Origin of the sequence: Pseudophaeobacter sp. EL27 (assembly GCF_900313025.1) — a bacterium.
In the GTDB taxonomy this organism is placed as follows: domain Bacteria; phylum Pseudomonadota; class Alphaproteobacteria; order Rhodobacterales; family Rhodobacteraceae; genus Pseudophaeobacter.
The window spans coordinates 1-57,491 of record NZ_OMPQ01000004.1 but is presented as its reverse complement, the minus strand read 5'-3'; the positions used below and the strand labels follow the sequence as shown (position 1 = coordinate 57,491).

The following is a 57,491-nucleotide window of genomic DNA, read 5'->3' as shown; positions in this document are numbered from 1 at the left end:
GCTTTGCAGGGTTTCCAGCACGGCATCCAGGTTGAAGCTGCCCGGCGCCTGACGCGGCGGATACTGCTGGTAGGTCGCCAGATGCTGCGCCACGTATTGCACTGCAGGCAGGATCAGGAACACCCGGTCAAAGCGCCACATCGCGTAGTTTTCTGACTCCTCGTCGGCCTTCTCGAACGGGTCGCCCCGCATGTCCATCAGCTTGGGCACACGCAGAGTGATCAGGGGTTCTTCCCAAACGGAAAACCCTTCCGCGCGCTGCTCCATGAACACCATCTTCCAGCGGTCATAGCGCAGGTTTGCAAGCGAGCCGTCATCGGTCCAATAGAAGAACTCCTTGCGGGGCGCTTCATCGGTTTCGCCGCTAAAGTAGGGCATCAAGTTGTAGCCGTCCAGATGCACCTTGTAGTCACGACCAATGGCCGAGTGACCTTCCAGCAGCTTTTCCTTGACGTCCGGCTCACCAGCGGCTGCCAGCAGTGTCGGCAGCATGTCCTCATGGCTGAACACATCGTTATACACCGTGCCGGGTTCGATCACGCCGGGCCACTTGATCATCGTGGGCACGCGGTAGCCGCCTTCCCAGTTGGAGTTCTTCTCATTGCGGAATGGCGTGCTACCGCCATCCGGCCAAGTGAACATCTCCGCCCCGTTGTCAGAGGAATACATGATGATCGTATTGTCAGCGACGCCCAGTTCGTCGAGCTTGTCAAGGATCTGACCGACATGGCCGTCATGCTCAACCATCCCGTCAGCATAGATACCAAGGCCGGTCACACCCTGAGATTCGGGCTTGAGGTGCGTGTTGACGTGCATCCGTGTGAACGCGACCCACATAAAGAACGGACGTTCCGCGTCAACTGCACGCTCCATGAAGTCGACCGCCCCGGCAAGGATTTCCTCGTCCACGGTTTCCATACGCTTCTTGGTCAGCGGTCCTGTATCTTCCAGGTTGCCGTCAACGTTGGATTTGATCACACCGCGCGGGCCAAAGGCCTCACGGAATGCGGGATCCTGCGGATAGTCGGGATGCTCTGGCTCTTCCTCGGCATTCAGGTGGTAGAGGTTACCGAAAAACTCGTCGAAACCGTGGTTCGTGGGCAACATGGAATCAAGATCGCCGAGGTGGTTCTTACCATACTGCGCCGTCATGTAATCGTGGTTCTTCAGCAGCCCCGCAATCGTCGGATCAAGTACTGACATGCCCTCTTCGGCACCTGGCAGACCAACTTTCAACAGTCCTGTGCGGAATGGGCTTTGTCCGGTGACAAAGGCGGCGCGCCCGGCAGTACAGCTTTGCTGGCCATACCAGTCAGTGAACATCGCACCCTCATTGGCAATCCGGTCGATGTTGGGAGTCTGGTAACCCATCATGCCGCGATTATAGGCGCTGGTGTTGTTCCAGCCCACATCGTCGCCCCAAATGACCAGAATATTCGGCTTGTTTTCCTGCGCCGCTGCCGCGCCCGACAACGCCACAAGCGCTGTGACTGCCACAACTTTCCACCGTCTTAAATAAGTGAATGACAAGGTAATATCTCCCTTTGGCATGAAATCATGATATTCAGTCGATATTGTTGAGGCTAGCGCGACGATCGAGAATAAGCCACTATTAGTTCCAGTTTGCGAATTTCGTCCGCAGTGTTTTGCTGGTCCGCCAACCTGAGTTCGGTGTTCGCATCTGCCACTCAGCTGGCGGTGCGCCGGGTCTCTTACATAGGTGCTGGTATCGATGAATTATTGCGGAATGATCAGCCACTAAACTGCTTGAAGTCATCTGCTGCAGGAAAGGGAAATCATGAAAGTCTCCAGTTTTGCCGGGTGCCTCACCGCAGTTTTATTGGCCAGCACGGTCCCTGCAACTGCTCAGGACAGATCGTGGGACACATCTTTTACGTTCTACCTTTGGGCGGCTGAAACGGATACGGCGATCACGACAGCTTTGGGTACCGTCGAGTCTACGCTGCCCTTTAGCAACGCTCTCGAAAACCTTGATTTCGCCTTCATGGGAGCGCTCGAAGCCCGCAACGGTCCATGGAGCCTGATCGGCGATTTTGCCTATACAGATATTTCCTTTTCCAGCAGCACGCCCGGACCTGCCTTTGGCGGTGTCGATGCGGATGTCAAATTGCAAGTGCTCAATGCATATGGGTTGTACAATGTGCGCTCCTCGGGTGCATGGTCCATCGACCTGGGCGCCGGCGCGCGCTGGTTCGATGCAGACACCACGCTAACGCTGTTGCCGGGCGCAGCCGCCGGTCGTTCACAGCGCTTCAGCGACAGTTGGATCGATCCGGTGATTGCTGCGCGGTTCACCTACGAAATCTCCGACCGCTGGACTGCGGCGGGCTTTGTGGACTTTGGTGGTTTCCGGAGCGACAGTGAATCCTGGCAAGCGCTTATCACTGCTCGTTTTTCTGTCAACGACCAGTGGAGCATCACAGCTGCCTATCGCTACCTCGACATCAAGCATGGACCCTCAGATGACGAGTTTAAGCTTACGCAATCTGGACCTATTTTCGGAGTACGCTACGATTTCTGAGTGCCGCCGCGCTCTGTGCCGTCCGTCCCGCCCCCAAGTTCAAGCATACAACAGTTCTGAACGGGCAAACGCTGTGCCCGACTGGGCGCGCGCCGTCCAGCCTTAAGCTTTCTATAACTGAAGTTCCGCCCGGATAAGGGCCAGCTGGATGCTGTCAGGATTGGCCTCAATGGCACGGTCCACAGTTTCCCGCGCATCATCCCGGTTACCCATGGCGTCATGAATGCGGATCATCATCACCCACCCCTGCTCAAGTTGGGGGTCCAGCGTAACAGCTTCTCCGAAAGCTTGCAGCGCGGCACCCATGCGGCGTGTAGTCAGACCGATACCTGCCATCACCACTTGCGTCTCGGGGAAATCGGCCTTGGCGAGAAGCGAGCCTTGCCAGTCCCGCATAGCCCCGTTCAGCGCTCGCGAGATCCTGTCAGGCATGCGTGCGATGCGCAGGCTGAGGAACTCCCGTGCGGCCGCAATGCGAACGGTCTTTGCCGGATCTTCCAACATCGCAGCCAGCACGGCCGGGCGCTCGGTTTCCGGTGCGCCCCTCTGCAAGCCAACTGCGGCCGCGCGCACGATCGGGTCGGGATCCTCCAAAAGCGGCGCCAGTCGAGCTGCAAGTTCCGGAGACGCCACGCGTGTCAGCATCTCGAGTGCCGTGGCACGCGCGATCCCTGGCAGCACGGCATATTCGGCAAGCGCGACCAGTTCATCAGTACTTCCTGTGAGATCGCGGCGGCCGACGGCAAGTGTCTGGCCAAAATGCGGCCCTCTATGCGCACTGTCGGGATACCACTTGGCGATCGCTTCAGCTGCCCATTTTGCGGTCTGATCGCTGTGGCAATCGGTACAGGCATTGGGGCTGCGTGTTTCAAGGCTCTGATCAGGGCGCGGGATGCGGAAGGAATGATCCCGGCGCCCGTCGACCACCATGTAATCCCGCTCGATCATATGGCAGCTTTTGCACTGCGCGCCTTCGCTGCCCACGGGATGAAAATGGTGCGACGGATCATCATAGGACTGCAGCGCAAGTGTCGGGAAGTCTGCATTTCCCGCCTCGGAATGGCATTGGGTGCACAATCCGTTCCCTTCGACGATAAGCTCCGCAGAATGCGGCTCGTGGCAATTGCCGCAAGTCACGCCCTGCGCGTACATCTTGGATTGCAGGAACGAGCCGTAGACATAGACCTCGTCTAGGATCTGTCCGTCCGCGTGGTAGCTACCGTCGCGTAGGGTGCTGAGCCTGTAGGCGTTATGAAACGGCGTTCCGGGCAGCGGATTGCCGTCTTCGAAAGGTTCGCGGCGGGCGTGACAGCTTGCGCATTGCTGCAGCATGACTTCTCCGCCTTGTGACATGGTGATCGTCAAGCCAGTGTTGGACAGGCCGGTCCAAGGTATTTGCGATGTCTCCAGTTTTCCGGCCCAGGCCAGGTGCGCTTCGCCTGGTCCGTGGCAGGCTTCGCACCCTACACCGATTTCAGCTTGCGTGCTGGCGTAGCTGCGTTTGGTCGGCGTGTAGTTCTTGTTGAAATCCGTGGCATGGCATTCGGCGCAACGCGCGTTCCAATTCTTGTAGGGACCTGTCCAGTGCAACCCGTCGCCACCGTAGAGCTCCTGATCAGGATAGAGGTGATACCACTTCTCCTCCTCGATATCCCAGACCACATCGAACGACTGCAATCTGCCCTCCTCGGTTTCCAGCAGGTATTGCTGCAAGGGCTCTACGCCAACTACACTATGAACCGGATATCGGGCCATACGCCCGTCTGGCCCATCGGTTTCGATCATGTAGGTTTCGCCGTCCCGGTAAAACCGAGACATGATCCCGTTTTGTGTGAAAGTCGTGCCGCTGAAGTCACCCAGTACGTTTGCATCCGTGGTCTTGGTCCAGGCCTTGGCATGGTGCGAGCCCGCCCATGCCTCTGCTGCCTCCTCGTGGCAGTCCGTGCAGGCCTCCGAGCCAACATATTGCGGGTGCAGATCGCTTTGGGCGATCACAGGCACCGCAAAGCACATTAGCAGGGCGGCAACTCTCGCAAGCCTGTTAAATCTGAGTGTCATGGTGCCGGAAACCTTAATAACCTCCTGGTGCCTTTTTTGCCCGTCAGGGTAATGGCTAGCTGCGTCAGCAACAACCGCAAAACCTTGCATGACAGTATATTGGGCAGCCATTTCACATCAGACGAATGGGTTCAGAGGCGGTAGTCTCGTGGTGTTACGAGCATCGTGCCGGAGAAAAAGGGGGCCGCGCTCATTGCGCAGCTTTTGTCGGATTGTCTGCCAGTGACGCTCGGTTACGTCTTCTGATGCATTGTCTCGGTAAAGTGCGCGGCCAATTGCCTTAATGGCATCCTCAAGCGCCTCACCGGGTGCAACACCGCGTGCAGACCGCTGCTCCAGTGCCAGAAGAACGCCGTTGAGGTCCTTCGCTGCGGCCTTCTTTTCAGCCACACGGTGCGCAGCAATGGCCGACGCATCATAGCGAGCCTGCAGGCGGTGCACGCGCGGCCGTAGAGCAGGATAGAACCAGCGTAGAACCAGCCATGCCACTGCGGCAGTTACCACGAGTATCAACACCCCCCGCAACAACGCTTGCCGGTCAACGGAGCCGCTGATCCGCGGTGGCTCCGTAACGAGAACCATGCGCCCGGGCAAAACGATTTCCTCGATTCCCCCAGTTTTCAGATCAAACCATTCGAGCGTTATGTCCGGAAAAACTGTGGCGCCTCCACTTTGCGCGATGTAGCTTACAGTCTCGGTGCGCGAACCGGACATGACCCCGCGCTCAAGGCTCTCGGTCACGCGGGCATCTTCGGGATAGGGCGTAAAGCCCGCGACCGGTGTGCTTTCCGCGTCGTCGGAGGCTGCCACCGTTAGCCTATGTGGCGATGCACCGTCCAGCAAGGGCGGGACGAAAAGAGCGCTGGCACCCGCAACGGATATTTCCAGTTTGCGGACAACCGCGTCCCCCACTGAAAGCTCTTCATCGCCGCCTTGCCAAGACTGTTCTATGCTCAATCCGTTTGCGAGGACCAGTGGATCAAGAGAGCCTGCAGCCTGAGGCACGATCGCGGTGATGCGCATTGCAGGAACTGTGACAGTCAGTAGCACGTCCTCACCGCTTTCTGTGTTTTTGTAGACAATCGACAGCTTCTGTTCGGGGGTTTCTGTCACGCCCGCCCGCATGGGGTAAATCCGATAGGTCCGCTGAACCCCCGCCCATGTAGTCCCATCAATCCGCGAGCTGACCGGTGTCGTAGACCGCGCCGGCAGCCGCACGATCAGCCCCGGCACCTTGAAGGTTGGGAATATCGGCGGTTTGGGCATGAACGTTGGCACAAGAACCTTAAGCCGCAAAATGTAAGGCTGGCCAACGATGACTTCGTCCTGCTCTGCGGTCACAGTAATCTGCGGATCCTGCGCGGTGGCCATACTAGCAAGCATGCAAATGCAAAGACAGATCAGAACGGACCACCGGGGCATCACTCGGACCTCCGCGAATTTTCAAGCAGAAAGCGGGTCGCGAGGAAATCGCCAACCTGAGTATCGACGGCACGCATCCAGTCTTCGGTGCTAAGACCCTGCGCAGGCCCGTCAGGAGCGTCTTGTTCGACCAACATATCGTCGCCCTGACCGCTTTCATTGTCATATACAATCTCGTCGGCACCGATGCCCGTTTCCTCACCCGTGTCCGACGCCAATTGGGCATTTTCAACGTAGTCTACAATCGCGCGCGCCACTTCCAGATTTGCAGCCGCAGCGGTGTGGTCTGGGTCCCGTTCAAGCGCTTTTTCAAAGGCGCGGACGCCCGCGCGATATTCGCGGTTGCGTAGCAAGGCCACGCCTTCGCCATTGGCGGCTGCGGCTGTTTCGATAAAGCCGTAGGCTTCAGCGGTTTCTTCGTAGCGTCCGGCGCGCAGAAGGGCGAAAGCGCGCTGCGCGGGATCCTGAAACAGATCAGTTGCGCGGCTGAAATCCTTGTTTTGCATCGCAATCTGACCCTGCTGATCCCGTGTCAGGAACCAGTCGCGCCAGTCTTGTGCCTGTGCTGGCGTATTCTGGGAGGTGAGAAGCCAAGTCGCCAACGTCAACCGCATCGTCCAGCCCCTGCGGAACCAGGGCAGAAACAACAAAAGAGCTGCCCAGGCAAGGATCCATCCCTTGTCTTCCCAATCCTGGCGTACGTCCTCCAAAAGGGCCTCGCGATAGGCGGATAACACCGCTCGCTCGATCCGGTTCAGATCGGTGTCATCCGGACTGAAGTTCACAACGGTACTGTTTTCGATCCGTTCGATCTGGGGGAGTTGACCCGCCGCCGCTCCCACTACGAAAAAGATTACCGGTGGACGGTTTGCCGCGGACGCATTGAGCGCGTTCACATTGCCAGGGCTGAGGTCATCCAGAACGAACAATATCGCACCTGGTGTCTCGGACCCTTCCAGTTCTACTTTTGCGAGTTCCAGCGCCTGATCTGCCCGGTCCCCGGACACCGGCATCATGTCAGGGGCCAGACCGGACAAGTAGGATTTCAAGATATTGGGGTCTTCAGTCAGAGGCGTGACTCGATGCGCGGACCCGGAATATGCGATCAAGGCGGTCTGAGCCCCTGCGCGTCGCTCGATCAGATCAAGGATCTTGAACGACGCCCGTTTCAACCGCGTCGGCGGCACATCGATGTTTTTCATGGACGGCGTGATCTTCAGAACCACTGCCAATGGCGCAGTTTGCGCAAGCAACGGGTTGGCCACACGGCTCCATGTGGGGCCCGCCGCTGCTAACACCAGCAGCCCGAGTGTCAGTGCAACCCCATCGATGGGATAGACCTTTCGCCCCTCATGCAAACCAACGGTCAAAGCGCGCGCCAGATGCGGTGCGATCCCTTCTGACAGCGGATCATCGCGCGTTTTTTGCCAGCGTATACGCCACCAGATCAGCGCCAGTGGCACCAGTGTCAGCAGCCACAGCGGACGCAAGAAATGGAATACGCCAAAGAGGTCAGCCACGCTTTACCTCCCGCGCTGACCAGAGCAACATGCCAAGCATCATTGCAAAGCCCAGAAGGGCCGCGGCGGTAAAGGCATAGTGGCCAAATTCGCGCCTCGGCTGAAACGTCGTCGTGTCCACCAACCTTGGATTTAGCCGGTCAATTTCAGCGTAGATCTCTGCAAGCCCCTGTGCGTCGTCCGAGAAGTAAAAGGCACCGTTCGCCTGCGTGGCCATCGCCTGCAGTGTGTCAAGATCGACGCGATTGTCGCCACTTGCCCTCGGGTCCCCTACCCCGATGGTAAAGATCTTGACGCCCGCGTCAGCCGCGATTGCAGTGGCGTTGAGCGGGCTCATCTGGCTGTTGGTGTCCGCGCCGTCACTTAGCAAAACAAGCAGCTTCTGCTCGATCTCAGAGGCCTCAAAGGTACGCAACGCCAGTCCAATTGCATCTCCCATGGCCGTATGCGGCCCAGCCATGCCCACTTCGGTCTGCGCCATAAGCTCCGCAACACTCTCCAGATCTTCGGTAAAGGGCGTCTGCAGATATGCGTTGGATCCGAAAACCACCAGCGCGAGCCGATCACCCTCCCGTTCGGCGATGAAGGTATTGATCACGTCCTTGACCGCCGCAAGCCGTTGCAACGGATTGCCCTCCCTGTCGCGCAGATCGCGCGCATCCATCGATCCCGAGATATCAACGGCCAGAACAAGATCGCGTGCCGCTTTCTCGATCACAATCGGTTCGCCCAAGATCTGCGGTCGTGCGACCCCAACAACCACCAAAATCCAGCACAAAACGGCGACTGTCATCTGTGCCCGGCCCCTTTCTCGGACAAGCGAGCCTGAAGAGGGTGTCTGGCCTGCCGCGGCCGCGATGCTCTGGAAAAAGGGCACTCGCAACGCCTGTGCGGTTTCCTGGTTTGCGGGAGCGAAAAACCATACCAGCAAAGGCATTGGCATGATCAAGAAAGAGAAAGGCGCAGCGAAAGACAGCATCAGGATGTTGGCTCCGCGAGGTGGTGAGTTCTGATCCAGGCTTCGGCCATCGCCGGGAGGTCCTTGTGAGGCGTTTGCGGACTGAAGGGCGCTTTTGCCAGAACGCGGCCCGCGTCCGAACGGGTAAAGTTCGCCGAATTTGACGTCACGTCGAGGAATTCAAGCCATTCGGCCCCTTGCAGTCCGGCGACAGCATCGCGTGAGAAGACTGCCAGTGCTGTGCGCCGCAAGATAGCGGATATGGCAACCGGATCGTCGCCTGCTGCGCGCAACGCGGCCAGGGCCTCACGGCGGTACGCAGTCGCGCGGTGCCACACCACCAGGCGCCAAACCCCAAGACCAACGAGTAAGAACATCGCCAAACCCAGCCAGATCCAGCCTGCGGTCTGTGGCCACATCGATACGGGCGCGGGTGCATCCGGCAATACGAGAAGGTTGTAAAGCTCAACTAAATTGAGGGTTTCGAGGTCATTGCTCATCTTACTATGCCGCTTCCGCCACCGCGCCCACCAAGCAATCGCAACAATTGGGGCAGCGTTTCCTGCGCGCTCGTCAAAGGCACTACGGGCACTGCGTATCTGGACGAAAACCGGAACAATGATGCCAGGCGGCCGGTGCTGAAATCAGCCAATTTTCGACGCACCGTGTCATCGCCGATATTGACCTGCGCTTGCAGGGTGCCGTCCGAAACCACGATATTCATTTCGGGCGGCAACTGTTCCGACGTCGGATCAAACACACTGAACAGGATCAGTTCGTTGTGCTGCGCAATCGCGCGCAGGTTCTTTTCGGTTTCGGGGTCCCATCCATCGAAATCGCTGAACACGATGACCAGCGCACCAGATTTGACGATGCGCGCTGCCGCCCGGATTGGGTCGCTGAGCGGGATAGGTTCAGCCAAGGGAGCATTCGCATTCAACCTGCAATTGGCCCTGGCCAGGAGGTCGAGAAATCTGTTGAGCGACCGTGCAGAGGATTGCGGTCGCACTTCCTGCCATCCCTGGTCGTCAAAAATGATGCCGCCGACCCGGTCCCCCTTATCGCGCACCCGAAACGCCGCCACCGCAGCAGCTTCTGCCGCGGTCACAGATTTCATGTTCAGCGCACTGCCAAAATACATCGACATGCGCTGATCCACGATCAACATAACCGGGCGGTCGCGCTCTTCGGTATAGACCCGCACGTAAGGTGCGCCTGTGCGCGCCGTAACCTTCCAATCTATGGTGCGCACGTCATCGCCTATGGCGTAGTGGCGCAACTCCTCGAAATTCAAACCTCTGCCTTTGATCTTTGACGCATGCTGGCCATTGAGAATGCTGTGTGAGGGTTGACGCAGCCGGAAAGAAATCGCGCGCCCGCGCCCTTTCAGCCCGCGCAGATGCGCAAGATCAACATGTATGCGAGGGTCGCGACTGCCGAGCATAAACTCTCCTAGGGCAAGGCTACTTTCGCCAAAATCGCATCGGTCACATCATCAGCCGAGACACTGTCTCCCTGCGCCTCGTATGACAGTGTCAGGCGGTGACGTAGTACATCATGGGCCACAGTACGGACATCCAGAGGGTCGACATAGTCCCGCCCTGCAAGCCACGCGTGCGCTCTGCTGCACTTGTCAAAGGCGAGGGAAGCGCGCGGGCTTGCGCCAATCTCTATCCACCGGGCCAGGTCTTCAGAAAGGGCTTCAGGGGTCCGCGTGCCGTACACTAGGTCGGCGACATATCGCTCCATTGGCTCCGAAACATGTATACCGGCAATTTCAGCACGGGCTTCGAAAACCGCGCGTTGGGGAATGGCGGCAGGCCTGTCAGAATGCTCCGTCTCAATGCCTGCGTCCTCTCTTTGCTTTGCGGCCTCTTCACCGCGCACCAAACGGATCACCTGCACCTCATCTTCCACGGGCGGATAATCGACCTGGACATGCATCAAGAACCTGTCCATCTGCGCTTCGGGCAGCGGATATGTTCCCTCCTGCTCAATCGGGTTCTGGGTGGCCATCACGATAAACAGCGGCGGCATTTTGTGAGTGGTCCCCGCCACGGTGACCTGCCGCTCTTCCATCGCTTCCAGAAGGGCTGCCTGTACTTTTGCGGGCGCACGGTTGATCTCATCCGCCAGCACGATATTGGCAAAGATCGGGCCAGGATCAAATTTGAACTCAGCGCCTTCGGGCTTCTGATGGTAAACTTCAGTGCCCGTCACATCAGACGGCAGAAGATCCGCAGTGAACTGGATACGGCTGAAGTCTGCATCCATATTCTTGGCCATAGCTTTGACCGCACGCGTCTTGGCAAGACCAGGAAGCCCCTCGATCAGCAGGTTACCGTTGGCCAGAAGGCCAATCACCAGCCGTTCCACGACGTCTTTCTGCCCGATGATAGAGCGCCCCATGCGCGATTTGAGATCGTTTATTTGAGATAGTGCGGTCACTGTGATGTCCGTTCGTTTTTTATTTCACCACATACCCTGATCATGATGGTCATATGTGGCCGTTTGGCAAGGTGAAATGAGCGCTCTTTTTGGCTCGTTTCAAAGGCAACGGCCAATCGGACTGGCGCATTTTACAGACATCCATATCCGTTGAGATCATGCAGCACTCGATTGACGCCATTTGACTGAAGGTTTCGAGTTATGCGCGGTGCACCAACACCGCCGGGAAAAAGGAGCGGCAGCCTCCAACGCTCAATAATACATTCGAAAGTCGAGTCGTACGCAATGGTGGACTTCAGCTCGGGCATTACACTAACACCGACGGCTATGCTGGCTTTTGTGTTTTGAAGACAGAAATCAACAGCATGCGGCGACCAACACTAAAAGTCGCGGATCACGGGCTTATCACTGCTTATGCATTTGGCCGGTCAGTTGGCATTCGAACATCTGGCTGGTTTAAAAAACTCGCAGCAGGGGGCCATACCCCTGAAACCCTTACGCCACACCCGAAGGGCGGTCCTGACCAATCTTACCTCTCTGCCGACGACATCACCCAGTTTCACAAGCGCTTTATGACCCCGGCGACGATGGAGCAAAAATTTGGCCAACATCGGAAGATATTGCTGGGGAAGCTGAGAGCAGCTGTAGTGGAAACCTTTGCACCAAATGGAGAAGATTTTGGGCCGGTCTATCTCCGCAATGAGGTCGAAGAGATCTTGGAATGACGCCTCTCAGTCAATGTTGCAGGCTAGAAACAGCGAGGTCGTGGGAAAAGCATGCGCCGGGCTGCTATGGTGGGGACAACTTCTTATCAGCAAAAATGCACAGGTCGTGAAGGTTGAAGGGCCAGAAGTGCAATGACAAACTTCTTGACAGGACTTCGCATGAAACACGCTGAACTCGCACACTTATGCCCGATTGGCAGCAATCTGCCAATTGAGCATAAGTATGCGGGAATCACTTGGTGAAATCTCTCAACGCCCAGAATAAATGAATGATTTCAAATGTTTGAATCTGGGTTGAATTTTGGCGATAGCATAAGCATGCGCGTTGGAAGCATAAGCGTGCACAGCTCTCTTCAAAGAAAAGGCCCACCAAAAAGGTGAGCCGTTTCCACTTACGCGAGATCTTCGTTGAGCGTATCAGTTAGCCATGCAAGTCATACAATTTCTTTGGATCAAACGCTTCCAAGAAGTCCGGCGCAATAAATGGAGAATATGCCTTTGGAGTTCCGGTTCTTGCCGCGAACTGTTCTGCAAAATCCTTCACTTTCAACTCGGTTCTATTTTTGAATTTTGCCTCCACCAGCGTCTTGATCAGCAGCTCAATAACAAGGCCCCATCGATGCGAGCAGGCATGATCAAGACGAGCTAGAAAATCTGGGGTAACAAGTTTTTCGATATCAACATCTACTCTGTCGGCGAAAGCAAACAAAAGCATGACGAGTTGATCTTTGTCGCGAGACAGTTTGATCTCGTTGAAGTGAACTGGGTCGAGCAAGTTGTCGAGCTGCTCGTAGGATTTGACGTATGTTGCCAACGACGGGACGCCGGACAAAATCATCATCAAGGGCCAGCGAGTTTCCTTCATCATCGACTTGAAACTATCCAAGAATACACGGTTTGACTTCGCACCTTCAGAAAACACGTGCTGACATTCATCATAGTGAATTCCAATGACTCCTTGCCTGGAAGCTTGATCAAGAACGCGTTCCCAAATGTATTCCTGAGTGCGACTGGCTCCCTTCAGCGGATATCCAAGCGCAGTCAGTGTCTTCAGCCCGAGGTCTTTGAATGTGACACGTCCAGAAAGCAAACAGCTCACGATTTTGCCCGGACGTCCATCTGGCATAGGAGTTTCGCTGTCATTGAAATCAGAAATCAGCTTATTCAACTCACGTGTTTTCCCGACTCTGGATTGACCTGTGACAACTAGTCCACGCACCTCCAGTTCGGGAAATTCTTGACCAAGATAATACTCTTCCACACATTTTTGAAACGCGCCCCGCAATTTCCCTGCTCTAGGGAGGTCCAAGTGGGCCGCCTTGAGTTGTTTAGAAATCTTGACTCTCTCCAGGTTCACGAAGTTCATTTGAAAATCCCTTTCTTTGTTGGCCTACCAAGAGGCTGTTGGTTGGATTGAATTGTCTTGGAATTTGAACCTTGGTCAGATTCTGAAGGGTCAGCACTTCCTTTCGCACCTCCCTCATCGGACAGAACAGCCTCAGATTTTCTCGAGACATCCACCGGTTCTGGCGTGTGGCAGCAGGTAGCAGGCGTATCTCCACCAATGGAAACAAGCCCTGGGCCGTCAACGCGGGAATTGATTTCTCCAGGAGGTACAGTTCTCATCTCACCCGATGAGCGAACAATGCGTGCGCCACCAAACACGGAACGTGCTTTAGCGATACATTCTTCAACGGTTGAGTAACTCCGGGGCAGATTCCGCTCGACGCCAATCTGTCTTAGAAGGTCAGAGCGCTCACGGCGCGTGGAAGCGAGGCGGTCTTCATGGATTTCCGTTACTTCCGGCTCCTCGTACCGAAAGGCTTCTGTCAGCTCAAGAACTTCGGGAATTGTCATATCTGCATAGGCAGTTACTTGAAGCTGAAGTCTATAGTTTTCTGGGTCCCCAGGAATGACCGCGGTTGCCTCATTCACATTGTCAGGATCTACAAAAACGGAGATTTTACCCACTGACCTGTCATCAATCGCTTTTTGAAAGGCAGGCGAGCTGTAACAAAGGCCCGAAAACACCCGAACCCCTTCATCGTTCGGCGTTACTTCGCGTTTCCAACCAAGATGAATTCTACGCAGATCTTCATCCAGCGGACTGGTTAGGCCACGGGTCTGATTCAGCTCCTTTAAAACCTCTGCTGGACGTCGACCTCCCATTCCGACCCCCATGTGTCGCATAGATGGGTATTCGTCGATAAAGAAGCGTGTAATGATGCCGTAGAGTTCATCAATGTTGAGAACCCCGTTGGCCTTCGCGTCATAGCCTGGAAGCTCATTCGCTTTCCGACCTGTGTATCCATGGATCAGTTTGATTAGGGTCGATTCTGTTGTCCCAAAGAAACGTTCGACATAGGGCTTGTCCGCTGAAGCATAAGTTCTGACTGCAGTGAATGACCCACCAACCCCAATAACTCTGCCAATCGCGGTTGAATTGCGAAGTCCCGTCCCATTGTCAGATCTGACAGACCACAGCCCAATAGCAGGGACCGGATCGCCAAGAGCTCCATATTTGATTTTCTCCTTCGTCTTGTCTCGGGTCGCCATCCGGAACAGTTGCATTGTCGCTTCAGTTCCTGGGTTCTCGCTAAGAACCCATGCGAGTGGCATGCGTGTTGCCACGTCAATCATGACTAAAAGGGTAAGTCGCGATCGGTTTTCACCGTCCATTTTTTCGAGTGTCTTCTGGTCCTCACTTGACAGCTTCTCCCAATATCCACACGCTTTGGCAGACGTGATCAGCGACAGGCGACACTCATCAATCTCAACAAGTTCACCTGGGATCAACGCACGACAATCTGTACTGCCGCGCCCTCTTTTGTTCCGCCCATAGCGTTCTCCCTTTGTCGCCACCAAGTATTCAGTAGGATTGAGCAAGAAGTCTCGGTGCGCAGCGAGTGTCTTCTGAGAAGGCGTGATGTGAAGCCGCAAACCGTTCCGTTTTCGAACCATGTTTTCTTCGCGAACCAACATGCAAAAGTGGTTGTAGACGTTCGAAACGGATGTCGCCTTTAGATCGAAGCCGATCTCTTCCCATGCCTCGGTCATAAGCTCCTTTAGCCTGTAAGAAACTCTTTGAGTTCTATTTCCCTTGAGATGGTCAAGAGTAGCGAGGGCCGCAATTACGTCATCTTCAGGCGGCACATTCTGGTACACTTTCAAGTACTTCAGAATTGTACGCCCTTTGTAGAGGATCAATTCATTATTGCGGCCTCCCCGAGTACTTGAGCTGCTCACCTTTTTCCCAAGAAAAGCTCCCGTTACTTGGGAAATGACCTCTCTGCTCTCCTTTTGATTGAGGATCGTTTCGGTCAGCCGCAGATCTGGGTTGGATTGCTCATTGCGTAACTTGTCTTTCAGTACCAAAGCACCGCAACAAACCGCATGATTGAACTCTCCGAGCTCTTGTTGAGGTTTTGAGAGCTGTTCAGCCGTCCGCATACTACCAAGGCGCAGTTCGCATGCGCCGGTAGATAACATTGCAGATCGTTCAATTTGCATTCCTGGTGATTTCAAGTTCTCGACAAACTGCGAAAACTCAATCGTTCCGATTTCTCCCGTTTCGACGTTCGCGACCTCATAGCCATCCGAGTTTCTTTCCCGAATTGCCATTTCCTGTCCGTGGAGTGTGATTTTAGTTCCGGTTGAAAAATTGTATCGAGGAACAAAGGTCATGCTGCGACCTCAACGCGAGTGGTTTCTAGGATCACATTGTCCAAGTTTGCAATCAATTCCTTACGCGCAATCAGGCGAAGACAGGCCCGGAAGACCCGATCTTGTGCCAATGGCACATGTGGAAAAAGATCCTTCATCTGCCAAAGCGTCTTCAGGTTTCTGGCCGTAGAAAGGACCAGAGTGTCCGCTTCGTGATCACTTTCCTGAAGCAATCGGTGCATGCGGAAAAGGTTATCACGGCGCTGCCGGGAATAGTCACCAGCACTGACAACAATCATGTCGTTGGCGGCTTCTGGAGGAGTGGCCTTTCCAATGGCAGCAATTTCGCGCCAAGTTTTTGGCTTAGAGAGACTTTCCTCATTTCGCACGAAAACGAGGCGTCTATGGCCACTTTTGGAAACCACGAGCAGGTCATGGGTATATCTGCGCCGCTTGCCATCCAGTTGGAACTCAACCGTGTGTGGCTGAAATCGGATGTCATTGGTGTCGGGCGACATTAGCGCCTCTAGAGCGACGGCGGCTTCCGCTGCACTCTCACAAATTCCAACCTTGGGTTTCCAACTGTTTGCAGGAGTTTTGTACGTAAGCCACACAGTATGCGATGTTGCACTACGAGACCCAGGGTTGCGCACACCGTCAAAAGGTAGCACCCCATGGAGGTCTCCGATTTTTACCGGCGGGGCCTTGGGCAGTTTTACTGTCGAATAGTTCCAAATATCGTTGTCGATGACGTCATTAGTCATTGGATTTTCCGTTCTTTACACGAGGCGAAGCACGAGCCCTGAAGGCTTTCGCGTAATCTTCGCCAATGATTTGAGAGTTGTGCAAACAAGCGGCTTAGCCGCCCAAGTCAGGCAGCTATTCGAATGAGGTCATGGAACGAGAGAACAACCATTGGAGTGCTGACTGGGCTGATAGAGATCAGATGCCCAGGATCAGTCGAAGAAATGGAATTGTTGGAGATCATAGCAGAGAAGCCTACATATATCCGAGACGAACACAGGTGACTCAATGTTGATTATATTGATGACATGTCAATACGCGCATGAGACACCGCAAGAGCGATAATCAGGCTGTTCGTATTTCGCTTACGAAAATATGAGCTTGGGTATTTGACATGGCCGCAAAAGACCTCAAATCGAACGGAACCACAAGAGTAGAATAAGATTTTTCTTTTGCGGGCCGCATCTTGCGGTGGAAGTAGAGGGTTCATCAATTAGACAAAGCCGCCCCACATGTGTTTGTGATCATCTAAACTCCCTTCCAAGCAGTTGCGAGTATGGTGCCCTTTGGCCCCCTCTCAAAGAGTGACCGAAAGCGCGCCTTAGCCCTGGTTCAGCCTCCGTACTCACCGCCTCGCCTTTTGGTGGGCGAAGTCCGGTTCGTCAGCTTTGAGCCGTGACTAAAACACGGTCTTTGTGTTTGAATTCGGAGGCCAATGAAGCCCTCGAATTTCACAGCCTTCCATCGTTTCACCGACACCCCCTTCCCGTCTTCGGCGTGCATCCATTGAGCCGAATGACCGACACAATTTCGCTACATCGATAGTGCCAAAGCATCACGCTTCGAGTCAACAACCATATGATAACGTTGATTTATCCTTGAATTCACCATATCGGAAATTTTGACGGGTCAAGTGATTAGGCTTGCCTAATCACTTGAGGCACTCATTTCCAAGAATAGATGCAAGGATAGATGGAACCAGCCGCAAGGATTCCTGCGGTCTCTTCTGGAGAAAATTTCTTGTCGGATCTTTCTGAATTTCGCCTCTCAGGTTGGCCCGTGAAGCGAAAATTGGCTTGGGATCTACACTGATTCGCTGAAGTCGGCGAAAGTTTGAAAAGCCTAGAAACGACATCTCAAACTGAGCAAATTCGCATCCCTGCGAAGTGCCGTGCCTTCCGTCTCTCCAGGTCGTACACCATTAAGTAAAGTATGGCGGTTTCGATTTGAGCTGCCTTGGGGCTGCGGTGAAACAGTGCAGGAGTCGCAGCTTGAAAGTTGTAAAGTCGCAACATTACAATAAATTCCCCCGAGTTCAGGAATTCCCAGAAACGCGATACCCAGACTTTTGGAGCCCCATGGCACGCTCATAGAAATTGCGCGAGTATCGTTGCTCACGGCCCAGAGTCGCCCTACATCGATCCACCAAATGCCGCGATGCAGCTTCCCTAAACCAGCCATTGGCGCTTGGGTGCAGCATCATTATTGGGCGAAAGTCGGTTGCGCGGGATGAGGACGAAGTCGCTCGCGCGGCGAGCGCAAAAACGGGTGGGCGCTAACCTATCTAGGTTGTCAGCAGCTTTGCAGTGGTTTCGATCATTGCAAAGTGGTCCAGCCAAGGGATTTGATATTTAACGAGCGGCCAAAAGTTGTCGCTGAAGTTGAGGTTAGATACTGCTTCCTCAAAACGGATGCCCGGCATGTAAGCGAAGTCTCATCGGCACAGGGAGGGCGGGGGCGTTACGTCGACTGTTTTAAGGAGGCCGTTCCCCCCTTGTAAAAAGGATTGGAAACACCCAGGAGTGGTTTGCAGATTTCAAAAACACGTATAGAAATTTCCTCATTGTCGCCATTTACTATTTTGCTTCGACTCTCGACAGAGCAACAGATGAAAAAATTTCTCGTTTTCTACGATTCAACTGACTTGGAACCTGCAAGAAATGTTTCTGAAGAGGTCAAAGCTACCGGCTTTTCTCCTTGGCTTGCAGATGACGACAGTAAAATAGACTGGCATACCGAGCTTGCAGACTTGATTCCGAGTGAAGACTGCGCTGGCGCAGTTGTTATCTGGTCGCAGGCGTCTAAGGAAAACCCCATCGTTTGTGATGAAGCCAGGGAAGTTGTCAAGAACAAAGAACCATTAGTTCGCATGCTGATCAATGGAGCCAGGGATGGGCCTTTCGGTCTGATGGATGGGCCCAAGTTCAGCTAAGTGGCAGAGAAGATGTTGCCTGCCACTCGCGTGTTTTCCTATTCAGGCATTATAGCACCGATCTCGAACATCCCGTTGTCGTTCTTGACCAGCATCAAAGTGACTGAATCTCCCTCTGATACACCATCCATCGTTTTGAAACCTGGGGCCAGTGTGAGATCCATTGTCATGGCAGGCCAACCGACTTCTGGGATCGGTTCGTGACTGACGTTTGCGGAATTTTCGCCAATCGAATTGATGGTTGCTTTTGCATGAACTGCAGCTTCCATTTGCGCGTCGGTCATGCCCATATTGGAATGACCCATTGCGCTATGATTTGTGTCAGCGAAAGCGATCGGGGTAGCCAAAAGCGAGGTAGCCAAAAAGGCTGATAACATTTTCATTGGATTGTCCTTTTAGGTTAGTTTTACGTTTCAGTTTATTCTGCCGGTACTGGCGCGATCTCTTGGCCATCCCCTTGCAGAAGGGCGCGGTTGACCCGGGTAAGGGCCATGCGTTTCCAGATCACGAAGATTGATGGAATGACGAAAAGAGTTAGCAGCGTGGCAGTGGCCATCCCGCCTACCATCGGGGCTGCAATGCGCTGCATGATTTCCGAACCAGTGCCTTGGCCGTACATGATCGGAATTAGACCTGCGAAGATGGTGGCTACCGTCATCACTTTGGGGCGTACTCGTAGAAGTGCGCCTTCGAAGACCACCTCTTCTACATCATAGATTGTCAATTTTCGACGTGATTCAACCGCAAGGTTTTTTCGTTTTTCCCAAGCGAGATTGAGATAGAGCAACATAACAATCGCGGTTTCAACTGCGACACCGGCAAGAGCAATGAACCCCACCAGAACGGCGACAGAGATGTCGAAGTTTAAGTACCACAGGAACCAAACACCTCCGGCAAGGGCTACCGGCAACGCGGCAAGGATGATCCCAACCTCGATTACTCGATTGAAGGCCAGAAAGAGCATCAATGTGATTATTAGCAGCGTAGCAGGAGCAACCAGCTTCAATCTTTCCTGCATGCGCTCAATATACTCGTATTGACCTGACCATGTGATCGAGTAGCCAGGCGGCAGTTCCACCTCATCGGCAACGAGTTGACGGGCTTCGACTACGTAGCTTCCCAAATCACGCCCCGCGATGTCTATGAAGACAAAACCTGTGCGGCGCGCGTTTTCGGACCGGATCATACCTGGGCCGTCCACCACTTTGATCTCTGCCAGGTTGCCAAGGGGGATATGCGCGCCAGATGGTGTCACCACTGGAAGGTCGCGCAGGCGTTCGGGGCTGTTCCGCCATTCCTGGGGGTAGCGCAAGTTTATTGGAAACCGCTCAAGACCTTCCACGGATTCCGATACCTGCATCCCTCCGATGGCAGTCTGAACGACATCCTGCACTTCACGTACGCTCATCATATAGCGCGCAGCGGCATCGCGATTGACGTCGATCTCCACAAACCGCCCTCCTACAGGCCGCTCTGCATAGGCTGATGCCGTGCCGTCGATACTTGCAACCACGCGTTCGATATCGACACCAATCTGCTCGATGACGCTCAAATCAGCGCCGGAGATTTTGACACCGACGGGCGTTTTGATCCCTGTAGCAAGCATATCGATGCGGTTCTTAATCGGCTGAATCCAGACATTTGTCACACCAGGAATTTGTACAGCGCGGTCAAGCTCGTCGCGTATGCCTTCCATCGTCATGCCCGCGCGCCATTCGGATTCAGGTTTCAACTGAATCGTCGTCTCGATCATTGTGAGCGGAGCGGGATCCGTGGCGGTATCGGCGCGCCCAAGCTTGCCATGCACCGTCGCGACCTCAGGGACCGTAGCAATCAGTCGGTCAGATTGCTGCAGCACTTCGCGTGCCTTGCCTATTGAGACACCGGGATACAATGTCGGCATGTAGAGAAAGTCGCCCTCGTTAAGCTCTGGCATGAACTCGGTTCCGATCCTCTGCAGCGGCCACCACATCGAAGCCACAAGCACACCTGCCAGCATTGTTGTGGCCCAAGGCCACGCGACAGCGGCATCCAGAAAGGGCCGATAGATCCAGATCACGATACGGTTCAATGGGTTCTTGTGCTCCGAAAGTATCCGGCCGCGCACAAAATACCCCATTAGAACCGGCACAAGCGTGATCGAGAGAATGGCCGCTGCGGCCATTGCATAGGTCTTCGTGAATGCCAGAGGCTTAAAGAGCCGCCCCTCCTGACTTTCAAGAACGAAGACTGGCAAAAAGCTCACTGTGATGATTGCAAGGGAAAAGAAAAGGGCAGGCCCCACTTCGGTCGCGCATTCAGTGACGATGCGCCAGCGGTTCTGGTTGGTCAGCTTTTCCTTCTCCAGCCTTCGGTGCATGGCTTCGATCATGACGATGGCTGCATCCACCATCGCGCCGATGGCGATAGCAATCCCGCCCAAACTCATGATGTTGGCATTCACCCCCTGCAGCTTCATGATGATAAAGGCTGCAAAGATGCCAAGAGGCAGTGACAGAAGGATTACAAGAGACGAGCGGATGTGCAGCAGGAAGGCTGCACAGACCAGAACGACAACGATAAATTCTTCGGCCAGCTTTGTTTCAAGATTCTCGATTGCACGCTCGATAACACCCGCGCGGTTGTAGGTTGTGACAAGTTCAACGCCTTCAGGCAGGTTTGCCTGCAACTCTTCGATACGCGCCTCAACCGCCTTGATTGTGGCCAGGGCGTTCCCGCCCCAACGCAGGATGACCACACCGCCAACGGCATCTCCTTCGCCGTTAAACTCCCCAACTCCACGGCGCATTTCCGGGCCAAGGCGGATATCTGCCACGTCCCCTAGAGTAACGGCTGCGCCGCGTTCATTGACCATGAGCGGTGCTTTAGCTAGGTCTGCCAACTCATCGACATAGCCTATAGAGCGGACCATGAATTCCGCTTCACCCATTTCAATCACAGAACCACCAGTCTCGCGGTTTGCGTTTTGAATGGCACTGCGGATTTGCGGTAGGGTGATGTCAAAGGCGCGCAGTTTATTCGGGTCTACTACAACCTGATACTGCTTTACCATCCCGCCGATGGTTGCGACCTCGGACACACCCTCGACGGTTTGCAGCTCATACTTCAGAAACCAGTCCTGTAACGTTCGCAGCTGGGCCAGGTCGTGGGACCCAGTGCGGTCAATAAGTGTGTATTGGTAAATCCAGCCGACACCGGTCGCATCCGGCCCGAGCTGCGGGGAAACCCCTTCAGGAAGGTTCGCTGTGATTTGACCCAGATATTCGAGAACGCGGGTGCGCGCCCAATAGAGGTCAGTTCCATCTTCAAAAACAACGTAGACGTAACTATCGCCAAAAAATGAAAAGCCTCTAACATCACTGGCCCCGGGCACAGCGAGCATGGCCGTGGCGATGGGGTAGGTGACCTGGTCTTCGACAACTTGCGGAGCTTGGCCGGCATAAGGCGTGCGGACAATGACCTGAACATCCGACAAGTCGGGAATAGCATCTACGGGGGTTTCGCGAACCGCCCAGATACCGATCACGCCCATCATGACCGCAAGTGCAAGAACGACGAAGCGATTTGCGACGGAGGCCCGAATAACAGAAGCGATCATTGGGTCACCTCAATCGGCTTTGTGCCTACCAAGGTCATTGAGAAGTCAGCGTTCTGGGTGAAAAGCAGCGTCACTTCCTGTCCGCTCGGCAATCCAGCGAGATCGAGGGCTGGATCAATTGAGAAATCCATGGTCATACCCGGCATGCCAATCTGCACCACCGGGCCGTGCGAAATGTTCGCCTTCCGCGTTTCGGAGTTTACACTGTTGATCCTGCCTAACACTTCCAACGGTGGTGAGGCAGTTTCCACCTCGGTGAGCACCATGGTCATGCCGTCTGGACGCGCAAATGTCAGCGCCACCTCTTTGCCGACCGGAAGGCTGGCAATTTCCAGCTCTTTACCCACTTCGAAATCCATGGTCATGCCTGGCATGCCAATTTCCATGATTGGACCGTGGGTTATCGTAGCCATGCGGGTTTCTGCATCGACTTGATCAATGGTTCCGGAAACGAGAACGTCTGAAGCATCCTCGGAGCCGTGTGGTTCATTGGCCTCTGGGGGGGCATCTGCGATGGGTTGGGTGCCTGCGGTCCTGACAGCGATGACGGTAAACATTCCGTCGTCATCTTTGGACAAATCAAACTCGACTGGCTCATCCATTGGCACTTCAGCAGTGTCTATGCCTGCGACTGGCATATCCATTTGCATTGCTGGCCAACCGAGCTCAGGAATGGGTTCGTGTGAGAGCGAAAGTTTACCGTCCGCTGTCACACCACGCACAATACCTGTGCCGGTGGCGGCAACACCATCGTCGGCACCAAGTTCAATGAGGCCAAGCAGGCCGTCTGCTCCACGTGCCAGGCGAAACGACACCTTCTGTCCTTCAACCAAGCGCGAAAGGGAAACGTCGGCTCGGATCGGAAAACTGGACGTCATTTCTGGCCAGTCGAGACTGTCTAAGGCACCATGCCGGACCTTTGCCGTACGAGCCTCCAAATCCAGCGAAACCAACTCCCCTGAACCACGTGCAGGAGCTTTATCTGTCGGCGCCATGCGCATAAGTCCCGCGTTCAGTGCGCTCTCGCTGTCGATCAGGAATTGAGCTGAGGCTACAACCTCTTCTCCGGGCTCCAGGCCTTGAGCAACCTCCGTACGCCCACCATCTCCGAAATTGTCGCGTAGCCCCGCAGTAATGAGGCGGGGTTTGAAGGTGCCATCGCCGGTTTTCAGTATCACCCGTTCCGCGGCCCCGGTACGAATGATAGCCTCTGTTGGGACGGTTAGCGCCATGCGGCTTTCTGAAGGGATTAGACTGACCGTGCCAAACATATTTGGGCGCAGCAGCATGTCTGAGTTGTCAAATTGTAAGCGTACGGGAAGCGTACGGGTCACTGCGTCGAGTTCAGGATAGACGTAGTCAACTGAACCTGTGAAGACACGGCCGGGCAAATGCTCAAACCGGGCTTCGGCAAGCATACTATCGGTTAGCCTGGCAATGTCGCGTTCAAAAACATCGACAATAAGCCACACGGTTGAAAGTTCTGTCAGCGATGCAGCGCGTGTCCCGGGCTGTAGAAACATTCCGTCCGCAGCCTCAAGCGAAATCACAACACCGTCTTGCGGAGCCTCGACTTCAAGGTTGCGCTCAGGGGAGCCATTGGCCTCTATGCGCTCGATTTGTCTCTCCGACATACCGTGGCTGCGCAGTTTGTTCCGGGCAGCATCAATGATCCGGGGATCTCCGGCCTCGATAGCGCGAACCAGGTCACCGGTCGCTGAGCCGATCTGCGGCGAGAACATCTCAAACAAGACATCGCCTTTTTGAATCGGATCGCCGACGGCGCGCACATTAAGCTGTTCTATCCAACCGTCCACTCGAGTGTGAACATGGCTCGTGCGATGTTCATCATAGCCAACAAAACCAACGGTTTCGATCTTGTCGGATACCTCAGACATCCGTGAAATCGCTGTGCGGACGCCAATAGCGTTGATTTCTGCTGCAGATAACTGAACTTCAGAGGGATCCCCGGAAGGTTCTTGACCTGCATATACAGGGATAAGGTCCATCCCCATAGGGGATTTTCCGGGGTTGGGTTGCCGGAAATTTGGATCCATTGGTGCAACCCAATACAAGATCTCGGTTTCGTTCTCCCCGGTCATTGTAGAGGGGTTTAGGAAGAGCCTTTCGAGAGAAATACCTCCAGCTACCCCTGCGGCAAGCGCAAGAATACCGAGAGCAAAATAGCGTCCACGCATAGAAAACCTCGTTTTGGCCTGCGACATGCAAGCCTTGTCTGCTCAGAAAGAGATGATGCACTTGATTAAGCGCCAAATGAACTCAATCAGATTGAACGAGGAGGACGATCATGGGGGAGCTCTGACCTGGAAATCACTTCAGCCGAGTTTGCTCGTACGAGTTCAACATTAACCAAGTGACGCTCAACGGACAGGACAGGTCCCGCGCTGAACTCTTGAAAGCAGCAAACGGCAACTGAACAAGTGGCTTGGCGCCGGTCATCAGGCAACTCGCATGCGTTACTTTGATGATGTCCGTGTGCCATACTCTTGGCCGTTTCGGTCACCGTGCATGTCTTGAGTTGAACATCAGAAACCGCGACGGCGGCATCGGCGTGAGGCGAAGCGTGAGCAGACGCCATTGCAAATGTGTTCAAAATAGCCACTGCAACAAGGATGGTTAACGCGAGGATTCGTATCAACCGACCAATATCTTTCTTGAACCCAGTAGCAATCATGGACCTGCACATAAGGAAAAATTGGCTCGGCACAACCCCTCCTGGAGTAAAATGAAGGTTACCAACGCCTCTTGCTTTGACAGCAACAGCCCCAAAGGCTTGTCCTTGTTGGTTATGTGCTGCCTCTGTAGTGTGAGATGAAGATAGTGACGGTTTCACGCAGGCCAACACTCATACAGTTTGGCTCCACCAGATCAGAACAACTGATTGCACCTAGAAGAGTCGGCCTTGGGGATTCCTCGAAGTATCATTGTATTACTAGACTACCCTGCCACCTTATTGCGGAATTACAATGTTTTACATCTTCATCCGGTTGGCCGGGGCAGTCATTTCACTTTCGGTAATCTCACCATTCCCGTCTGCATCAAGATGCTGAAAACGATCCACCACCCGCCCTTGCATCATCATACTGTGAAACGCTTCAAATTCTTCAATGGATATAGATCCGTTGCTATCCTTGTCGGCGATGGTTAGCATTGATCGAAGGTGCTCTTGGGTCTCTTCTCTTGAGACTTCACCGTCACCATTGGGGTCTGTTTTGACATTGTTTCCCATTGAGGCTTGCATGAACCCCATCATGTCCTGATCCATGATGTCCATAGGATTCATGGTCTCTTGCATACCCATCCCTTTTTGCATCATGTCCCTGTGCATCTGCATCATAGCCTGCATCATTTCGTGATGTCCTCCATCCAGCATGGGCTTGTCTCCCATCATTGGGTGTTTGGAGTTGTTAGCAGCGTTGTTCTGATCCATGGCTTGATCTTCAGGCATGTTTTGCGTGTGGTGACCAGCATCGGCTAAGGCCAAATTGGCCCCGCCGAAGGCTACGGCAATGGCAAGTACGGCGTTGAGCTTTCTCGACATGGTAATTCTCCATTTTGTGGTAAGTCTCAGGTAGAGATAAGAAATTCAAATGAAAGCAGTTGCATCTACTGACTTGTATCGCGATGTCGCAACAAAGCTTATTGATACAAACGGCGACAAAAATGCGTCTGACCTTGCAGAGAGAGTATATTATTAAGGTGTCATGACAAAAGCTCCGCATATTCTTGTTGTAGACGATCACCAGCAGATCCGGGACAGCGTGACGCGGTTTCTCGAAAAGAACGGGTTGCGAGCCACATCCGCCAAAGATGCTGTAGAAATGGATGCTAAACTGTCGAAAGGACATTTCGACTTGATGGTTTTGGATGTGATGATGCCGGGAGAAAGCGGGCTTTCGGTTTGTCAGCGCCTGTCGGCAAACAAGACGATTCCAATCATAATGTTGACCGCCTTGGGTGAAGACACGGACCGGATCGTCGGACTGGAAATCGGAGCCGATGACTATTTGGCAAAGCCCTTCAATCCACGTGAATTGCTTGCGCGGATCAAAGCCGTACTCCGGCGAGGACAACAAGTAGAGCAAATGGCGGGAGGCTTCTCTGGAAAGAAAGTAGCCTTTGCACATCTGGTATTGGATGCAGACAAGCAAGTTCTCATTTCTGAAAAAGGGCTAGAAACGTCTTTGACCTATGCAGACTTCAAGTTGCTGTCTGTGCTGTTGGAGAGACCTCGGTTGGTATTGAGCAGAGATGAGTTGCTGGATCTTACACAGGGCCGTTCCGCCGGTCCCATGGATCGGACAATTGACAATCAGATCAGTCGGCTTAGGCGCAAAGTTGAAACGGATGTCTTGCGCCCCAAGATCATCAAGACCATTCGGAATGGCGGATACTGTCTTTCTGTTGATGTCGAAGTGGAAGATTGATGCCGGTTTCTTTGCGGAGTTTGAGAGGTCAACTTGTTTTGCTAGTGGTTGCCGCATTGGCCGTAGCCCAAGTGATTAGTCTATGGTTGTTTGCGGATGAACGCAGCCTTGCCGTCAGGGCTGCACTGGGCTTTGAGGCAGCAGGTCGAGCGGCCAATGTCGCACGATTGGTCGAAGAGGCACCTAGCGACTTGCATCTCTCGATCCTGCGGGCCGCAAACTCTCCCCTTGTACGGTTTGACTTGTCGGATACGCCTAGTGTCCAGCACACCGGTCACTCGGATGGAGGTGGGGTTGAAGCCCGCATCCGCGCACTGTTGGACGACAATTTTAGTCGCGATATTCGAGTCGAACTGCACGAAATCCAGGGCCAGATCCTCCCATTGCCGCATCTGTCACCCGGCATGGCCGAAATGCACAAGGCCATGATGCGGGGAGAATTGTCTGCAGTTGAAATGAACCTGTCCATTGCCGTTGACGGGAGCCGTTGGCTCAATGTTGGGACCCGTTTCGAGCGCCCTCCCTTTCAATGGCCGTTCTATTCGATGCTGACATTCGCATTGTCCGCAGGGACGATCCTGGTTGTTGTTTTTTGGTTCGTTATGACGCGACTATTGGGGCCGTTGCGCCAACTTGTGGCGGCAGCAGACAGATTGGGCCGAGGAGAGGATGTGAGGGAATTGCCTGAGATTGGCCCAACCGAAGTGCGTGATTTGACCCGAACCTTTAATCATATGCAGGACCGCTTGACTCGTTTTGTGGCTGACAGGACGAGGTTACTTGCTGCCCTTGGTCACGATTTGCGATCTCCTCTTACGGCGATGCGGGTGCGTGTCGAAATGGTGGATGATGATGAGACCAGAGACAGTCTCATTGCTTCAGTTGAAGAAATGCAGTCCATGGTCGAGGCAACGCTGACCTTTGCCCGTGGGCTGACGGGTTCGGAAAGTCCCGAGGTTGTCAATGTAAGCTCCTTTCTTGAAGATCTTCGCAAGGACATGGTTGTGCCCTTTGAACTGAACGGCGACAGAGACTATGAGGCACGCTTGCGGCCCCATGCGATGCGCCGGGCCTTGCGCAATGTCATCGAGAATGCGGAGCGATACGGTGGCAGTGTGCATATGCATCACGAATTGGCAAACGGCGAAGTTGTCATGACGATTGATGATGAAGGGCCTGGGATCCCTGCGACCGACCTTGAACGGGTATTCGATCCGTTTTTTCGGCTTGAAAAATCCCGCTCACTTGAAACCGGAGGGCATGGCTTGGGGCTCTCCATTGCAAGGACCATCGTTCGGGCACATGGGGGCGAAATTTCTTTGACCAACCGTGAGGCGGGGGGGCTTCGGGCGACGATAACAATCCCCCTGGCCGAGACGAACATTGCAAAAGGAGAATGACATGGCGTTAAAAATTGCAGGAGCATTGACGGCATTTATGGCCGCGGCGTCGACCGCATTTGCGGACACGGCACCAGAACGAGGCTGGGATCATGGTCACATGTATTGGGGGGATGGGCATGGTATCTTCGGAGGATTGACGATGTTGGCCTTTTGGGGCCTCGTCATCGCTTTGATTGTGCTGGTCGTGCGCTGGGTCTTGCAAAGCGGTAAAAACAGTTCTGCCTCGTCGGATGCCTTGGAAATTTTACGGGCTCGCTACGCCAGAGGAGAGTTGGATGAAGACGAATTCCAGAAACGAAAGGCGGTTCTGGACAGCTAAGTTGTCGACGAGCGACCTAAACGGTAGGCTGGACAATCTTAATGGCTGACTATGAATAGCCAGGGACATCGTTTGTGATAGAGTTGAATACACGTTTTTCGCAGAAGGTTCTTAGTATAAAGAAACTGGACGAAGCGGACGGGTGGTGCAAACCTTTGGCCTACCTTTAGTGGCAAGAAAACGACTTGGAGAAAGACTGATGAAAGGTTCGAGCTGGATTTTGGCAGGGGGAATCCTTGCGCTTGTCGGCTGCACGGATGTCAACAATAGCGGTCCAACGGTCTCCCAAGCGCATTTGGCGGTGCTGCCAGAAGGTGTTCTGGCGCTGGCCGCCCCAAACCAGGATCTAGACGCCGTGCGTATCGATGCGGTGGACGGCTGTTATGTCTATCGACACAAAGGGCCCGTCGAAACGGCATACCTGCCTCTTCGGACAACCGAGGGGCGTCCAATTTGTTCACGTGTCAAAGAAACGTAAACAACAGATCTTAGATCGATTGCAGGCAAATTCCTTGAGGTGTGGCGCGGTTCAGCTTGCTGTGCCAAGGGCGTCTTCAGTGGGATGGAGATAGGCGGTAGAGCCAGGCGAGACGGTTTCATAGAGGACGTTAATATGGGCCATAACCATACGTACACATCCGGAACTGGCCCGCCCGCCGATTGATTGTGGTTGCGGAGATCCATGAATACGCAGGTAGGTATCGCGATTGCCTACGTAAAGATACAGAGCGCGCGAGCCCAGAGGATTGCTCGGTCCGGCATTCATCCCGTTGGCATGCTGGACATAGAGGTCGGGGTCACGTTTGATCATTGCCTGCGTCGGTGTCCAGGTCGGCCATTTTGTCTTACGTTGGATGGTATAGGTGCCCGGCTCATACAGTCGCCCGCGTGCAATAGCCACGCCATAACGCATTGCTGTGCCGTCATTTTTGATTTGGTAAAGGTACCTTGCCACGGCATCCACGTGAATGTCACCTGGGACTAGACCGGGGTTGGCTTCGACCAGTTGTGGGAGAAATCGCCGATGAAGCCCCCAAGGATTGGAGGTCTCTGGATCGTAAGCGGCAGGTGTGACCTGGGCATCCCAGGAATCCCACATTGCTCTGTTCGAGACAGGGCCAGCCAAGGTTTGTGACGCGAGTGGTGCGGAAAACAAAGCTGCAGTCGAAATAACAAAGTGTCGCCTTGTCAGCATGAGTAGGTTCCTTTCTTCTGGCTCCGATCAAACCGAATCTGAACTCCTTCCCTCCTCATATCAGGAGCAGAAGCCAATCGAATTCAATTCTTCGTATTCTGACCGAAAGTCCGGAATAGGCGTTAGGGACCATTGGTTCAGTTGTTTGTTGCACGGTTCTTCCAATCAATGTCGAGCAGAATCTGGATGCCCAACGGACAGGTCTTGTCCGTGTGATTTGGGATTGCTCCCGGAATGCTGTATTGAGGTCACCTTATACGAACTGGCTGTCTGCTTTTCTTCGGTTTCACTTTTGTCATGGTGACAACTTTTTCCAGTCACTTTGTGCATCATGAAGTGAGCTCCGACACACAGAATAAGCGGAACAATTGATAGCCAATTCAGAGATCCATTTCCCGCCCCTGTATAGACCAGAAAATACCCAAAAACCGGGACAACGATGACAGCGCAGCAAGCGAACATTGCTAGGCACACGCCGTGTAAGCCGCTACGGGTCGTCTCTTTGAAACTAGAAAAATTTTTGTCTTCCATGAGCCTACTTTAGCCTGCTTCCTCATGTCATATGCTGCCTCCCTCTTGGCAAAGGTCAAGGTTACATTTCGATACAAATCAACCGGCCAGCAGCTGTTTGAAGTGTTTGTAACTTTTGTTAGAGAAGTGGGTAGATGGCCCTGTGGGAAGCAATAGCGGGTGAGGAAGATCAAGTAGGGTTTTCTGAAAGCAAAAAGCTAAGCTAGGTGTTCTGTGATCGCTGGCGCAGTGCGGATTTTGGCATTGCCTGTAAATCTGCGGGGGGAACAATTGGCACCAGTTATGCAGAACAGTTCTTCTTTTCTGATGCATGTCTGTATCGACCTCTAAAATGAACATATCGAAGAAATATTCGACCGGGTTTCGGTTGGCACTCAGGTCAAATTGACCTGATCAGGACAGGCAAGAAAGCAAGGCAAGGAGAATGGCCGTGAACATTTGGGGAATGGTCGTAGGTGGCGTTTTTGCCGGAGGATTGGTTGTTGCTGGGTGGCAATTTTTACAGGTTGCAGGTCCACAGCAAGGTCATTCGATGACACCGCCAGATACCAGTCAGTTGTCGGAAGGAGATCCAATAGCCAAAGTGATGGTGCCGTTTGAGCTTTCATCCATGGCACAAGTTGGAAAGCAGGCCTTTGATGCGAAATGCTCGGATTGCCATGGTGTCAATGCAGCAGGAAAGCAGGGGCTTGCGCCGCCATTGGTTCACAAGATCTATGAGCCGTCTCACCATGGTGACATTGCGTTTCAATTGGCCGTTCAGAACGGGGTACGCGCACATCATTGGCGTTTCGGAAATATGCCCCCAGTTGATGGGCTGACCAAAGGAGATGTCCGCGCAATTGTTGCCTACGTCCGCGAGTTGCAGCGCGAAAACGGGGTCAATTGAGGAGGTGAGATCGCCTGTGGCTAGTAACCCGTTGGATCGAAGATTGACTGAATTTGATGCAGGAGGCATCGTTTCTCGTAGCGAGACGTTGCACGAAAAATTGGAGCATTCTGTTTCATGATACTGAAGCGGCAGATCGCCTGGGCAAGCGTAGTGTTGTGTCTGTTCGTTGGAGCGGTGCTAAGCCTGCTTCCCAACAGTGCGTCTGCTCACGTTGGTCATGACCGATCAGTTTCTGTAGGTGCGACGTATCTTGAAGACCCTACCCACGCGGACGAAGGACACCCGGGCCATTGTCATGGGGGCACTTTTTGCAGCGGGCTTGCCGTGATGGTCGTGCCTCCTGTCCCGCCTACGCTGACTGAAAGAGCGACACGGGTTTCGGTATCGTTGAACCCGCTTTCTGATTTGCCAGTAGCGGAGCTTGATCCACCGCCTCCCCGCATCCTGTTCTGACCCACACAAAGCGCCACAATGGCGCATGTTTCCAAGTCATACAGGATAAGAAAATGAAAACTCGCAAAATTCTCGCTGGTGCCACGGTGGCATCTATGGTCGCAGCTACAGCACTTGCACACGGTGGCGCAACCGGGGTGGTCAAACAGCGTATGGACGCCATGGGTGCGATTAGAGGCGCGATGAAAGTATTGACCCCCATGATGCAGGGAAAGGCGCCCTATGACGCTGAGGTTGTGGAGCAACAAGCCAAAGTTATCGGTGCACATGGCGGTGCCGCCCTTACTGAGCTGTTTCCGGAAGGAAGCCTTGATAAGCCGACAGAAGCTCGGGCTGAAATTTGGAAAAACTGGTCCGATTTCCAGAGCCTTGCTGCGCAGATGAGCCTTTACTCAGAGGGGTTGGCGCAAGCTGCGGAGAACGGGTTGATGCCTGCCGACCAAGGGCACATGGGCTCGATGATGCAGGGTGGCATGATGGGGAACCAGGGCGGCATGATGTTGCAGGGAGAAATGTCAGAAACACCGGATCCTGCGGCGCTTGCCAGCATGCCTGCAGATGGCGTCTTCATGATGCTCGGTCAGACCTGTTCAGCCTGTCATACCCGGTATCGGGTTGAAAAGTGATAGGTGAAGCATCATGATGAGCTTGTTTAGACTTGGGGTGGGAGCCGCAATCGCTTCCGCAGCCAGTCTTGGTGCGGTTATTGCCTGGCCAATCGGGCTTCCCCCACCTCAATTGAGTGAACTGGAGGGCGACGTGGACCGCGGTGCTTACTTGGCGCGCGCGAGCGGCTGCATTGCCTGCCACTCGGACTTCAAACAAGGGGGAGTCCCGCTGGCCGGCGGGGTCGAACTGGAGACACCTTTTGGTGCGCTCTATTCTCCTAACTTGACCACGGATCCTAAAGAAGGGATCGGTGACTGGACGGTCGAAGACTTTGCGGTCGCAGTCAGGCAAGGGGTTTCGCCGGAAGGTAGCCCGTATTATCCGGCTTTCCCCTATCCGTTTTACATCAACTTCACGGACCAGGAGATTGTGGATCTTTGGGCTGCGTTCCAGACGGTTCCCGCCAATGATACGCCGTCACGTCCACCGGAGATGATGTTTCCCTTCGATCAGCGCTGGGGGATGAAACTCTGGCGGGCAGCCTTTCTCGAACCGCCACGTACCGATCCTGTGGCGGAAAAAGACGCAGTTTGGAACCGTGGTCGGCAGCTGGTCGAGGGAGCAGCCCATTGCGCAGCCTGTCATACCGGACGCAACCTTGCTGGTGCCCGGAAAAGCGATACCGAACATTTCCTGGGAAACGCCAATCTGCCCGGTGGCGACAAGGCACCGGCTATCGACGTTGTCACATTGCGTGAGCGCGGCTGGACAGTGGAGTCTTTGGCCTACGCAATGCGGTCCGGGATCATGCCGGATGGGGATGTCTTTGGTGGCGGCATGGGAGAAGTGGTCAGCTACGGAACCGGGTTCCTGACCGATGCCGACCGTACTGCAATCGCTACCTACCTCATGGATGATCATGATGGCGGCTAATGTCACAACAGGGGCGGAAGACGAGATCGTCTTCCGCCAACTGAAAAGGAGTGGGAATGGCACATATCAGACGGGACCTTCTGCGTATGGGAGCCGGCTTGGCAGTTGGGGGCTTGATGCCTTCCGTTGTGACTGCGGCGACTGATCCGGTACAACTGATAGCGAAACCCGCAAGCATTCTGCTTGCACCGCCCGAATATCCCCAGACGCGTATTTGGGGATATGATGGTAAGCTGCCCGGCACGTTGATCCGGGTGCGTCAGGGTCAGCGGGTTGTCCGACGTTTTGTCAACGAGTTGCCGCAACCCAGTTCGGTCCACTGGCACGGCCTGCGTCTCGACAATGCCATGGATGGTGTTGCCGGCTTGACTCAGGATGCTGTGCCGCCAGGGGGCACGTTCGACTATGATTTCGTCGCCCGGGATGCTGGGACCTATTGGTATCACGCCCATAACAAATCATTCGAGCAAGTTGCACGCGGACTTTATGGAGCATTGATCGTAGATGAGGCAGAACCAGTGGCAGTTGATCGGGATGAAATCCTGATCCTGGATGACTGGATGCTCGACCCTGAAACCGCGCAACTGGATCCGGACTACGAATCCCGCCATGACCGGAGCCACGCTGGGCGGCGCGGCAACTATGTAGCCACCAATGGGACAGCAGCCACAGACATTTCTGTTCGGCAAAATGAACGGCTGCGCCTGCGCCTGATAAACGCTGCCAATGCCCGGATCTTTCAGCTGAGCCTTGTTGGGCTGGAGGGCTGGGTCATGGCCTTTGATGGTATGCCTCTGGAAACGCCGCAGAGGGTCGGTGGGCCATTCCTTCTTGCTCCGGGACAAAGGGTTGACCTGTTTGTGGATGTTATTTCGGAACCCGGAGAGACCGCTCATCTGGTACGCGTGGAAGACGGCGAAGGATATTCCCAAGCGGCATTCCCCGTCGGAACCCAAGCAGCCTCGCGGGTACGCCGTGATCCTCCACCAGCGTTGCCCCTGAATCCGGATATGGATGTCCCTGGCCTGAATACCGCTCGCAGGTTTGGTTTGCATATGGAAGGCGGCGCCATGGGCGGACTACAAAAGGCGCAGTTCAATGACAGGGAAATGGGGTTCCAGGCATTGGTGAATGCCAACCAGTTCTGGGCTTTCAATGGAGTTGTCGGTCTGACGCAAAGGCCCTTAGCGGATCTATCCGAAGGGGAAACCGCCCGGGTAACAATTCGGAACGACACCGCTTTTCCGCATGCGATGCATCTGCACGGCATGCATGTGCGTGAAGTTCTGGAAACTGGCGAATTGGGACCGCTCAGGGATACGTTGCTGGTATTCCCTGATGAGACGCGTGAGATTGCCTTTGTCGCAAGGAACTCCGGCAAGTGGATTTTCCACTGCCACATGCTGGGACATGCCGCATCGGGCATGGCGACCTGGATAAATGTAACATGATTAATTTTGGGGAGGGGTTTTGAGATGAACTGGAAGCAAGGAGTTTTGGCAATCTCGATGAGTTTGGCTCTGCCTATCACTGCGCTGGCTGACGGTCTGGATGAAGGTCGGATCAGGGAGCTTGTTCTTGAGACGATCCGGGCCAATCCGGAGATCGTGATGGAAGCCGTTGCTATTTTGGAAAGAAAACAGGCGGAGGCTGAGAACAACGCGCTTGCGGATATTTTGTCCGCGATCCGTGACCGGTTAGAGGATGATGCAAACGCTCCGGTGTTGGGCAACCCTGAGGGCGACGTTACAGTGGTCGAGTTCTTTGACTACAACTGCCCGTATTGCCGTCGGGCGATGGAGCCTGTGCAGGGCCTGTTGGAGGCTGATCCCAATGTTCGCCTAGTCTATCGTGAATGGCCCATTCTCGGAGAGGGTTCAGTTTTTGCAGCCAGGGCGGCCTTGGCTGCACGCAAACAGGGCAAATATGATGAATTTCACTGGGCCCTTATGGCGATGAATGGTCGTGCTGATGAAGCAAGTGTATTGCGTGTTGCGTCTGAGATTGGTCTCGATGTCGAACAGCTACGTAGCGATATGGAAGGCAGCGAGATAGATGAACACATCAGGAATTCTGCGGAGCTTGCTCAGGCCTTGGGTTTTAACGGTACCCCGTCCTTCGTTATCGGAAACGAACTCGCACCGGGCCTCGTTCAGCAGCCGCAGTTGATGGAAATGGTCGAATCCGTACGCGCCCAGGAATGACGTTGAGGAGCGGGAACTGGGAACTTGCAAAAGCTCCTCAGTGGGAGTTGTCATGAGGAGTGGCTGGAGGAAAGGCATTCATTTCTGGTTCATCCTCCCGGGGGTGGGAATTGCAAGTTTTGCAATCAGCTACTTCTCTCACTCGGGTGGCTCTGTAACATTTGAAGAACCAGTCGGAACTGATGTGGCTAAGGGCGCGGCCCTTTACCTAGAATACTGCGCCTCCTGTCATGGGGAGGAGTTAGAAGGAGAGGTGAATTGGCATACGCCCAAGGAGGATGGCACGCTGCCAGCGCCGCCGCATGATGAAAATGGCCATACTTGGCATCATGGAGACGACTTGTTGTTCAACTATACTAAGCTCGGAGGCCAGGTGGCCTTGGAGGCTGCAGGCGTAAGTGGGTTCCAAAGCGGCATGCCCGGGTTTGCGGATCAGCTGAGTGACCGTGAAATTCGCGACATCTTATCTTTCATTAAGTCCAGCTGGCCTGAGAAGATACGTGAGATACAGCGACAACGCACTGAAGGTGCGACTACAACAGAAAGAGCCGGGAACTAAGCGGGGTACCTCTGCCACAATCGCTGCTACCCCTGTAGCCTTATGATAAGCTGCGCAAGAGCGGTCAAAATAATCACGAAGGCACTGCAAGCGATAAGGGCTGACAACCATGGGGCAAAGCCTCTTGGAAGGCTCTGGGTCGCAAACCCACAAGAGTCCGCATTTCTAAAAGCGGAAGCATACACAGGCAATGAGGCCAGCACCACTGCATAGAGGTAGGTGCCTGAGATGTTTTCAAACAGTGCTGACCGCGCGAGTGTCGGGGCGACGACCCGCAAGGCTGTTGACTTGCTGCCGCCAAAAGAACCGAAGAAATCAGCCGACAAAACATAGATCACCACGTGCAGGGCAAAGAACAAGGCCACGCGCAACGGGAGGTCCAGCAAAATAGCGCATCTGCTCATTCGGAACCGACTTGGTTTTGCTGTGACCGTTGCAAAGGTAAAGAACCCGACAAAGTTGACCAGGAAGACCACGGGCAGGCCGTTTGTCAAAACCTGGCGCAAGAACATCGCCAAGGCAGGCCCGCCCTTTGCCAGATGGGAAGCGAACCCGGGTGTCAAAGCCACAAACAGCCCCAGCAGTGGAACCAACCCCAACAGGCTTACAATCAGCGTGTTGCGGGCAAATTCCAGCGCGGGCAGATAAGGAGAAAAATATCGTTCCATCGCTTGTGGCCTGGCATTTTGCGTCGATGCTGACACCTCTATTTGCCAACAGGAGTGGCAAACAACTGCGATAATCTAAGGCTGTGAGCAAAGGGAGGTCAGGCAACCAAGGTATTGGGGTAGCCTTCTTTTTCTAGCAGCGCAGACAGATCTGCATTTGCCACCGCGCTGGTTACCTCGATTCTGCGGGCCTCCATATCAAACTGGATTGTCGCCTTGGCATCGACTGCATTGATGGCTTTCTCGATAGCGGATCTGCAGTGGCCACAGCTCATATCCGGGACGGCAAAAATAGACATGCGTTTTCTCCGTTTAGTTCTTGTGGTTTCCGCTAGCGCATTCCCGTACTGGAAGGTCAAGCGCTGATCCGACGCCGAGCCGAAAAGCAACCTGGCATACATCGAGAATGAAAAAAACATTTTGCCAAGCCTTGACCTTCCGGTGACTGGAAGCCCCATGTTAGTTACATCTCAAATTTTGATGGTGGTGATATGACAGTCGAGCAAAGAGTTCAGTTCCGCGTTGAAGGAATGAGTTGTGCCTCATGTGTTGGGCGGGTTGAGCGGGCACTTAAGGCAGTGCCAGGTGTCACCGAAGCTGCGGTGAACCTGGCAAGTGAAAGCGCCCTGATTTCGCATGACAGTAGCGTATCCGCTGCAGATCTGGCTGGGGTGCTCAGCGATACAGGTTATCCTGCGCTTGTTGATGAAGTGATCCTGGATGTGCAAGAGATGTCCTGCGCTTCCTGCGTGGGGCGGGTTGAACGCGCTCTTGAGCAGGGCGAAGGAATTTTGTCAGCAACTGTAAACCTTGCTGCTGAAACGGCCACTGTTCGGTTCGCAACTGGGGCCATTTCTCTGGCGGAAATCGCTGCACTGGCCACCGCGGCGGGATATCCCGCTCAAGTTAAATCGGCTGACGTGTCTGACAGGGCAAACCGAAAAGCCGATGAAATCCGGTCTTTGTCCCGCCGCACTCTGTTTGCTGCGGTATTGACCTTGCCCGTCTTTATCATCGAAATGGGCAGCCATGTTATTCCGGGGATGCATCATCTGATTGTCTCTACCATCGGGATGCAAACCAGTCATTACCTTCAGTTTCTGCTGACCACGTTCGTGTTGTTTGGTCCGGGACTGCAATTTTACACCAAAGGGTATCCAGCCCTGGTTAAGGGCGCACCGGATATGAATTCTCTTGTGGCACTGGGGACTTCTGCCGCCTATGGGTTTTCGCTGGTTTCAACCTTCGCTCCGGTTCTACTCCCGGCGGGCACGGCGAATGTCTATTACGAGGCCGCCGCGGTTATTGTAGTCCTGATCCTGCTTGGTCGTCTGCTTGAAGCCAGGGCAAAGGGGCGCACTGGAGAAGCGATCCGCAAACTCGTCGGACTGCAAGCCAAAACTGCTCGGGTTGAGAGTGGTGGCGAGGTGGTGGAACAACCGATTGAAGATATCGTCGCGGGCGACATCGTGCATGTCAGACCGGGTGAAAAGATCGCCGTTGACGGCGTCGTTTTGTCAGGGGCTTCTTTTGTCGATGAGAGTATGATCACTGGAGAGCCAGTGCCGGTTGAAAAATCTGAGGGTGCCGAGGTTGTTGGCGCGACAGTTAATGGAACCGGTGCTTTGACGTTTCGCGCAGAAAAGGTCGGCAGCGATACCATGCTGTCCCAAATTATTCGGATGGTTGAGCAAGCCCAGGGTGCAAAACTACCGATCCAGGGCATGGTGGACAAGATCACTCAGTGGTTTGTCCCAGTTGTGATTGTGGTTGCACTGTTGACCGTGGCGATCTGGTTCTTGTTTGGTCCAGATCCGGCGCTCAGCCTTGCCTTGGTCGCTGGTGTTGCTGTTCTGATCATTGCCTGCCCCTGTGCCATGGGGCTGGCGACGCCTACGTCGATAATGGTCGGAACAGGCCGGGCTGCCGAAATCGGCGTATTGTTCCGCAAAGGCGACGCTTTGCAAATCTTGCAGGAAAGCAGCGTTATCGCGCTCGACAAAACAGGTACATTGACCGCCGGGCGGCCTGCGCTGACGGATCTGATCCTTGCCGATGAAATGCAGGAAGAGGACGTTCTGCGAATGGTGGCTGCAGTCGAGCGGAACTCGGAGCATCCGATAGCCGAGGCAATTGTCGCGGCGGCGGAAAAGCGTGGGATTTCGTTGCCAAAGATCGGGGCGTTCACCTCGATCACGGGTTTTGGAGTCAAAGCTACGGTCGAAGAGCGGGAAGTGCTGATTGGTGCCGACCGGCTGATGATCAGGGAAGGGGTTGACCTCGGTGCTTTCGCGGGACACAGCTCTGTTTTGGCGACAAAAGGAAAAACCCCGCTGTTTGCAGCGATTAACGGTGAGCTTGCTGCAGTTATTGCAGTGGCGGACCCGATTAAGCCAACCACTCCGCAGGCGATCAAAGCGCTGCATGGTCTCGGGCTGAAAGTGGCGATGATAACCGGTGACAATCAGGTAACAGCCGAGGCCATTGCCGAAGAGCTGGGCATTGACCATGTCGTTGCCGAAGTTCTGCCAGAGGGCAAAGTTGCAACATTGAACAGTCTCCGCGTAGGTGGCGGAAAGCTTGCCTTTGTCGGCGATGGGATCAACGATGCACCCGCGCTGGCGGCTGCGGATGTCGGAGTGGCCATTGGAACCGGGACCGACGTTGCCATCGAAGCTGCGGATGTGGTTTTGATGTCCGGCGACCTCTTGGGGGTAGTGAATGCAATTGATATTTCACAACGGACCATGCGCAACATCCGTCAGAATTTGTTCTGGGCCTTTGGCTATAACACGTTGCTAATCCCTGTTGCTGCTGGTGTGCTCTATCCCTTTGGCGGCCCGCTGTTGTCGCCGGTTCTGGCCGCTGGGGCGATGGCCCTGTCCAGTGTTTTCGTCTTGACCAATGCGCTACGACTGAAATGGATCCGCCCGACAGCGGGTCTCCCACGGAGTGAGGCACAGAATAACGGGCTCAGTTTGAAGTCTGTACCTGCACAGTAATCAAGGAGACGTATCATGAATATTGGCGACGTCGCCCGACGATCAGGCCTGCCGACAAAAACTATACGGTACTATGAGGAAATCGGCTTCATCAGGCCAAAACGCTTGGACAATGGCTATCGTGACTTTGATGAAGCTGAGTTGCACAAACTGGCGTTCATTGGGCGGGCCCGTTCGCTGGGGTTTTCGGTCGAGGACTGCCGCATCCTTCTGGAGCTTTATGATGACAAGTCCAGGGCAAGCGCTGTCGTCAAAAAAGTTGCCGAGCAAAACCTGAAGGCAATCGACGCCAAAATCGCGGACCTTCAGGCGATGCGCGTCACGCTGTCCCACCTGATTGATAAATGCGCCGGCGATCACCGCCCGGATTGTCCAATCCTAGAAAACCTGGGCAAGATCACCACAAAGGACGCCTGAGATATGTTCTGCAATTTGCGGTGCATCAACACATCTGACGGGCTAACCTGTTACGACGTCCGCAAGCGGCCGACGCGGGAGTTGCTTGTATTCCGTGTCGGTTCCCGGAACTTTTTGAGAATCGAAGATTGATCGTGACCGCCTTCACCCGAAGAAACCTGCTACAGAGCCTGCTTGCCGCCGCCGCCGTGTACACATCACCGACAGTGGCGCAGGGCACGCAGAGGATGCATGTGCTGAAAGATCCAAGTTGCGGCTGCTGCGGAGTTTGGATCAATATCATGCGGTTTTCCGGGTTTGATATCTCGGTTCAGGAGGCATCAAACGAAGGTCTGTTTCTGAACAAGTTGAAGTCCGGAATTACCGAAGAGCTCGCCTCTTGCCACACGGCGCTGATCGATGGGTATCTGATCGAGGGGCACGTTCCGGCGGCGGATGTCAAACGATTGCTGTTGGAACGACCGAATGCACTCGGTCTTTCGGTGCCGGGCATGCCATGGGGCGCTCCTGGAATGGGCCCGGAAAGTGAAAGAGACGCATATGACGTTCTGTTGTTCCAAAAGGACGGGACATCGGAGATATTCAGCCAATACGCTGCTGCCTGAACACTCCGCCATGTTACCCAAGGATGCCGGGCCAGTTACTAAGGCCGGCAGCAATATTCCCTGGAATGTCCTTGCGCCAGAGCTTCTGGGCGCGCAGGTTGGCATTGAGGTAAAGTTTCCCGTCATAAATCGTCCAGGCTTCAGGAACCGTCGGCGCCAGATACCCACGTGACGCTGCAAAGGCGCAATAACCACCGAATATTGGCGCATAGGCAACGGGTTCAGCTGCAAATTTGGCTGCGTTTTCCGCGTTCGAAAATCGCCATTCAGCCCCTTTCCATCTCACTTTGTGGTTTGCTGAGCCCGCAACCGGCTTTTGTTGTTGGAAATACGCAACCGGATCAATCGCATTGATCGCGATTGGGTTCATGAAGATCTCGGACTCGCGAGCACTCGCCATTTCTGGATACAAGGCAAATGCTGCTGGGGTTGCAGCTAAAAATCCAAGAGTGGTACGTCGGGTCAGCATGAAAGTTCCTCCATTTTCAGACTGACATTATGCGTTCTGACTCTTCATTGGACCCCGGTTGACTTGACTGTGATCAAAAGGTGAACGGCAATGGCAAAGGACAGGAGCTTACGCTGTGCCACGGGTATCAGTCTTGTCATCCTTCAGAAAGTGCAGAACTTCTTTGTAGCGAATTCGCGTATCCTCGAGTTGCTGATAATATCGAAACAAATCTTTCAAAGGTGCGGAAAAATCCTTATGGGCCGCAAGAACCGCGATTAGCGCTCCTAAAGTGATGCGCTCCTGAATCACGAAGTAACCTCCGAGTGAATAAAAGAGAAACGGGGTTAGAGACGTGAGCAAGTTGTTCAGGGCCTTGGCGAAAAATTTTATGCGATGAATACGTTGTCGCAAGGTTTCCAAGCGTCGTATGGAAGCTGAAGTTCCCAGAATCGTAAGAGTTTCATTCCGCTTGGCACTGATTTGACCAGTAAGGCTTCGGGTAAGTGTTCTCATTTCTCGAATGCGTTTTCGGCTCAACCGATTAACGATGCGCTGCAGATAGGGCAACAAGATCAACTGTAGCGGCAGAATTGTTATCGCTGCCGCACCTAGAATGGGGTCCTGGACAAACATGAATAGCAAGATGGTAAGCAATGTTCCCCCCTGCGTGACGGGCAAAGAGATCAGGTCGGCTGCGAAACCGCCCAGCGGTTCGACTTCCTGTACCAACACTTGCGAGATCTCGCTTTTGCGCTTTAAACCCGAATGACCTCGCCATCTCTTGTAGATCCGCAAGCGCAAGCGCCTTAGAAAGCGTTCGGCCAAGAGGCCCTTTCGAACATTTAGATTGTATTTGCCAACACCATTTAGGATGATTGTTGAGAGATAAATTAGGCTCAGTACCGTCAACAACTGAACCGCTGACACGTCAAATTTCAAGAACTTCAGTTGGGAATTTGACTGTTCCAGGACATTGTTCACGATCTGCTTGGGCAATTCCAGAGACAGGTAGAGCAACGGCATCAGGCATAGGCTAAGAACCAAAAGGCAGATCTGCTGAGGCCAAGTTGTGTGCAGGATATGTGGAAACAGAGCATGCACGGGGCTTGCTACACCAGAACGGGGCTTGAAAAGCTGCCAGCGAATGCGAGAGCCGGAAAGAAAGAACACCCTTCGAACTATCATTGTGAAAACTGTAACGGCCAGCAACAGCGGGCCGTAGACTAGAGTTAAATGTAGGGTCACATGAACCCAGTCCGGAGTTTCAGAATGATAGTGAAACCCCAATCTTTCAGCTATCCGATGTACTAAGGAGTGAATCTCGGGGTCGTTGTAGTCGATCATTTCGTCATTTCGTCAGTTCGGTTTGCTGATTGGGAAGTCGGAAAAAAGGGCGGGGGAGTGAAACAAACATTTGGTGACGATCAGTTCACAGCAATTTGGCCAAACATGCCGGACTCGTAATGTCCTGCGATGAGGCAAGCGAATTCGAGGGTGCCCTCGTCGGTGAATTTCCATATCAGCTCACCTGTTTTGCCCGGCGCCAGCGTGATTGCATTCTCTCCGAAATGTGTTTCCGACCGTGATGCCATGAGTTGCTTGTGCAAGGCGTTTATCTCTGGCCTGTCGAGGATGAACTCATGGGTGAGTTCACCATGGTTCTCGATCAGAAATCGCACCGTATTGCCCGCTTTGAGTGTTAGGCTGGACGGTGAAAACACCATCCTCCCGTCTTCGGTTTCCAGCATTGAAACATGGATTTCATGATCAACCTCTGAGAGAATGCCGGGTCTGCCGACATTCATCTCATTTATCACAACATCGGTGCCAACCCGTGGGCTCTCATTTGAAGGAGATGCGTTTCCCAGCGAACTGGAAGCTATTGCAATTGCGGAGGTCAGAAGCAGAACTTTCATTTTGTTACACTCGGTCCAAGGTTTGTTCTTTCAAAAAAGGTAGTGCGCAGAGAGAAACTCCCGGGACAGGAACAGGTTCTGCTCCGGGTTGGTTTCAAAACAACAATCGGGTCCCGAAGACGACTGCGAATTCGCCGTTTTTCTCGCCGCTTGCCTCGATCATTTCAGCCGTGCCGCCAAAGGATTTCTCATAGTTAACGCCAAGATAGGGCGAGACAGCCCGATCGATCAGATCAAAACTTAGGCGCAAACCTGATTCGACAGTCACTCCTCCGGCGACCTGGTCGTAGGCTGGATCGTCCTTGAGTGGAACGGTCAACTCCAGGCTTGGCACAAGGATCAGGTTATTAGTGAGCATGGCTTCATACTCGACCTCAAACCGTGCAAATGAATGGTTCGAGAGGTATAGATCAGCATCAATCTCGAACCATTGCGGAGCCAGCCCTTTAACCCCCACGACCGCATTGTAACGCTCTGGCAGTCCATCTGGAGTGTTCGCGTGCACGCCAACCACCGCGTCAAAGAAGGTTGAAATTGGAAACTGCAGCCGAAGCTGATTTTCCAGGCTAGTGAATGTGCCGTTGCCTTGAACCCGCTCGCCTTCGCTACGCCAGACAAGTTTCATCTCATCGGAGCCGATCAGGGCGTCAAAATCCCAGACAAAGGCATCATTTCCATCCACTCTGCGATTCTCCAGCTGTTCAGCCTGAAAGCCATAGATCAATTGCTCGGCTGCTACCGGGACGGACCAGAGTGCCGCCGTGGCTGCAATAAGTGCCAGTTTTAAAGTCGTGCTCATGCTTGTTCCTCTTTTTTCCTTGGGCCGCCTCACGAGGAACCGCCTTCGATGATCACCTTGCGGAACATTCCTGCGTCGGCGTGGTAGGAAAGATGGCAGTGGAAAGCCCATTGGCCGGTCACATCGACTTCTGTCTCGGTGTAGACAGTGGTTCCGGGTGCAACGTTGATCGTATGCTTGATCGGGTCGCGGCGACCTTTGCCAGTGTCCAAGATTGACCACATGCCATGCAGGTGCATTGGATGGGACATCATGGTTTCATTGACGAACTTGAAGCGGACTCTTTCTCCGTACCGCAGGCGGAGGGGCTCGGCTTCAGAGAGCTTCTGACCGTTGATGGACCAGATGTAGCGCTCCATGTTCCCGGTTAGGCGCAGTTCGATTACTCGTGTTGCTGGGCGATCGCGATACAGTGGCTTGCGGGCGCTCAAATCGTCGTAGGACAGGAACTTGCCACCATTTGATGCGCTTGGGATTAGACCGCTGCCTGCCGCATAAAAACCATTTTGGGCGGGAGCGGCCATCTGCATGTCGCCGTGGTTCTTGCCTGCCATAGAGCCCCTCTGGGCCGCTGTGCTAGACGGCATGTTGTGCTGGCTGTGGTCCATTTCGGCGGTGGGATGTTCAGCGGTCATGTCCGCCATGTTGTGTTGGCTATGGTTCATTGTCGGCATTGTTGGCTCTGCCGTCGTGTCTGCCATGTTATGCTGAGTGTGATCCATTTCCGGTATCACGAAGGTCAGGTTTTCCGGATTCGCGTCATTGCGCATCACGTGACCTTCCATTCCCATGCCACCCATCATGCCTGCCATGTCGGCCATCGTCAGGCGCGGTTGCGGACGCATCGCGGGCACCGCTCCGACAAGCCCTTCACGAGGAGCCAGGGTGCCTCGAACCATGGCCGTGCGACCCATGGATTCGGCAACGATACTATAAGGGCGGTTCTCTTTAGGTTGAACGATCACATCATAGGTTTCGGCCACGGCAATACGCAGCTCGTCGACTGTGACAGGCGTCACGTCGTTGCCGTCGGCTTGCACCACCGTCATTTTCAAACCGGGGATGCGAATGTCGAAAAAGGCCATGGCAGAGGAGTTGACGAAGCGTAGCCGGAGCTTCTCGCCTGGCTTGAACAGACCGGTCCAATTTTGCGCGGTGCTTTCACCGTTGATCAGGGGGGTGAACCCCTGGACGTCTTCGACATCAGTCGGCATCATTCGCATGCGACCCCACATTTTGCGGTCCTGAAGGGCAGCCTTTAGGCCCATGCTCTTCGTATCTTCAATCATATCCTGCAGCGTACGCTGTGCGCGGTTGTAATAGTCCGCCGAAAGTTTGAGATTGCGCATGATCCGGCGGCCGTGATGCGGGTGGGTATCTGTGAGCTGCACAACATAGTCACGGTCTACCCGAACACTTTCACCCTGTTTGGGTTCGATCACGATTGCACCATAGGCGCCGTCCGGTTCCTGAAAACCGGAGTGGCTATGAAACCAATAGGTTCCGGCCTGTTTGATAGGAAATTTGTAGGTGAAGGTTTCGCCGGGGTTGATACCGTCAAAACTGATATCCGGTACACCGTCTTGATCGAAGGGCAGGATCAATCCATGCCAGTGGATCGAGGTCTGTTGTCTTAGGTTGTTTGTGACGTTTATCGTCACATCTTCACCTTCCTTGAAGCGAAGGATGGTTGGTGTCTGGGACTTGTTGTAGCCCACACCATTTCTACGGAACTCCCCCGTGTCGATGCGGATTTTGTCCACTGAAATGTCATATGTCCCGGCCAGGGCTGGGGTCGTTGTAGACAGGACCATGGTTGCGCAGGCAAATGCCAGGCGCATTGATGTTTTGGCTGACATCATTGTTCCTCGTAAATTTCGAAAATTGGAAAAGAGCACTGCTGCAGTTGGCACTATGCCGTCACGGACGCCTGACAAGTTGCTCAGGAGCCAATCCGATACGGGACAGCGCGGCGTAGAATTGTGCTCACCCGATGCGGGGAGCACATTAGGCAGCAGGCAGTCAGATGGCCCGTGGCTTATACCCGTGGCGGTGGTAACCGGGCCTCAGGTGAGATTGATCTTCTTTTGCGATCTCGTTCTAAGAAGCTTGCGGTCCGGAACAAATCATTGGCCGAAGCCTGTAAGCTATCTTTGAAGAGGGGAGGTACTTCGCAGGAAACAAACTGCTGACATGTTTTGGAAGCCGAGACTGTGTGAACTACTGTCGATTCAGAAGCAGCTTGAAAGAGATCGGAGGTTGGAGGAGATTCAGGGGCATGCTTTACCAAAAACATGGCTGTCAGGAAAAACAGGGCCGTCAACAATACAACCGTTCGAGTGTTTCGTATAGCTGCTTGCATCTTCAAATGCCTCTCACCTGTTCATCAATAGATGAGGTAGGATCTTCAAAGGTGCAAAGCAAGTTTACATTTTGATACATTCGGTGGCCTTGACTAGCAGATAGTCCTAAGAATTGGTGAATGATCAGGGCGGCCTCATTCGCCCTAAGAATAGTGTTCAGTGATCCTAAGGCGTGTCCATTTTTTGAGTTGGGTAGTAAATGGCACGGGAGCTAGGTCTCCGATGAGGATCTTACATGGTTCGAGTGGGCTGTGCATCCGCATTGGAATTGGTTTCCGTCGCCACTCTCAGCTCTGTGTTAACTGGAATGACGATCCAAATTGGCGGGCCGATCCCATTTAGGAAACCAGTGGAGACAAAATTATCATGCATAATAAATTCCTTTGTCTCAAAGCCAGAAGAAATCAAATTTATCCCGTGTGATAAATTGACATTTTGATACTGATGAGATCTACATTCTTCCCCTGCATGAAAAGGAGTTCCCGTGTCGGACCGTACTCACACCCTCCACTGGGCAGAAATCATAGGCCGGAAACTGAGAGAACGGCGCAAGAGCTGCGGGCTGAGCCTCGAAGAACTATCACGGATTTCAGGCTCTACAGTACCAACCCTGTCGCACCTTGAGAGAGGAACAAGGGATGTGAAACTGTCCACGCTGGTCTCTCTGGCTGGGGCCCTCAGGATCGAGCTTCCAGAGCTTTTCACTGAAGCCCGCAAGCCAAATGATGATTTGCAAGCTGAAGGCAGCCCAGTTGGCTATGACTTGGATGATGCCTAATGGCTTATATCGACGAAATTCCTGTCTACTATGAGGGGTTCCTTGTCGGTCGTATTACACATGATGCCAAGCAAAGCATCGAATTTACCTACGACCCTCAGTGGTTGGCGACAAAAGGCAGCTTTCCTCTTTCGGTGACCCTTCCTCTTGAAATGAGACCCTATGAGGAATCCGCCCTTCTCACTTGGCTGGCAAACCTGCTCCCTGAGGGGCCAAACCTGACCGGGGTGTCTCGGGGTCTTGGTATCTCCACCTCGGATGCCTTGGAGATCTTGAAAGTTATTGGAGGGGATATCGCTGGCGCCTTTTCAATCGGTCTTCCGAGCATCAGAGATGATTGGCGTTATACGCCGCTCCTAACGCAATACGATGTAGACTGCGAGGAGGCAGCCTTAAGAATGCATTTTGCGGATCTTGGCAAGCGCCCCTTCCTCGTGGGTGAAGAAGGGGTGCGAATTTCTCTGGCAGGTGGGCAAAAGAAGACAGCATTGGCTGTGCTCAACGAAGATGGATGCCCAGAGTTGGGCCTGCCAGAGCCCGGAGATCGCCTGGCTATTCCAAAAAATGGCGCACCGTCGACTGTTATTCTCAAGCCTGATAATCCAGCCCTTCCTGGGGTCCTTGAAAACGAAGCCTACTGCCTCTGCCTCGCCAAGCTGGTTGGCCTAGAAGCCGTGGATTGCACGATCACAGAAACGACAGAGGGAAAAGCCCTGGTGGTGGCCCGCTATGATCGCCAAATGGGCCATACAGGGTCAATCAAACGACTTCACCAAGAAGATTTTGCGCAGGCAAACAGAATTCTTCCTGGGCGGAAATATGAACACGGCAGTGTGGCAGGCCTTAGTCTGAACAGCATCTTGCAAACCGGTACTCATCTGCCGCCTGGGGAAGTCCTGAATCTTCTCGATCAAGTGATCTTCAATATTCTCATTGCCAATACTGATGCGCATGCAAAGAACTATTCGATGATCCTGAGTGCTGAACGCAGGGTCGCCCCGCTGTACGATGCCTGCTCCTCTTTGCTCTGGGAACAAATGAACCAATACCACGCCCAGAAGATCGCCAATTTCACGCTTAAACCAGGCGATGTAACTCGAAAGCATTGGGAGAGCATGGCGAAAGAGGCAGGGTTAAATGCCCGTGGTCTGCGTCTGCGCGTGCAGGAGCTCGCCGGGGCAATAATGAATTCCAAGTCCGCAGCCGCTGAGACGGTTGGCAGCTTACCTGGAGTATCGTCGGAAATGGTAGGGAAGATCGCGGACCTGGTTGAGACAAACACGCAGAAGATCTCAAGTGAGGTATGAGCAGCTTCGCGCTAGGTAAGCACGCGCTTTCATTTAGGGTCCAATGTTGGCAGATTGTTCACTCCTGAGTTGGAAATGGTCCCTTAGCTCCTTCTGGACGAACGAAGCCGACCACAAAACCAAATGGCTTTCCAATCTTGTTCAAGGTCTCAAGTGTCGGGTTGGATGTGCCCTTCTCTAACTCCAACACTTGTTTTCTCGTCAAGCCAAAGTAGCCCGCAAACTCAGCCTGGGTCAGCCCAAGTGAATCCCGGATTTCGCGCACAGCACTGGGCAGTCTCAAGTTTCCAGTGTGAGCCGCAATAGTAACATCATGCCGACGCGCATGTTTCTCACAACGTGTCAGTTTACGTTTTTTTGGCATAGTCAGATATCAATCAGTGCAGCGCCATAGCGTTCCTTCAGAGAACGAATGAACGTGATTTCAGGCTCGGCTAGCTTGCGCCGGTTGATATGCCGCCAGCTGCGCTCATAGATCTGAAGTGCGTCCTGTTCATCTATCTCTCCCTGCTTCTTGCGAAACCAGCACAGCGCCTGAAGCTGAGGATAGTCCGAAATTTCGATCATCATCACTTCTCCATTCTAGCTACCAGAATGGATATTAGGCTCAGCGTGTGGGTAGAGAAAGCCTCGAATAATAAGTGCCATCGAAAGGCCACTTTAAATGGAGGTTTACACCAATGGGTACCTGTTCAACGGTACATTTTGGCTTTTTGCCCAGATCGAGCCCCAAGTGTGACTGTCTTCTACGTCATCGTTCTGGATGTCGAGCTTTACAAAGGCCTCAGGTGTCAAACAAGATCTGCACCCACAGCGAAAGCCGCTGCCTTGCTGGGCAATAAAGGGAGTTTGCACCTCTCAGCCAGAATACTCAGAGGCGTCTCCCCCCTTTCAACTGTTTCTCCTGGTGCCATCGTCCCATTGAGCCCCTTTCGTGGTCATGCCAGTGTTCGGTAGTTTCAGTCTGCTGCACCTACCATTGAGACCTCAAAGTACTTCAACACGGTGGCTAGAAGATGGGTGTGATTACCGTCAACCGCTTCTGAAAGAAATTCTTGAATATCTGCCTGAGATACCTGTGACTGTCTGGCGGCCCTTTGACACCGGGCGAGTATATCGAACGCGTTGTCGCTACAGGCGGTCAAGTCGATTTGTGCCATCTTCTTCATACATGGTTCCCTTATGCATCTGTTTATGAACATTTTTCTATCACTGGAATGTTTCGCTGAGATTTAGAAAACCATGAAAGCGAAGGTAGGACACTAGTCGATCACAAGAAGGCTTTTTGTGTTCAAAGAGAAACTGGCGCTTGTGACCGCGCTATTCAACAGGGGCGGATTCCGGCCATTCGCCGCAGCTGCGAGAGGTTCGTTCCTGAGCGGAGCAAGCGGCCATTCACCACCCCTTTGATCATTGCGTCGATGCTGCACTGTGCATCAACGGCAACAATGCGCAGATTGCGACCTTTGCAAAGTCGAGCTCACCCGGCCTTCCGGGTGAACCTGAACGCCCCAGAGCTGCCGTTCGCCAAAAGCCGCCAAGTCGCAGCGGAGAATCCCCTAAGCGGACTATTGCGGCCGCCCGCAGCGTTCTGGGTATCCGAAGAGCGTCCACACAAAGCTACGCCGCGTGCTGGCACCTAATCGTGGGCCGAGTAGCGCCAAGTTGATAGTCCACGGAAACTAATCCTCCGCCTCTCTCGTCGGCTTTCGCTTCTCCCGCCACCGATAAAATTGCCTTTCGGCATCCGGACCTGCGCTGAATCCCCATACGGCACCGCCAATCGCGAACACGGTCATTCCTGCTACAGCACCAAATGGCCCTCCCACAATTCCAGTGCCAGCTCCGATCATTGCACCTGCTGATCCTCCTGCAAGAACACCAGCGACTCTAGCTTTCATGATATTTCTCCCCAGATTTTATGGGCGTATAGCCCCTTTGGTCAAAGTCGAAATCTACTGTCCAAAGCGCTCCGCCAAGGCACGAGCTTCAATGGCACCCTCGCCTAATATCTCTTCTTTCTCAATCGCGCCTTGCGCCTCGTCAAAGCCGTCGACCTCAAGCCCTCGAAGATTGAAGAACTCGTAAGTGTACTCTGCTTTCTCGCTGCCTGCATGCCTAGTAAATTTTTGCACAATCGTACCATCAGCTTGCGTCATGCTGTGGCTGATATGCTCTACGTAGTTGTCGAAATTGGGATGGATCAGGCGATAATTGTCACTTTTCTGGAACGCTTCTTCGTCAGCTCCGTCGATCACGAAGTCGACGCGTTCCTTTTTATATTCCATGTTGCACCGCTTACAAGAGATGCCCAGATTCCAAATTGTAAAAGTGAGAGGCCGGTAAGCAGGGACGCTTTTAGGTAAGACGTGCTCGCGGTCGATCATGAAGTGACCAGCTCCACCCAAGAACCGCCGACAGTAGCAGCATTGGTTATTGTGTCTGTTTAGATGAAACCCCTCAATTTTTTTCTTTATTGCCTGTACATCTGTGTAGTGCGGATGATTTGTTTTCACATCCCACGGTTTCGCAGTCGCGAGCACCAATGTGATCACGGTAATTTCGTCAGCAGTTAATTCAAATTCGACTAACGCAGGGGTGTAAGCATCATCCATCATCGACTGGCCCCTCTGCCAGTTTGGCTTCAATCTTGCTCACCAAATCGCGAACCGCCCTGAAGAAGCTCTTCTGGCGTTCGTCGAAGCTTTCCCTTTCCATTCTCTCGACAAGCGACAGAACTTGGTATTTTGAAATTTCACCTTTTTCAAATAATGATATTTCATCGACAATACGCTCACTGACAAAATGGTTGGCAGGTGTAATCACATCGAAAGCCTGCCAAAGTACAGCTTCAATGCTGTTGGGAAGGATACGCGTTGCATCCAAGTTGAGGGGCTTTGGGTATCCGTGTCGCACTTCAATTATGGAAACAAGACCAGGATAGCTGGCCAACCCGCCGGTAACAACGAGCGGCGCGTGCGTTGCTATAACCACGGCAGCATTACGAAAATTCATAGCAACCAAAATTTTCTCGATATAGTCCCGCTGCCAACTGGGATGGAGGCTGTTTTCAGGTTCGTCGATTATGATCAGCGGCTGGTCCCCAACATTAGTGATCAAGAACAACATAGTTGATATTAGCGCAAGTTGGCCAGAACTGGCGTGCTCCATCTCAATTTCAACGCCACCTTCTTTGCGTTTGAGAAGCACATGAATTCTACGGATCACACCCAAGCGGCGTAGAACTGTTTCCAACTCGAGGACATAGGCAAACTCACGGGTGCGGCTGAATTCATAGGCAGAGCCTCCTGCATCCATCCATATTTTTTCTCCGCGCTCATATCGGTGTAGAAAGGAGACTGCCATCTCAACGACATGGCCTTCGTCAGGCTGGTTGAGGCTTTGTGTAGAGCGATTACGATGAATATAGTCGAGGATCGCTGCGTGCCATTCGTCAGGCATTATCTTGGACTTTTTGGCGAATTCGATCTCGAAGCCAAACCTAGCCTCGTAACCGCAATGGTCTAAAATTGCGCTAATCTGATAATAGGTAGAGCCAGTTTCCCTCAGCGAATCTGCAACTGCACGCTTTACAATCTGCGGCGGCGATTGATTGCTCCTGCCTGCTGATACCCGTTTCACGTTGCGCAAGCCTGCGAACCGGTCATGGGGTGTGTTGCAAACAATTGTAACGTCACGAACTTTGCGACTGTGCTTAGCAAGGTCAAGAAGCAAAGAGCTTTTTCCAGAACCGTTAGGTCCGACTAGAATGGAAACCGACTCTTTTGAAGTAACAAGGTCTCTGATGCCGCGCTTATGAATGACTACCATGTAGAAGAGTAACCTTTCACCTGATCAGAAAGCATTTTTTTGGCCGCCCTCATGTAGCGCATGCCGGTGTCGATTCTGTGTTCATTTTCAGTCTCGCAAGAGTTTCGCTTGCGATCATAAGTTGAAGTGGTTTCAATTGAAACACTCAAGCGGCGCAAGCCGAGGAAAGGGCGCTTGAGTTGCCTATTTCTGCCCTTTCTGTGTCGCCATGTGTGGGGCTCATGCGCGTTTATGCGAACAATCACAAACTGCCACTTGCTCTGCTTTGACTTGTGTCGATTGATCAAACACTTAATATTCTTGATACTGAAGGTCCGCTTTGGCAGTCTGTACGATTTCCAGCCGCGCCGCCGTCAATGGCTCCTCTCCGTCCGACCTGCTTGAGCAACCTTCATGCCAGGATGACAGATAGCAGGTCTGCTTAGGGCTGGCTGACGCCATCAAGCTGCGGGCAACAGGGACGGAACCGCCGCCTGTCAGTTGCAGCACCGCCGCAGGTCTGCTTCGAGCCCAGTTTGACACTGCTCCTACGCGCGATACAAGAAATCGACGAAACGACATTGGACTGTTGGAAGGGGGATGCATGGTCGACAATCGGAATACCGGAAAATGCCTGTGTGGCGCAGTTCAGTTTTGCGTATCAGGAGAGTTCGAGAGCTTCTTCCTTTGCCACTGCTCCCGCTGCCGTAAGGACAGTGGCTCGGCTCATTCGGCAAACCTGTTTTCATCAACGGCAAAGGTCAACTGGGTGTCGGGCGAGAGCAACATCAAGACATTCCAGCTTTCCGGCTCACGACACATCAAGAGCTTTTGCAAAGATTGCGGTTCCGCGCTGCCGACTTTTCAAGTTGACCTAGGTCTGCTTGTCGTGCCTGCGGGATCACTTGATAGCTGGATCGACATACGGCCCAACGCGCATATCTGCTTTTCCAGCCGCGCGGACTGGGACAACGACCTAGCCTCCATCGAAAGGATAGACGGTCTTCCGAGTTAAAGATTCGACTCGGTGGTCGGGCCGTTAAAAGGTCATACAACAGTGGCGCGACAGTCCGCTTCGTCCGCACACTGTAAGTTCGGGTAGCTCACGACTTTGCGCATGCAGCGAATGGCGGCAATGTGGGGTGCGGACGCAGCATTCGAAGACCATTTTCAAGGTCGGCAATGGGCCGTCATGTGCAACTCGGATGGGCCGAAGCAACTTGAAGCAACCACTAAGAGAAGCGCTCCTAATGCGCCCTTTCCTTGTTCAATACAATTCCGAAAACGACCTATCCTTGGCAACCTCACACCAAGACCTAGTACAGGGCGGCATCTATCCTTGGCAAAGCCACCCTTGAATTTTTTCCGTACATTTATCCTTGTTATCAACGGCTTATTGACGAATCACCTCATCATAAGTCAGCCTAGGATGAGGAATCTGATTTAGTGAGGGGCACATCATGATCAACAAGCCAACAGGAGGAACCTCTCCTGCAAATCACGAAAGAGATGGACTTGGGCTGACAGATCTCAGCGCACGCTTGGCGCAAAAGTATGTGCTCGATTGCCAGAAATTCTCCGCCTTTTGCACAGGCACCGCCACTCGGCCAGTTTGGGATCGCATTCTGCGCGAAGTCACCGACAACGAGGAGCTTGCCGCTGAGTTTGCCATGCGGTCCCAACCCCACTTTGATGGGGAGAGCATCGTATCGCACTGCACAACCCAAGAAGGGGTCAAGGCCGTGGGAGTTTTCCTGTCCCAGATCGATTACGGCGTCTATGTCTGATCTCTCAGAGACCTGCTCCATCTGCACTTGCTGCGGAAACACAGCCCGCCTACAACTGCTCCAGAACACCACCCAAACCCTATGTTGTTGGTGCTACAATCGAGAACGCCTGCGCATCAATACTGAAACTTCTGCGCACTGGCCGACAGACATTGAGCTCGATGTCGCTGAACACTATCCCGATCTTGTGAGTCCGAATTGTGCAAGTCTACGACCAACTATCGGGCCTGGTTGGTCCATGATTCTGGATGAGTTTCTGCGGAGCGTTGAAGCAGATCCAGAATTTGCAAAGTCGCCCCCAGGACACCTGCAGATCTCTGACGTCAAAACCACTATGGCTGGCGAGATATCCATCGGCTGGCATTGGTATTTCGATTGGGTCGAGCCCTATGAAGAGCGGCTGGAGAACCTCTCTGCAATCACCTGCTGCCTCTGCGGGCACCAAGGAGACATTGTGCGGAATGGGAATCGTTCTGAGCCGCTCTGCGGTTACTGCCATGTGCAGGACAGACGAACTGATGGCTATGGGTCGGAGTAGAGCATTCACTCCCCATGAGGGACCTTTCACATGATGGACTGAAGCGGTGGCTTCGGCCATAAGAGCAATAACTTCCCTTCAAAGTAGTTTACTAGCAAAATTGCCAAACCCACTTCCCCTCCGCCCAATACCAAACCCTAGGGAAACGATCCCATCCTTCTTGTCACGAATGGCCGCAATGAACGGCGTTTGTTCCACTGACTTTGCCGTGGACATGGGGTTTTCGCTCAGAAAAATAATCCATTTGGAACAGGACGCTCTGGACAGGCTTGCTGAATGTGGAGGCCTTACTGGCCCACAACTTGCAGAACTTGTTTCCTGGACAGGTCGAAGGGTCGGAGACGTTCGTATGACCTTCCGAGATGAGGTTTTTGGAACCCGTTCTCTCAGGAAGCCAACCATACGCGGTTGCCCCATCTGTCTCCGTGAAGATATGGAAGCTAACCTGGGGCAGCCTCTTACAAAAATGACTATGCGAGGGCACTGGCAAGTGCGAGCCTGCAGCCTCTGCGTCGATCATCAACACTCTTTGGTTCCGCTTTGGGAATACAATCGCCCCGAGGAAAGGTATGATCTTTCATCACGGTTTGAGGATATCAAAGATACTGTTCTGGCCGGAGAACTCGAACAACCTCGCACAACTCCATCTGCTTACGACATTTGGCTCGACACACGTCTTGCGACCGGGGCAGACGAAACCTGGCTAGCCGGTCAGTCACTCGATGCAGCAACGAAGTTCTGCACCCTTTTGGGGGCAGAACTCTTGCGATTGGAAGATACATCCGACTTAGGTGAAGAGGCGCAGCTTAGGCGCGGTCAAGCTCTCGGTTTCAATGCTACTCGGTTTGGAGAGGACAAAATCAGGGAAGCATTGGATGCATTGGTCTCGCTGGCGAGCGGACACAACGACGAACCTCAAAAAGCCTTCGGAAAACTATACGTAGAACTGACACAATTTTACCTAGCCAAAGAGGATTTTGCTCCCTTTCGGAAAATCATGAGAGACTGCATCCTTGATCACTGGCCAATAGCGCCTGGTGAAACCGTTCTCGGATACTTCCAACCTACGAGGAAATTGCATTCTGTTGGTACAGCTGCTCGAGAAGCCAAGATCGGACCTGCCCTGCTTGAACAGTTTCTAGTAGATGCCGGGGCTATTACTGCCGACGATCAACGGCCGGTCTCTCGGAAGACGTTTGACGCCGTGGCCTATGCCGATCTACTTGCAGAAGTGCCGACTTTGGTTGGTCCCGCGAGAATGCAGCACGAAATGGGGGCAACTCGTATGCAATTCAAATCACTCGCAGAGGACGGTGTGATAAAACCTCGGATCCAGGTTGCAACGATTAACTTTCCTTGGCGCATATCTGACGGTCTTGCATTGGTAGAAGAACTCTTGGGAATTGCGCAGCCTGTGGCGCCTACCAACGCTAAATGGGAAGGTATTCATCAGGCAAAAAAGCGCACAGGTTTGCGGGTTGGGAAGATCATCGAAGCCCTGCGAAATGGTGGACTTCAGCTCGGACATTACTCTAACATTGACGGCTATGCCGGCTTTTGTGTTTTGAAGGCAGAAATCAACAGCATGCGGCCACCAAAACTAAAAGTTGCGGATCACGGGCTCATCACTGCTTATACATTCGGCCGCTCAGTCGGCATTCGAGCATCTGGCTGGTTTAAAAAACTTGCGGCAGAGGGCCATACCCCTGAAACCCTTACGCCACACCCGAAGGGCGGTCCTGACCAATCATACCTCTCTCCCGACGACATCACCCAGTTTCACAAGCGCTTTATGACCCCGGCGACGATGGAGCAAAAATTTGGCCAACATCGGAAGATATTGCTGGGGAAGCTGAGAGCAGCTGGAGTGGAAACCTTTGCACCAAATGGAGAAGATTATGGGCCGGTTTACCTCCGCAATGAGGTTGAAGCGGTCTTGGAATGACACCTCTCAGTCCATATTGCAGACGAGAAACAGCGAAGTCGTGGGAAAAGCATGCGCCGAGCTGCTATGTTGGGGCCAAATTCTTGTCAGCAAAAATGCACAGATCGTGAAGGTTGTAGGGCTAGAAGTGCAATGACAAACTTCTTGACAGGAATTCGCATGAAACACGCTGAATTCGCACACTTATGCCCCATTGGCAATCTGTGTAATTGGCGAGCCCTGGAGGACTCGAACCCCCGGCCTGAGAATTAGAAGTTCCCTGCTCTAATCCAGCTGAGCTAAGGGCCCGCACTTCGAAGTACACCTCTCCTACAGGGGTACCTGATTGTCAATACACGAGCTGGCTAGCTCGCACATCTCAACCATCAAATCTCACAATAATTTAGCTGGTCCTGCAAATTTGGACAGCATGCTAAGATGTATCCAACCTTGAAGTCAGGATTCAGGAAGAACGTCCAATTGTGTTTCGTCGGGCAAGACGAACTTTGACGGGCAAGGGTGTCTCATCGCTACCATCTCGTGTGTCTGACAATGGTCCTGAGTTCATTGCTGAAGCAGTCAGAGATTGGATCAAGTCCGTTGGGGCCAAGACGGCCTACATCGAGCCGGGTTCCCCTCGGGAGAACGGGTATTGCGAGAGCTTCAATGGGCGAATGCGTGATGAGTTGCTCAACGGTGAAATTTTCTATTCGTTGCGCGAAGCTCAGATCATTATCGAAAGCTGGAGGAGACGCTACAATACCAAACGACCTCATAGTGCTCTGAGCTACCGCCCACCTGCGCCAGAGGCCATCGTCCCGATGGGCCAAAGGCCAACTATGCACTAACTTTCAAATTGGACCAATCAAGTGGGGCTGCTCAGTCCCGTTTGCTTCCACAGTGCTTCCACGCCTGATGAAGCTCCAACTCGGAAAGCGCCCCTTTGGGCGTTAGTACGTTATATTGGTTGCGGGAGTAGGATTTGAACCTACGACCTTCAGGTTATGAGCCTGACGAGCTACCGGGCTGCTCCATCCCGCGACACTTTATTTGGGCTACCGCGCGGAGCGCTATTTGAGCCCGTTTGTCCTCTTGCCCGTTGGGCTACTTGAGGACAATTGCAGTATTGCCGGTAGCAATTCTGCGTGTCCCCTTCAGGGCGATTTGATCTGAAGGGTATTCTTAATGTTATCGTTTTGAGATTTTGGATTTTACTAGGTTTGGCAGTGACCTACTCTCCCACGACTTAAGCCGCAGTACCATTGGCGCAAAGGCACTTAACTTCCGGGTTCGGGATGGGACCGGGTGTTTTGCTCTCGCTATCGCCACCAAACCAAGAAAAATCCAAGTCCGACCCTCTTGGCTCCGCCAAGAGGTCGCGCGGCAGGCAGGGTATTTGCTTTAGCAAATGCCCGTTGCCGCACGTCAGTAATGTCACCGAATGTTTCGGTTTTCACAGCTGATATCGGAAGAAACAATCAACATTAAGTCTTTGTCATGTGGTGCTTATTTGGTTCTTGGCTGTCTATTACTAGATCAGATCAAGCCAATCGGGCGATTAGTACCAGTCAACTGAACGTGTTACCACGCTTACATCTCTGGCCTATTGACGAGGTGGTCTACCTCGGCCCTCAGGGATACCTTGTTTTGAGGGGGGCTTCCCGCTTAGATGCCTTCAGCGGTTATCCTG

50 protein-coding genes, 2 tRNA genes, 2 rRNA genes and 1 pseudogene (1 of these 55 running past the window's edge) are annotated in these 57,491 nt (G+C 53.5%); 22 read left to right on the top strand and 33 right to left on the bottom strand.

What is annotated here, in order from left to right; all coding sequences use genetic code 11:
- Nucleotides 1-1,530: the 5' portion of an arylsulfatase gene (locus ED661_RS02185; protein WP_254054746.1), read on the bottom strand. 18 nt of this gene lie to the left of the window's left edge; the window shows 1,530 of its 1,548 coding nt (coding positions 1-1,530); its start codon is at nt 1,528-1,530; its stop codon lies beyond the left edge, outside the window.
- Nucleotides 1,531-1,798: 268 nt separating this feature from the next.
- Here ED661_RS02185 and ED661_RS02180 point away from each other — a divergent pair, with 268 nt between their 5' ends.
- On the top strand, nt 1,799-2,542 hold the full coding sequence (locus ED661_RS02180) for an outer membrane beta-barrel protein (RefSeq protein WP_122072325.1): 744 nt from the start codon (nt 1,799-1,801) through the stop codon (nt 2,540-2,542).
- A gap of 111 nt (nt 2,543-2,653) precedes the next feature.
- Here the strand turns inward: ED661_RS02180 and ED661_RS02175 are convergent, their stop codons facing one another.
- From ED661_RS02175 to ED661_RS02145, 7 genes are all read right to left on the bottom strand, one after another.
- Nucleotides 2,654-4,600 carry a multiheme c-type cytochrome gene (locus ED661_RS02175; protein ID WP_254054745.1) on the bottom strand — a complete coding sequence of 649 codons (1,947 nt, stop codon included), beginning with the start codon at nt 4,598-4,600 and terminating at the stop codon, nt 2,654-2,656.
- Nucleotides 4,601-4,717: 117 nt separating this feature from the next.
- Entirely contained in the window at nt 4,718-5,971 is a 1,254-nt protein-coding gene (locus tag ED661_RS02170; RefSeq protein ID WP_162930007.1) for a BatD family protein, read from the bottom strand.
- A gap of 50 nt (nt 5,972-6,021) precedes the next feature.
- Nucleotides 6,022-7,542: a VWA domain-containing protein gene (locus ED661_RS02165; protein WP_122072322.1), complete on the bottom strand. Its 1,521-nt coding sequence runs from the start codon at nt 7,540-7,542 to the stop codon at nt 6,022-6,024.
- Complete coding sequence (locus ED661_RS02160) at nt 7,535-8,335, bottom strand: VWA domain-containing protein (protein WP_216822428.1); 801 nt, start codon at nt 8,333-8,335, stop codon at nt 7,535-7,537. Before ED661_RS02160 ends, ED661_RS02165 begins: the two co-directional genes overlap by 8 nt.
- A 185-nt stretch (nt 8,336-8,520) precedes the next feature.
- Nucleotides 8,521-9,000, bottom strand: a complete 480-nt coding sequence (locus ED661_RS02155) for a DUF4381 domain-containing protein (protein ID WP_122072320.1) — start codon at nt 8,998-9,000, stop codon at nt 8,521-8,523.
- The gene (locus tag ED661_RS02150) at nt 8,997-9,944 is read right to left on the bottom strand and encodes a DUF58 domain-containing protein (RefSeq protein ID WP_122072319.1); all 948 of its coding nucleotides are present in this window, start codon (nt 9,942-9,944) and stop codon (nt 8,997-8,999) included. The genes ED661_RS02155 and ED661_RS02150 overlap by 4 nt, the downstream gene beginning before the upstream one ends.
- Nucleotides 9,945-9,952: 8 nt before the next feature.
- On the bottom strand, nt 9,953-10,948 hold the full coding sequence (locus ED661_RS02145) for a MoxR family ATPase (protein WP_122072318.1): 996 nt from the start codon (nt 10,946-10,948) through the stop codon (nt 9,953-9,955).
- 344 nt (nt 10,949-11,292) lie between these two features.
- On the opposite strand from ED661_RS02145, the gene ED661_RS02140 reads away from it, so the two are divergent.
- Nucleotides 11,293-11,673, top strand: a complete 381-nt coding sequence (locus ED661_RS02140) for a hypothetical protein (protein ID WP_162930006.1) — start codon at nt 11,293-11,295, stop codon at nt 11,671-11,673.
- Between the two features lie 421 nt (nt 11,674-12,094).
- Here ED661_RS02140 and ED661_RS02135 read toward each other — a convergent pair whose 3' ends face one another.
- From ED661_RS02135 to ED661_RS02125, 3 genes are read right to left on the bottom strand one after another with little or no spacing between them, the layout of a single operon-like run.
- Complete coding sequence (locus ED661_RS02135; protein WP_122072316.1) at nt 12,095-13,039, bottom strand: AAA family ATPase; 945 nt, start codon at nt 13,037-13,039, stop codon at nt 12,095-12,097.
- Nucleotides 13,036-15,357 carry a DDE-type integrase/transposase/recombinase gene (locus ED661_RS02130; protein WP_122072315.1) on the bottom strand — a complete coding sequence of 774 codons (2,322 nt, stop codon included), beginning with the start codon at nt 15,355-15,357 and terminating at the stop codon, nt 13,036-13,038. Before ED661_RS02130 ends, ED661_RS02135 begins: the two co-directional genes overlap by 4 nt.
- Nucleotides 15,354-16,100: a hypothetical protein gene (locus ED661_RS02125; RefSeq protein WP_122072314.1), complete on the bottom strand. Its 747-nt coding sequence runs from the start codon at nt 16,098-16,100 to the stop codon at nt 15,354-15,356. The genes ED661_RS02130 and ED661_RS02125 overlap by 4 nt, the downstream gene beginning before the upstream one ends.
- A 1,868-nt stretch (nt 16,101-17,968) precedes the next feature.
- Between ED661_RS02125 and ED661_RS02120 the strand changes: the two genes are divergently transcribed.
- Nucleotides 17,969-18,292: a toll/interleukin-1 receptor domain-containing protein gene (locus ED661_RS02120; RefSeq protein ID WP_122072313.1), complete on the top strand. Its 324-nt coding sequence runs from the start codon at nt 17,969-17,971 to the stop codon at nt 18,290-18,292.
- Between the two features lie 38 nt (nt 18,293-18,330).
- On the opposite strand, the gene ED661_RS02115 is transcribed toward ED661_RS02120, so the two are convergent.
- From ED661_RS02115 to ED661_RS22135, 4 genes are all read right to left on the bottom strand, one after another.
- Nucleotides 18,331-18,675, bottom strand: coding sequence for a copper-binding protein (locus ED661_RS02115; RefSeq protein ID WP_162930005.1), 345 nt, complete (start codon nt 18,673-18,675; stop codon nt 18,331-18,333).
- Between the two features lie 35 nt (nt 18,676-18,710).
- Nucleotides 18,711-21,890, bottom strand: coding sequence for an efflux RND transporter permease subunit (locus ED661_RS02110; protein WP_122072312.1), 3,180 nt, complete (start codon nt 21,888-21,890; stop codon nt 18,711-18,713).
- Nucleotides 21,887-24,088 carry an efflux RND transporter periplasmic adaptor subunit gene (locus ED661_RS02105; RefSeq protein ID WP_162930004.1) on the bottom strand — a complete coding sequence of 734 codons (2,202 nt, stop codon included), beginning with the start codon at nt 24,086-24,088 and terminating at the stop codon, nt 21,887-21,889. The genes ED661_RS02110 and ED661_RS02105 overlap by 4 nt, the downstream gene beginning before the upstream one ends.
- 794 nt (nt 24,089-24,882) lie before the next feature.
- Nucleotides 24,883-25,452 (bottom strand): hypothetical protein, encoded by a 570-nt coding sequence (locus ED661_RS22135; RefSeq protein WP_254054744.1) that lies wholly within the window; start codon nt 25,450-25,452, stop codon nt 24,883-24,885.
- Nucleotides 25,453-25,615: 163 nt separating this feature from the next.
- Here ED661_RS22135 and ED661_RS02095 point away from each other — a divergent pair, with 163 nt between their 5' ends.
- The 4 genes from ED661_RS02095 (at nt 25,616) to ED661_RS02080 (ending at nt 28,538) form a co-directional block, all read left to right on the top strand.
- On the top strand, nt 25,616-26,338 hold the full coding sequence (locus tag ED661_RS02095; RefSeq protein WP_122072310.1) for a response regulator: 723 nt from the start codon (nt 25,616-25,618) through the stop codon (nt 26,336-26,338).
- Nucleotides 26,338-27,738, top strand: a complete 1,401-nt coding sequence (locus ED661_RS02090) for an ATP-binding protein (protein WP_122072309.1) — start codon at nt 26,338-26,340, stop codon at nt 27,736-27,738. The genes ED661_RS02095 and ED661_RS02090 overlap by 1 nt, the downstream gene beginning before the upstream one ends.
- 1 nt (nt 27,739) lies before the next feature.
- Nucleotides 27,740-28,060 carry an SHOCT domain-containing protein gene (locus ED661_RS02085; RefSeq protein WP_254054743.1) on the top strand — a complete coding sequence of 107 codons (321 nt, stop codon included), beginning with the start codon at nt 27,740-27,742 and terminating at the stop codon, nt 28,058-28,060.
- Nucleotides 28,061-28,259: 199 nt separating this feature from the next.
- A complete protein-coding gene (locus tag ED661_RS02080) occupies nt 28,260-28,538 on the top strand; it encodes a hypothetical protein (protein ID WP_122072308.1) in 279 nt (92 codons plus the stop codon).
- 51 nt (nt 28,539-28,589) lie between these two features.
- On the opposite strand, the gene ED661_RS02075 is transcribed toward ED661_RS02080, so the two are convergent.
- The gene (locus ED661_RS02075) at nt 28,590-29,255 is read right to left on the bottom strand and encodes a L,D-transpeptidase (protein ID WP_122072307.1); all 666 of its coding nucleotides are present in this window, start codon (nt 29,253-29,255) and stop codon (nt 28,590-28,592) included.
- Between the two features lie 165 nt (nt 29,256-29,420).
- Nucleotides 29,421-29,717, bottom strand: a complete 297-nt coding sequence (locus ED661_RS22355; protein WP_353402627.1) for a DUF2933 domain-containing protein — start codon at nt 29,715-29,717, stop codon at nt 29,421-29,423.
- A gap of 514 nt (nt 29,718-30,231) precedes the next feature.
- Here ED661_RS22355 and ED661_RS02065 point away from each other — a divergent pair.
- The 6 genes from ED661_RS02065 to ED661_RS02040 all read left to right on the top strand — a co-directional run bounded on the left by ED661_RS02065 (nt 30,232) and on the right by ED661_RS02040 (nt 35,436).
- Nucleotides 30,232-30,675 carry a cytochrome c gene (locus ED661_RS02065; RefSeq protein WP_122072305.1) on the top strand — a complete coding sequence of 148 codons (444 nt, stop codon included), beginning with the start codon at nt 30,232-30,234 and terminating at the stop codon, nt 30,673-30,675.
- Nucleotides 30,676-31,184: 509 nt separating this feature from the next.
- Nucleotides 31,185-31,757 carry a cytochrome c gene (locus ED661_RS02060; RefSeq protein WP_122072304.1) on the top strand — a complete coding sequence of 191 codons (573 nt, stop codon included), beginning with the start codon at nt 31,185-31,187 and terminating at the stop codon, nt 31,755-31,757.
- Between the two features lie 13 nt (nt 31,758-31,770).
- On the top strand, nt 31,771-32,673 hold the full coding sequence (locus tag ED661_RS02055) for a c-type cytochrome (protein WP_371412385.1): 903 nt from the start codon (nt 31,771-31,773) through the stop codon (nt 32,671-32,673).
- Between the two features lie 56 nt (nt 32,674-32,729).
- On the top strand, nt 32,730-34,124 hold the full coding sequence (locus tag ED661_RS02050) for a multicopper oxidase family protein (protein ID WP_122072303.1): 1,395 nt from the start codon (nt 32,730-32,732) through the stop codon (nt 34,122-34,124).
- 24 nt (nt 34,125-34,148) lie between these two features.
- Complete coding sequence (locus tag ED661_RS02045) at nt 34,149-34,877, top strand: DsbA family protein (RefSeq protein WP_122072302.1); 729 nt, start codon at nt 34,149-34,151, stop codon at nt 34,875-34,877.
- 52 nt (nt 34,878-34,929) lie between these two features.
- Nucleotides 34,930-35,436 carry a cytochrome c gene (locus ED661_RS02040; protein WP_122072301.1) on the top strand — a complete coding sequence of 169 codons (507 nt, stop codon included), beginning with the start codon at nt 34,930-34,932 and terminating at the stop codon, nt 35,434-35,436.
- A gap of 26 nt (nt 35,437-35,462) precedes the next feature.
- On the opposite strand, the gene ED661_RS02035 is transcribed toward ED661_RS02040, so the two are convergent.
- Together ED661_RS02035 and ED661_RS02030 are read right to left on the bottom strand one after the other, a co-directional pair.
- Entirely contained in the window at nt 35,463-36,104 is a 642-nt protein-coding gene (locus tag ED661_RS02035; RefSeq protein WP_122072300.1) for a hypothetical protein, read from the bottom strand.
- 98 nt (nt 36,105-36,202) lie between these two features.
- A complete protein-coding gene (locus ED661_RS02030; RefSeq protein WP_122072299.1) occupies nt 36,203-36,403 on the bottom strand; it encodes a heavy-metal-associated domain-containing protein in 201 nt (66 codons plus the stop codon).
- A gap of 192 nt (nt 36,404-36,595) precedes the next feature.
- Between ED661_RS02030 and ED661_RS02025 the strand changes: the two genes are divergently transcribed.
- The 3 genes from ED661_RS02025 to ED661_RS02015 all read left to right on the top strand — a co-directional run bounded on the left by ED661_RS02025 (nt 36,596) and on the right by ED661_RS02015 (nt 40,128).
- Nucleotides 36,596-39,106 (top strand): heavy metal translocating P-type ATPase, encoded by a 2,511-nt coding sequence (locus ED661_RS02025; protein WP_122072298.1) that lies wholly within the window; start codon nt 36,596-36,598, stop codon nt 39,104-39,106.
- A gap of 15 nt (nt 39,107-39,121) precedes the next feature.
- On the top strand, nt 39,122-39,523 hold the full coding sequence (cueR, locus tag ED661_RS02020; protein WP_122072297.1) for a Cu(I)-responsive transcriptional regulator: 402 nt from the start codon (nt 39,122-39,124) through the stop codon (nt 39,521-39,523).
- A gap of 134 nt (nt 39,524-39,657) precedes the next feature.
- Nucleotides 39,658-40,128 carry a DUF411 domain-containing protein gene (locus ED661_RS02015; RefSeq protein ID WP_254054752.1) on the top strand — a complete coding sequence of 157 codons (471 nt, stop codon included), beginning with the start codon at nt 39,658-39,660 and terminating at the stop codon, nt 40,126-40,128.
- Nucleotides 40,129-40,141: 13 nt separating this feature from the next.
- Here the strand turns inward: ED661_RS02015 and ED661_RS02010 are convergent, their stop codons facing one another.
- From ED661_RS02010 to ED661_RS21795, 6 genes are all read right to left on the bottom strand, one after another.
- Nucleotides 40,142-40,597: a YHS domain-containing (seleno)protein gene (locus tag ED661_RS02010; protein ID WP_122072295.1), complete on the bottom strand. Its 456-nt coding sequence runs from the start codon at nt 40,595-40,597 to the stop codon at nt 40,142-40,144.
- Nucleotides 40,598-40,705: 108 nt separating this feature from the next.
- Nucleotides 40,706-41,923 carry an ABC transporter ATP-binding protein gene (locus ED661_RS02005; RefSeq protein ID WP_122072294.1) on the bottom strand — a complete coding sequence of 406 codons (1,218 nt, stop codon included), beginning with the start codon at nt 41,921-41,923 and terminating at the stop codon, nt 40,706-40,708.
- 80 nt (nt 41,924-42,003) lie between these two features.
- Nucleotides 42,004-42,495: a plastocyanin/azurin family copper-binding protein gene (locus tag ED661_RS02000; RefSeq protein ID WP_122072293.1), complete on the bottom strand. Its 492-nt coding sequence runs from the start codon at nt 42,493-42,495 to the stop codon at nt 42,004-42,006.
- Nucleotides 42,496-42,589: 94 nt separating this feature from the next.
- Nucleotides 42,590-43,294: a copper resistance protein B gene (locus ED661_RS01995; protein WP_122072292.1), complete on the bottom strand. Its 705-nt coding sequence runs from the start codon at nt 43,292-43,294 to the stop codon at nt 42,590-42,592.
- Nucleotides 43,295-43,323: 29 nt separating this feature from the next.
- Nucleotides 43,324-45,153 carry a copper resistance system multicopper oxidase gene (locus ED661_RS01990; RefSeq protein ID WP_122072291.1) on the bottom strand — a complete coding sequence of 610 codons (1,830 nt, stop codon included), beginning with the start codon at nt 45,151-45,153 and terminating at the stop codon, nt 43,324-43,326.
- 735 nt (nt 45,154-45,888) lie between these two features.
- Nucleotides 45,889-46,029, bottom strand: a complete 141-nt coding sequence (locus ED661_RS21795) for a hypothetical protein (RefSeq protein ID WP_162930003.1) — start codon at nt 46,027-46,029, stop codon at nt 45,889-45,891.
- Between the two features lie 112 nt (nt 46,030-46,141).
- On the opposite strand from ED661_RS21795, the gene ED661_RS01985 reads away from it, so the two are divergent.
- Complete coding sequence (locus ED661_RS01985; protein WP_122072290.1) at nt 46,142-46,435, top strand: helix-turn-helix domain-containing protein; 294 nt, start codon at nt 46,142-46,144, stop codon at nt 46,433-46,435.
- Nucleotides 46,435-47,742 carry a HipA domain-containing protein gene (locus ED661_RS01980; protein ID WP_122072289.1) on the top strand — a complete coding sequence of 436 codons (1,308 nt, stop codon included), beginning with the start codon at nt 46,435-46,437 and terminating at the stop codon, nt 47,740-47,742. Before ED661_RS01985 ends, ED661_RS01980 begins: the two co-directional genes overlap by 1 nt.
- A 58-nt stretch (nt 47,743-47,800) precedes the next feature.
- On the opposite strand, the gene ED661_RS01975 is transcribed toward ED661_RS01980, so the two are convergent.
- The 4 genes from ED661_RS01975 to ED661_RS22130 form a co-directional block, all read right to left on the bottom strand.
- On the bottom strand, nt 47,801-48,106 hold the full coding sequence (locus ED661_RS01975; RefSeq protein ID WP_122072288.1) for a helix-turn-helix domain-containing protein: 306 nt from the start codon (nt 48,104-48,106) through the stop codon (nt 47,801-47,803).
- A gap of 2 nt (nt 48,107-48,108) precedes the next feature.
- On the bottom strand, nt 48,109-48,312 hold the full coding sequence (locus tag ED661_RS01970; protein WP_122072287.1) for a hypothetical protein: 204 nt from the start codon (nt 48,310-48,312) through the stop codon (nt 48,109-48,111).
- A gap of 1,385 nt (nt 48,313-49,697) precedes the next feature.
- Entirely contained in the window at nt 49,698-50,360 is a 663-nt protein-coding gene (locus ED661_RS01955; protein WP_122072284.1) for an HNH endonuclease, read from the bottom strand.
- On the bottom strand, nt 50,350-51,573 hold the full coding sequence (locus ED661_RS22130; RefSeq protein ID WP_122072283.1) for an AAA family ATPase: 1,224 nt from the start codon (nt 51,571-51,573) through the stop codon (nt 50,350-50,352). The genes ED661_RS01955 and ED661_RS22130 overlap by 11 nt, the downstream gene beginning before the upstream one ends.
- 583 nt (nt 51,574-52,156) lie before the next feature.
- On the opposite strand from ED661_RS22130, the gene ED661_RS01945 reads away from it, so the two are divergent.
- The 3 genes from ED661_RS01945 (at nt 52,157) to ED661_RS01930 (ending at nt 55,822) form a co-directional block, all read left to right on the top strand.
- On the top strand, nt 52,157-52,567 hold the full coding sequence (locus tag ED661_RS01945; protein WP_122072282.1) for a GFA family protein: 411 nt from the start codon (nt 52,157-52,159) through the stop codon (nt 52,565-52,567).
- Nucleotides 52,568-53,012: 445 nt separating this feature from the next.
- Nucleotides 53,013-53,339 carry an antitoxin Xre/MbcA/ParS toxin-binding domain-containing protein gene (locus ED661_RS01940; protein WP_122072281.1) on the top strand — a complete coding sequence of 109 codons (327 nt, stop codon included), beginning with the start codon at nt 53,013-53,015 and terminating at the stop codon, nt 53,337-53,339.
- A 584-nt stretch (nt 53,340-53,923) separates the two neighbouring features.
- Nucleotides 53,924-55,822, top strand: coding sequence for a TniQ family protein (locus ED661_RS01930; RefSeq protein WP_122072279.1), 1,899 nt, complete (start codon nt 53,924-53,926; stop codon nt 55,820-55,822).
- 210 nt (nt 55,823-56,032) lie between these two features.
- Here the strand turns inward: ED661_RS01930 and ED661_RS01925 are convergent.
- A tRNA-Arg gene (locus ED661_RS01925) sits at nt 56,033-56,110 on the bottom strand.
- A gap of 236 nt (nt 56,111-56,346) precedes the next feature.
- On the opposite strand from ED661_RS01925, the pseudogene ED661_RS01920 reads away from it, so the two are divergent.
- Nucleotides 56,347-56,649 (top strand): annotated as a pseudogene (locus ED661_RS01920) (integrase core domain-containing protein); the annotation flags it as partial.
- A gap of 116 nt (nt 56,650-56,765) precedes the next feature.
- Here the strand turns inward: ED661_RS01920 and ED661_RS01915 are convergent.
- The 3 genes from ED661_RS01915 to ED661_RS01905 form a co-directional block, all read right to left on the bottom strand.
- Nucleotides 56,766-56,842, bottom strand: a tRNA-Met gene (locus ED661_RS01915).
- A 177-nt stretch (nt 56,843-57,019) separates the two neighbouring features.
- A 5S ribosomal RNA gene (gene rrf / locus ED661_RS01910) occupies nt 57,020-57,134 on the bottom strand.
- A gap of 204 nt (nt 57,135-57,338) precedes the next feature.
- Nucleotides 57,339-57,491: ribosomal RNA gene (locus ED661_RS01905) — 23S ribosomal RNA — on the bottom strand; the annotation flags it as partial.

Excerpts from the sequence above, each read along its gene's own strand:
- ED661_RS02180 (WP_122072325.1), top strand. The coding sequence starts at position 1,799 with ATGAAAGTCTCCAGTTTTGCCGGGTGCCTCACCGCAGTTTTATTGGCC.
- ED661_RS02175 (WP_254054745.1), bottom strand. The coding sequence starts at position 4,600 with ATGACACTCAGATTTAACAGGCTTGCGAGAGTTGCCGCCCTGCTAATG.
- ED661_RS02170 (WP_162930007.1), bottom strand. The coding sequence starts at position 5,971 with ATGGCCACCGCGCAGGATCCGCAGATTACTGTGACCGCAGAGCAGGAC.
- ED661_RS02160 (WP_216822428.1), bottom strand. The coding sequence starts at position 8,335 with ATGACAGTCGCCGTTTTGTGCTGGATTTTGGTGGTTGTTGGGGTCGCA.
- ED661_RS02155 (WP_122072320.1), bottom strand. The coding sequence starts at position 9,000 with ATGAGCAATGACCTCGAAACCCTCAATTTAGTTGAGCTTTACAACCTT.
- ED661_RS02150 (WP_122072319.1), bottom strand. The coding sequence starts at position 9,944 with ATGCTCGGCAGTCGCGACCCTCGCATACATGTTGATCTTGCGCATCTG.
- ED661_RS02135 (WP_122072316.1), bottom strand. The coding sequence starts at position 13,039 with ATGAACTTCGTGAACCTGGAGAGAGTCAAGATTTCTAAACAACTCAAG.
- ED661_RS02130 (WP_122072315.1), bottom strand. The coding sequence starts at position 15,357 with ATGACCTTTGTTCCTCGATACAATTTTTCAACCGGAACTAAAATCACA.
- ED661_RS02125 (WP_122072314.1), bottom strand. The coding sequence starts at position 16,100 with ATGACTAATGACGTCATCGACAACGATATTTGGAACTATTCGACAGTA.
- ED661_RS02120 (WP_122072313.1), top strand. The coding sequence starts at position 17,969 with ATGAAAAAATTTCTCGTTTTCTACGATTCAACTGACTTGGAACCTGCA.
- ED661_RS02115 (WP_162930005.1), bottom strand. The coding sequence starts at position 18,675 with ATGAAAATGTTATCAGCCTTTTTGGCTACCTCGCTTTTGGCTACCCCG.
- ED661_RS02110 (WP_122072312.1), bottom strand. The coding sequence starts at position 21,890 with ATGATCGCTTCTGTTATTCGGGCCTCCGTCGCAAATCGCTTCGTCGTT.
- ED661_RS02105 (WP_162930004.1), bottom strand. The coding sequence starts at position 24,088 with ATGCGTGGACGCTATTTTGCTCTCGGTATTCTTGCGCTTGCCGCAGGG.
- ED661_RS22135 (WP_254054744.1), bottom strand. The coding sequence starts at position 25,452 with ATGTCGAGAAAGCTCAACGCCGTACTTGCCATTGCCGTAGCCTTCGGC.
- ED661_RS02095 (WP_122072310.1), top strand. The coding sequence starts at position 25,616 with ATGACAAAAGCTCCGCATATTCTTGTTGTAGACGATCACCAGCAGATC.
- ED661_RS02090 (WP_122072309.1), top strand. The coding sequence starts at position 26,338 with ATGCCGGTTTCTTTGCGGAGTTTGAGAGGTCAACTTGTTTTGCTAGTG.
- ED661_RS02085 (WP_254054743.1), top strand. The coding sequence starts at position 27,740 with ATGGCGTTAAAAATTGCAGGAGCATTGACGGCATTTATGGCCGCGGCG.
- ED661_RS02080 (WP_122072308.1), top strand. The coding sequence starts at position 28,260 with ATGAAAGGTTCGAGCTGGATTTTGGCAGGGGGAATCCTTGCGCTTGTC.
- ED661_RS02075 (WP_122072307.1), bottom strand. The coding sequence starts at position 29,255 with ATGCTGACAAGGCGACACTTTGTTATTTCGACTGCAGCTTTGTTTTCC.
- ED661_RS22355 (WP_353402627.1), bottom strand. The coding sequence starts at position 29,717 with ATGTTCGCTTGCTGCGCTGTCATCGTTGTCCCGGTTTTTGGGTATTTT.
- ED661_RS02065 (WP_122072305.1), top strand. The coding sequence starts at position 30,232 with ATGGTCGTAGGTGGCGTTTTTGCCGGAGGATTGGTTGTTGCTGGGTGG.
- ED661_RS02060 (WP_122072304.1), top strand. The coding sequence starts at position 31,185 with ATGAAAACTCGCAAAATTCTCGCTGGTGCCACGGTGGCATCTATGGTC.
- ED661_RS02055 (WP_371412385.1), top strand. The coding sequence starts at position 31,771 with ATGATGAGCTTGTTTAGACTTGGGGTGGGAGCCGCAATCGCTTCCGCA.
- ED661_RS02050 (WP_122072303.1), top strand. The coding sequence starts at position 32,730 with ATGGCACATATCAGACGGGACCTTCTGCGTATGGGAGCCGGCTTGGCA.
- ED661_RS02045 (WP_122072302.1), top strand. The coding sequence starts at position 34,149 with ATGAACTGGAAGCAAGGAGTTTTGGCAATCTCGATGAGTTTGGCTCTG.
- ED661_RS02040 (WP_122072301.1), top strand. The coding sequence starts at position 34,930 with ATGAGGAGTGGCTGGAGGAAAGGCATTCATTTCTGGTTCATCCTCCCG.
- ED661_RS02035 (WP_122072300.1), bottom strand. The coding sequence starts at position 36,104 with ATGGAACGATATTTTTCTCCTTATCTGCCCGCGCTGGAATTTGCCCGC.
- ED661_RS02030 (WP_122072299.1), bottom strand. The coding sequence starts at position 36,403 with ATGTCTATTTTTGCCGTCCCGGATATGAGCTGTGGCCACTGCAGATCC.
- ED661_RS02025 (WP_122072298.1), top strand. The coding sequence starts at position 36,596 with ATGACAGTCGAGCAAAGAGTTCAGTTCCGCGTTGAAGGAATGAGTTGT.
- cueR (WP_122072297.1), top strand. The coding sequence starts at position 39,122 with ATGAATATTGGCGACGTCGCCCGACGATCAGGCCTGCCGACAAAAACT.
- ED661_RS02010 (WP_122072295.1), bottom strand. The coding sequence starts at position 40,597 with ATGCTGACCCGACGTACCACTCTTGGATTTTTAGCTGCAACCCCAGCA.
- ED661_RS02005 (WP_122072294.1), bottom strand. The coding sequence starts at position 41,923 with ATGATCGACTACAACGACCCCGAGATTCACTCCTTAGTACATCGGATA.
- ED661_RS02000 (WP_122072293.1), bottom strand. The coding sequence starts at position 42,495 with ATGAAAGTTCTGCTTCTGACCTCCGCAATTGCAATAGCTTCCAGTTCG.
- ED661_RS01995 (WP_122072292.1), bottom strand. The coding sequence starts at position 43,294 with ATGAGCACGACTTTAAAACTGGCACTTATTGCAGCCACGGCGGCACTC.
- ED661_RS01990 (WP_122072291.1), bottom strand. The coding sequence starts at position 45,153 with ATGTCAGCCAAAACATCAATGCGCCTGGCATTTGCCTGCGCAACCATG.
- ED661_RS21795 (WP_162930003.1), bottom strand. The coding sequence starts at position 46,029 with ATGCATGATAATTTTGTCTCCACTGGTTTCCTAAATGGGATCGGCCCG.
- ED661_RS01980 (WP_122072289.1), top strand. The coding sequence starts at position 46,435 with ATGGCTTATATCGACGAAATTCCTGTCTACTATGAGGGGTTCCTTGTC.
- ED661_RS01975 (WP_122072288.1), bottom strand. The coding sequence starts at position 48,106 with ATGCCAAAAAAACGTAAACTGACACGTTGTGAGAAACATGCGCGTCGG.
- ED661_RS01970 (WP_122072287.1), bottom strand. The coding sequence starts at position 48,312 with ATGATGATCGAAATTTCGGACTATCCTCAGCTTCAGGCGCTGTGCTGG.
- ED661_RS01955 (WP_122072284.1), bottom strand. The coding sequence starts at position 50,360 with ATGATGGATGATGCTTACACCCCTGCGTTAGTCGAATTTGAATTAACT.
- ED661_RS22130 (WP_122072283.1), bottom strand. The coding sequence starts at position 51,573 with ATGGTAGTCATTCATAAGCGCGGCATCAGAGACCTTGTTACTTCAAAA.
- ED661_RS01945 (WP_122072282.1), top strand. The coding sequence starts at position 52,157 with ATGGTCGACAATCGGAATACCGGAAAATGCCTGTGTGGCGCAGTTCAG.
- ED661_RS01940 (WP_122072281.1), top strand. The coding sequence starts at position 53,013 with ATGATCAACAAGCCAACAGGAGGAACCTCTCCTGCAAATCACGAAAGA.